This is a genomic window from Sutcliffiella rhizosphaerae, from assembly GCF_917563925.1.
GTDB lineage: Bacteria > Bacillota > Bacilli > Bacillales > Bacillaceae_I > Sutcliffiella_A > Sutcliffiella_A rhizosphaerae.
This window is the reverse complement of record NZ_CAKJTJ010000021.1, coordinates 1-57,671: the sequence shown is the minus strand read 5'-3', so window position 1 is coordinate 57,671 and position 57,671 is coordinate 1. Positions and strand designations below refer to the sequence as shown.

Annotated in this window: 50 protein-coding genes and 1 riboswitch (1 of these 51 running past the window's edge); of the genes, 22 read left to right on the top strand and 28 right to left on the bottom strand. The window is 38.1% G+C overall.

Annotated elements, in window-relative coordinates; translation table 11 throughout:
- Together LRP81_RS16115 and LRP81_RS16110 are read right to left on the bottom strand one after the other, a co-directional pair.
- Nucleotides 1-689, bottom strand: partial view of a tetraprenyl-beta-curcumene synthase family protein gene (locus LRP81_RS16115; RefSeq protein WP_230502914.1) — the 5' portion only. It extends 385 nt beyond the left edge of the window; 689 of the gene's 1,074 nt are visible here — the first part of the coding sequence; its start codon is at nucleotides 687-689; the stop codon falls past the left edge of the window.
- Between the two features lie 2 nt (nucleotides 690-691).
- Nucleotides 692-1,483: an alpha/beta hydrolase gene (locus LRP81_RS16110; protein ID WP_230502912.1), complete on the bottom strand. Its 792-nt coding sequence runs from the start codon at nucleotides 1,481-1,483 to the stop codon at nucleotides 692-694.
- Between the two features lie 76 nt (nucleotides 1,484-1,559).
- Here LRP81_RS16110 and LRP81_RS16105 point away from each other — a divergent pair, with 76 nt between their 5' ends.
- Nucleotides 1,560-2,078, top strand: a complete 519-nt coding sequence (locus tag LRP81_RS16105) for a gamma carbonic anhydrase (RefSeq protein WP_230502910.1) — start codon at nucleotides 1,560-1,562, stop codon at nucleotides 2,076-2,078.
- Between the two features lie 278 nt (nucleotides 2,079-2,356).
- Here the strand turns inward: LRP81_RS16105 and LRP81_RS16100 are convergent, their stop codons facing one another.
- Nucleotides 2,357-11,539 (bottom strand): carboxypeptidase regulatory-like domain-containing protein, encoded by a 9,183-nt coding sequence (locus tag LRP81_RS16100; protein WP_230502908.1) that lies wholly within the window; start codon nucleotides 11,537-11,539, stop codon nucleotides 2,357-2,359.
- A 369-nt stretch (nucleotides 11,540-11,908) separates the two neighbouring features.
- Here LRP81_RS16100 and LRP81_RS16095 point away from each other — a divergent pair, with 369 nt between their 5' ends.
- Together LRP81_RS16095 and LRP81_RS16090 are read left to right on the top strand one after the other, a co-directional pair.
- A complete protein-coding gene (locus tag LRP81_RS16095) occupies nucleotides 11,909-12,451 on the top strand; it encodes a phosphatase PAP2 family protein (protein WP_230502906.1) in 543 nt (180 codons plus the stop codon).
- Nucleotides 12,452-12,462: 11 nt separating this feature from the next.
- The gene (locus LRP81_RS16090; RefSeq protein WP_230502904.1) at nucleotides 12,463-13,605 is read left to right on the top strand and encodes a glycosyltransferase family 4 protein; all 1,143 of its coding nucleotides are present in this window, start codon (nucleotides 12,463-12,465) and stop codon (nucleotides 13,603-13,605) included.
- A 14-nt stretch (nucleotides 13,606-13,619) separates the two neighbouring features.
- On the opposite strand, the gene asnB is transcribed toward LRP81_RS16090, so the two are convergent.
- Complete coding sequence (asnB, locus tag LRP81_RS16085) at nucleotides 13,620-15,527, bottom strand: asparagine synthase (glutamine-hydrolyzing) (RefSeq protein WP_230502903.1); 1,908 nt, start codon at nucleotides 15,525-15,527, stop codon at nucleotides 13,620-13,622.
- A gap of 341 nt (nucleotides 15,528-15,868) precedes the next feature.
- Here asnB and LRP81_RS23245 point away from each other — a divergent pair, with 341 nt between their 5' ends.
- Nucleotides 15,869-16,000: an RAxF-45 family protein gene (locus tag LRP81_RS23245; RefSeq protein ID WP_263458260.1), complete on the top strand. Its 132-nt coding sequence runs from the start codon at nucleotides 15,869-15,871 to the stop codon at nucleotides 15,998-16,000.
- 229 nt (nucleotides 16,001-16,229) lie between these two features.
- Nucleotides 16,230-18,113 carry a ribosomal protection-like ABC-F family protein gene (gene abc-f / locus LRP81_RS16080; protein WP_230502902.1) on the top strand — a complete coding sequence of 628 codons (1,884 nt, stop codon included), beginning with the start codon at nucleotides 16,230-16,232 and terminating at the stop codon, nucleotides 18,111-18,113.
- Nucleotides 18,114-18,260: 147 nt separating this feature from the next.
- Here abc-f and metK read toward each other — a convergent pair whose 3' ends face one another.
- Nucleotides 18,261-19,460 carry a methionine adenosyltransferase gene (gene metK / locus LRP81_RS16075; protein WP_230502900.1) on the bottom strand — a complete coding sequence of 400 codons (1,200 nt, stop codon included), beginning with the start codon at nucleotides 19,458-19,460 and terminating at the stop codon, nucleotides 18,261-18,263.
- A 176-nt stretch (nucleotides 19,461-19,636) separates the two neighbouring features.
- Nucleotides 19,637-19,801: riboswitch (SAM riboswitch) on the bottom strand.
- 416 nt (nucleotides 19,802-20,217) lie between these two features.
- Here metK and pckA point away from each other — a divergent pair.
- Nucleotides 20,218-21,804, top strand: coding sequence for a phosphoenolpyruvate carboxykinase (ATP) (pckA, locus tag LRP81_RS16070; protein ID WP_230502928.1), 1,587 nt, complete (start codon nucleotides 20,218-20,220; stop codon nucleotides 21,802-21,804).
- Nucleotides 21,805-22,088: 284 nt separating this feature from the next.
- On the opposite strand, the gene LRP81_RS16065 is transcribed toward pckA, so the two are convergent.
- On the bottom strand, nucleotides 22,089-22,916 hold the full coding sequence (locus LRP81_RS16065) for an alpha/beta hydrolase family protein (RefSeq protein WP_230502898.1): 828 nt from the start codon (nucleotides 22,914-22,916) through the stop codon (nucleotides 22,089-22,091).
- 72 nt (nucleotides 22,917-22,988) lie between these two features.
- Here LRP81_RS16065 and LRP81_RS16060 point away from each other — a divergent pair, with 72 nt between their 5' ends.
- The 6 genes from LRP81_RS16060 to LRP81_RS16035 all read left to right on the top strand — a co-directional run bounded on the left by LRP81_RS16060 (nucleotide 22,989) and on the right by LRP81_RS16035 (nucleotide 28,067).
- On the top strand, nucleotides 22,989-23,981 hold the full coding sequence (locus tag LRP81_RS16060; protein WP_230502896.1) for an ABC transporter substrate-binding protein: 993 nt from the start codon (nucleotides 22,989-22,991) through the stop codon (nucleotides 23,979-23,981).
- Nucleotides 23,982-23,992: 11 nt separating this feature from the next.
- Nucleotides 23,993-24,760: an ABC transporter ATP-binding protein gene (locus tag LRP81_RS16055; protein ID WP_230502894.1), complete on the top strand. Its 768-nt coding sequence runs from the start codon at nucleotides 23,993-23,995 to the stop codon at nucleotides 24,758-24,760.
- Nucleotides 24,750-25,556 carry an ABC transporter permease gene (locus LRP81_RS16050; RefSeq protein WP_230502892.1) on the top strand — a complete coding sequence of 269 codons (807 nt, stop codon included), beginning with the start codon at nucleotides 24,750-24,752 and terminating at the stop codon, nucleotides 25,554-25,556. The genes LRP81_RS16055 and LRP81_RS16050 overlap by 11 nt, the downstream gene beginning before the upstream one ends.
- Before the next feature lie 105 nt (nucleotides 25,557-25,661).
- On the top strand, nucleotides 25,662-26,255 hold the full coding sequence (locus LRP81_RS16045) for a TetR/AcrR family transcriptional regulator (RefSeq protein ID WP_230502890.1): 594 nt from the start codon (nucleotides 25,662-25,664) through the stop codon (nucleotides 26,253-26,255).
- A 100-nt stretch (nucleotides 26,256-26,355) separates the two neighbouring features.
- Nucleotides 26,356-27,297 carry an ATP-binding cassette domain-containing protein gene (locus LRP81_RS16040; protein WP_230502888.1) on the top strand — a complete coding sequence of 314 codons (942 nt, stop codon included), beginning with the start codon at nucleotides 26,356-26,358 and terminating at the stop codon, nucleotides 27,295-27,297.
- Nucleotides 27,294-28,067 (top strand): ABC transporter permease, encoded by a 774-nt coding sequence (locus LRP81_RS16035; RefSeq protein ID WP_230502886.1) that lies wholly within the window; start codon nucleotides 27,294-27,296, stop codon nucleotides 28,065-28,067. Before LRP81_RS16040 ends, LRP81_RS16035 begins: the two co-directional genes overlap by 4 nt.
- Before the next feature lie 125 nt (nucleotides 28,068-28,192).
- Here LRP81_RS16035 and ytkD read toward each other — a convergent pair whose 3' ends face one another.
- From ytkD to LRP81_RS16020, 3 genes are all read right to left on the bottom strand, one after another.
- A complete protein-coding gene (gene ytkD / locus LRP81_RS16030) occupies nucleotides 28,193-28,669 on the bottom strand; it encodes an RNA deprotection pyrophosphohydrolase (RefSeq protein ID WP_230502883.1) in 477 nt (158 codons plus the stop codon).
- 104 nt (nucleotides 28,670-28,773) lie between these two features.
- The gene (locus LRP81_RS16025) at nucleotides 28,774-29,103 is read right to left on the bottom strand and encodes a hydrolase (RefSeq protein WP_399207902.1); all 330 of its coding nucleotides are present in this window, start codon (nucleotides 29,101-29,103) and stop codon (nucleotides 28,774-28,776) included.
- Nucleotides 29,104-29,171: 68 nt separating this feature from the next.
- Nucleotides 29,172-29,567, bottom strand: coding sequence for a phage holin family protein (locus tag LRP81_RS16020; protein ID WP_230502879.1), 396 nt, complete (start codon nucleotides 29,565-29,567; stop codon nucleotides 29,172-29,174).
- Between the two features lie 151 nt (nucleotides 29,568-29,718).
- Here LRP81_RS16020 and LRP81_RS16015 point away from each other — a divergent pair, with 151 nt between their 5' ends.
- Entirely contained in the window at nucleotides 29,719-29,952 is a 234-nt protein-coding gene (locus tag LRP81_RS16015; RefSeq protein ID WP_230502877.1) for a hypothetical protein, read from the top strand.
- A 175-nt stretch (nucleotides 29,953-30,127) separates the two neighbouring features.
- Here LRP81_RS16015 and LRP81_RS16010 read toward each other — a convergent pair whose 3' ends face one another.
- Complete coding sequence (locus LRP81_RS16010) at nucleotides 30,128-30,568, bottom strand: Dps family protein (protein ID WP_230502875.1); 441 nt, start codon at nucleotides 30,566-30,568, stop codon at nucleotides 30,128-30,130.
- A 151-nt stretch (nucleotides 30,569-30,719) separates the two neighbouring features.
- Between LRP81_RS16010 and ytzI the strand changes: the two genes are divergently transcribed.
- Nucleotides 30,720-30,881 (top strand): YtzI protein, encoded by a 162-nt coding sequence (gene ytzI, locus LRP81_RS16005; protein ID WP_230502873.1) that lies wholly within the window; start codon nucleotides 30,720-30,722, stop codon nucleotides 30,879-30,881.
- Between the two features lie 162 nt (nucleotides 30,882-31,043).
- Here the strand turns inward: ytzI and LRP81_RS16000 are convergent, their stop codons facing one another.
- The 3 genes from LRP81_RS16000 to LRP81_RS15990 form a co-directional block, all read right to left on the bottom strand.
- A complete protein-coding gene (locus LRP81_RS16000) occupies nucleotides 31,044-32,042 on the bottom strand; it encodes a TIGR03943 family putative permease subunit (RefSeq protein ID WP_230502871.1) in 999 nt (332 codons plus the stop codon).
- 17 nt (nucleotides 32,043-32,059) lie between these two features.
- The gene (locus LRP81_RS15995; protein WP_230502869.1) at nucleotides 32,060-33,067 is read right to left on the bottom strand and encodes a permease; all 1,008 of its coding nucleotides are present in this window, start codon (nucleotides 33,065-33,067) and stop codon (nucleotides 32,060-32,062) included.
- A gap of 223 nt (nucleotides 33,068-33,290) precedes the next feature.
- A complete protein-coding gene (locus LRP81_RS15990; protein ID WP_230502867.1) occupies nucleotides 33,291-33,764 on the bottom strand; it encodes an S-ribosylhomocysteine lyase in 474 nt (157 codons plus the stop codon).
- Between the two features lie 140 nt (nucleotides 33,765-33,904).
- On the opposite strand from LRP81_RS15990, the gene yidD reads away from it, so the two are divergent.
- Entirely contained in the window at nucleotides 33,905-34,126 is a 222-nt protein-coding gene (gene yidD, locus LRP81_RS15985) for a membrane protein insertion efficiency factor YidD (RefSeq protein ID WP_230502865.1), read from the top strand.
- A 5-nt stretch (nucleotides 34,127-34,131) separates the two neighbouring features.
- Here yidD and LRP81_RS15980 read toward each other — a convergent pair whose 3' ends face one another.
- Nucleotides 34,132-34,695 carry a beta-class carbonic anhydrase gene (locus LRP81_RS15980; RefSeq protein ID WP_230502863.1) on the bottom strand — a complete coding sequence of 188 codons (564 nt, stop codon included), beginning with the start codon at nucleotides 34,693-34,695 and terminating at the stop codon, nucleotides 34,132-34,134.
- Between the two features lie 166 nt (nucleotides 34,696-34,861).
- Here LRP81_RS15980 and LRP81_RS15975 point away from each other — a divergent pair, with 166 nt between their 5' ends.
- On the top strand, nucleotides 34,862-36,046 hold the full coding sequence (locus LRP81_RS15975) for a GTP-binding protein (protein ID WP_230502861.1): 1,185 nt from the start codon (nucleotides 34,862-34,864) through the stop codon (nucleotides 36,044-36,046).
- A gap of 102 nt (nucleotides 36,047-36,148) precedes the next feature.
- Entirely contained in the window at nucleotides 36,149-37,237 is a 1,089-nt protein-coding gene (locus LRP81_RS15970; RefSeq protein ID WP_230502859.1) for a metal ABC transporter solute-binding protein, Zn/Mn family, read from the top strand.
- Between the two features lie 518 nt (nucleotides 37,238-37,755).
- On the opposite strand, the gene LRP81_RS15965 is transcribed toward LRP81_RS15970, so the two are convergent.
- Nucleotides 37,756-38,715 carry a CobW family GTP-binding protein gene (locus LRP81_RS15965; protein WP_230502857.1) on the bottom strand — a complete coding sequence of 320 codons (960 nt, stop codon included), beginning with the start codon at nucleotides 38,713-38,715 and terminating at the stop codon, nucleotides 37,756-37,758.
- Between the two features lie 218 nt (nucleotides 38,716-38,933).
- Here LRP81_RS15965 and LRP81_RS15960 point away from each other — a divergent pair, with 218 nt between their 5' ends.
- A complete protein-coding gene (locus LRP81_RS15960) occupies nucleotides 38,934-40,286 on the top strand; it encodes a cytochrome ubiquinol oxidase subunit I (RefSeq protein ID WP_230502855.1) in 1,353 nt (450 codons plus the stop codon).
- Between the two features lie 14 nt (nucleotides 40,287-40,300).
- Complete coding sequence (locus LRP81_RS15955; protein ID WP_230502853.1) at nucleotides 40,301-41,329, top strand: cytochrome d ubiquinol oxidase subunit II; 1,029 nt, start codon at nucleotides 40,301-40,303, stop codon at nucleotides 41,327-41,329.
- Here LRP81_RS15955 and LRP81_RS15950 read toward each other — a convergent pair.
- Nucleotides 41,326-41,622, bottom strand: a complete 297-nt coding sequence (locus LRP81_RS15950) for a DUF2325 domain-containing protein (RefSeq protein ID WP_230502851.1) — start codon at nucleotides 41,620-41,622, stop codon at nucleotides 41,326-41,328. The two genes, LRP81_RS15955 and LRP81_RS15950, sit on opposite strands and share 4 nt — an antisense overlap.
- A 180-nt stretch (nucleotides 41,623-41,802) precedes the next feature.
- Here LRP81_RS15950 and LRP81_RS15945 point away from each other — a divergent pair, with 180 nt between their 5' ends.
- Complete coding sequence (locus LRP81_RS15945) at nucleotides 41,803-41,958, top strand: DUF1540 domain-containing protein (protein WP_230502849.1); 156 nt, start codon at nucleotides 41,803-41,805, stop codon at nucleotides 41,956-41,958.
- Between the two features lie 172 nt (nucleotides 41,959-42,130).
- Here the strand turns inward: LRP81_RS15945 and LRP81_RS15940 are convergent, their stop codons facing one another.
- From LRP81_RS15940 to LRP81_RS15885, 12 genes are all read right to left on the bottom strand, one after another.
- Nucleotides 42,131-42,739: an FMN-binding negative transcriptional regulator gene (locus LRP81_RS15940; protein WP_230502847.1), complete on the bottom strand. Its 609-nt coding sequence runs from the start codon at nucleotides 42,737-42,739 to the stop codon at nucleotides 42,131-42,133.
- Between the two features lie 379 nt (nucleotides 42,740-43,118).
- Entirely contained in the window at nucleotides 43,119-44,015 is an 897-nt protein-coding gene (locus LRP81_RS15935; protein WP_230502845.1) for a metal ABC transporter permease, read from the bottom strand.
- Nucleotides 44,012-45,364 (bottom strand): metal ABC transporter permease, encoded by a 1,353-nt coding sequence (locus LRP81_RS15930; protein ID WP_230502842.1) that lies wholly within the window; start codon nucleotides 45,362-45,364, stop codon nucleotides 44,012-44,014. The genes LRP81_RS15935 and LRP81_RS15930 overlap by 4 nt, the downstream gene beginning before the upstream one ends.
- A 10-nt stretch (nucleotides 45,365-45,374) precedes the next feature.
- Nucleotides 45,375-46,121, bottom strand: coding sequence for a metal ABC transporter ATP-binding protein (locus LRP81_RS15925; protein WP_230502841.1), 747 nt, complete (start codon nucleotides 46,119-46,121; stop codon nucleotides 45,375-45,377).
- Nucleotides 46,122-46,156: 35 nt separating this feature from the next.
- Entirely contained in the window at nucleotides 46,157-47,077 is a 921-nt protein-coding gene (locus LRP81_RS15920; protein WP_230502926.1) for a metal ABC transporter solute-binding protein, Zn/Mn family, read from the bottom strand.
- A gap of 342 nt (nucleotides 47,078-47,419) precedes the next feature.
- Nucleotides 47,420-47,818, bottom strand: a complete 399-nt coding sequence (locus LRP81_RS15915) for a hypothetical protein (protein WP_230502839.1) — start codon at nucleotides 47,816-47,818, stop codon at nucleotides 47,420-47,422.
- Nucleotides 47,819-47,855: 37 nt separating this feature from the next.
- Nucleotides 47,856-48,971, bottom strand: coding sequence for an o-succinylbenzoate synthase (menC, locus tag LRP81_RS15910; protein ID WP_230502837.1), 1,116 nt, complete (start codon nucleotides 48,969-48,971; stop codon nucleotides 47,856-47,858).
- Nucleotides 48,952-50,445, bottom strand: coding sequence for an o-succinylbenzoate--CoA ligase (locus LRP81_RS15905; protein ID WP_230502835.1), 1,494 nt, complete (start codon nucleotides 50,443-50,445; stop codon nucleotides 48,952-48,954). Before LRP81_RS15905 ends, menC begins: the two co-directional genes overlap by 20 nt.
- A gap of 157 nt (nucleotides 50,446-50,602) precedes the next feature.
- Entirely contained in the window at nucleotides 50,603-51,424 is an 822-nt protein-coding gene (menB, locus tag LRP81_RS15900) for a 1,4-dihydroxy-2-naphthoyl-CoA synthase (protein WP_230502833.1), read from the bottom strand.
- Nucleotides 51,425-51,446: 22 nt separating this feature from the next.
- Complete coding sequence (gene menH, locus LRP81_RS15895; RefSeq protein ID WP_230502831.1) at nucleotides 51,447-52,256, bottom strand: 2-succinyl-6-hydroxy-2,4-cyclohexadiene-1-carboxylate synthase; 810 nt, start codon at nucleotides 52,254-52,256, stop codon at nucleotides 51,447-51,449.
- On the bottom strand, nucleotides 52,256-54,013 hold the full coding sequence (menD, locus tag LRP81_RS15890; RefSeq protein WP_230502829.1) for a 2-succinyl-5-enolpyruvyl-6-hydroxy-3-cyclohexene-1-carboxylic-acid synthase: 1,758 nt from the start codon (nucleotides 54,011-54,013) through the stop codon (nucleotides 52,256-52,258). Before menD ends, menH begins: the two co-directional genes overlap by 1 nt.
- A complete protein-coding gene (locus LRP81_RS15885) occupies nucleotides 54,010-55,404 on the bottom strand; it encodes an isochorismate synthase (RefSeq protein ID WP_230502827.1) in 1,395 nt (464 codons plus the stop codon). Before LRP81_RS15885 ends, menD begins: the two co-directional genes overlap by 4 nt.
- Before the next feature lie 317 nt (nucleotides 55,405-55,721).
- On the opposite strand from LRP81_RS15885, the gene LRP81_RS15880 reads away from it, so the two are divergent.
- Nucleotides 55,722-56,663 carry a 1,4-dihydroxy-2-naphthoate polyprenyltransferase gene (locus LRP81_RS15880; RefSeq protein WP_230502825.1) on the top strand — a complete coding sequence of 314 codons (942 nt, stop codon included), beginning with the start codon at nucleotides 55,722-55,724 and terminating at the stop codon, nucleotides 56,661-56,663.
- 106 nt (nucleotides 56,664-56,769) lie between these two features.
- On the top strand, nucleotides 56,770-57,513 hold the full coding sequence (locus LRP81_RS15875) for a TraR/DksA C4-type zinc finger protein (RefSeq protein WP_230502822.1): 744 nt from the start codon (nucleotides 56,770-56,772) through the stop codon (nucleotides 57,511-57,513).
- Nucleotides 57,514-57,671 lie beyond the last annotated feature (158 nt).

The window sequence follows — 57,671 nt, the reverse complement described above, 5'->3', positions numbered from 1 at the left end:
GCATGTTCCCTTGTAAAAGAGTCTCTGTAGCTTTGGGACACGAGGCAAAAAATACCGAGGGTAGATCCAGAACATGCAGAAAACTCGTACCATTCCATTTCGGGAAGTTCTTCCTTATATAAAGAGAACCATTCCTTAAGGCGCGGCACACGCTCTTCCTCAACAACGTGTTTATGAACTTGTAAATCGCAATAATACCTTGCCAGTTTTTTCAGTTCCGGAGCAATTAATTCATAATGGTGAATTTCAGAAAGTACTTGCTGACATGTTTGGACAAGCTCTCCCAAGTATCCCCCATCATTTTGTTCTGTCCGTTCGCGATAATAATTCATTATCGGATTTCCAACAGTAAGTGCATCTGTCATGGACTCATGCAATGCTGAAAAATCGGCAGGATCTAAAGAAGTACTGCGGTCACACAAATTATCAAGATAGTCGCTAATAGTTTGATATGCAACAATGAATTTTAGTGCCTCTTTGTAGCTTGCACCCGCAAGCAGAGAAAGAATCCCACCACCTTCACAATGAAAGGATTTAGACTCAATGCTTGCAAGAGCTTGTTTGCGAAGTTCTTTATCTGGAATTTCGTTTGCTCGCTTCTTCCAATATTCCAATTCATCATAAACAACTGGAAATACATCTCGATATACTCTTTTCATTAACGAAAAAGGATGGGTGGGTACTTTCAAAATTAATCACTTCCTCCTATTTGTAAATCCACAAATGCTTTCGCAAAGCGGAAAACACGATCTCGCTCTGGCTCATTGAAAATTTCATGATACAAGCCTTCCCATTCTTTATAGCTTTTTTCTTTTACAGAGAGAGAATTGAACCAAGTCTCGGAAGCAAACTTATCCACAATCAGGTCATCTCCAGCTTGCATCATTAAAACTGGAACCTCTGGAAATTTTTCTATGCCCGTGAATGCGATGTTCATGGACTGGACCACTTCCCTATACCATCTTACAGATACCTTTGTAATGTATAGCTCATCACCTGAAGCTGATTTCCTTACTTCCTCATTCCTTGTTGCCATATCCACTGTTAATCCAGTGTTGAATTTTGCTTTTGGCAAAATAAAATTAAGACCTTTAGAAAGGACATCCATACCTTTTTTAGGCTGGTGAAGAAGTTTCATACATGGGGAAGATAGAATGACCCCATCTACCAATAATGGGCTTTTTTCTTGTAGAGTACGGATAACAGCCAATCCCCCCATGCTATGACCAATAACAAAAACAGGTGGTTTTAGCAAATATGCTTCTTTAATCCACTTTTCCACTTCTTCAATATATTCATCGAAATTATCGATATGGCCTCTTCTTCGTGTGGAAAGCCCTTGTCCAGGCAAATCTCCCATGATGACATTAAACCCATTGGACTTCCATTGGTCCATCAACCATGTGTACCTCCCGTGATGTTCCTGGGCGCCATGGACTATTACGATGGTTCCTTTCGGATTTTCCGCCTCCCATTTCCACATTCCAAACACTCCTTCAAAAAACTTCTTTCTGTTATAATAAAATAAATCAATCATCTCTTACAAGCTGGAGGAACTTATGTATAAATTATACCCTTATTTAGATGCATCACCTCAAATTGATGAGACTGCGTACATTGCAGACTTTGCAGTCATCACAGGAGATGTCACCATCGGAAAAGAAAGTAGTATATGGTTTCACACTGTCATCCGTGGCGATGTAGCACCTACTATCATTGGAAACAGGGTAAATATACAAGACCAATCCCTCATACATCAAAGTCCGAATAATCCAATGATTATAGAAGATGATGTCACAGTGGGCCACCAATGTACACTACATAGTGCAATTGTTCGAAAAAACGCCTTAATTGGTATGGGTTCCATTGTATTAGATGGAGCTGAAATTGGTGAAGGTGCATTTATTGGTGCAGGAAGTCTTGTACCACCGGGAAAGAAGATCCCCCCAAACTCTCTTGCATTTGGTCGTCCTGCAAAAGTTGTACGAGAATTAACTGAAGAAGATAAACTGGATATGGCTCGAATTCGCAGGGAATATGTAGAAAAAGGACAATTTTACAAATCCATTCAAAAATAATCGCCACACTCTACTATATTGATTATATATGTAAATCAAATAGTAGTGATGCGTGTCTCCATTAATGTATTACCGAAAAACAAGAACACAAGCATCGATGTTTCCTTATTGTAAAGAGGCTAGGGAAGTTTGATGGTCGCTGGCACATGAAGCTAGACACTTCCAAGTTTATACTTTCTAATACTTTTAAAAGAGCAGGATAGAAAAACGGATCGGTTTTTCCTGTCCTGCTTCCATTTAGGGCTTATTGGAAAGTCCTTTTTTGATGATGATAAATCCTATTCTACTTCTTCCTTTTCTTCTATCCTATTTCTCTGTTGCTCGGATTCACTATCGTTTTTTGATGGTTTTCCTGTAATGATGACTTGAAGTGTTTCACTCCAATCAGAAACCCCACCTTCATTCTCAGCTTGGGCTAGTAGAAAATTATTTCCGTTTTTAAGATCCAAGATTGCTTGGAAAGTACCATTTTCTCGTGCTTCTACTGAATCTATCCTTGTTTTTTCTCTGCCTTTCTCTAGGTAAATATGGACGATAGAAAACGGTTCTGCCTGGCCTTTGATAGTAACAGGCTTATCGTTTGTTTGTATTCTTTTTTCGCCCCATTCAGGTGAACTTGGAGGTTCAACTGGTTCTGGTTCTTCTTCCCTTTCCGCATCCATTGCAAATCGCAGTGCTTGAACATAGACTTGTTTTCCTTCTTCTGTCCATCCTCTTTTTGGACCAATCATATTATTTACAGCAAAGCTCGATAACAGTAAGTGCATGTGATGCTGCCCTTTAAATTCATAGGCTATACTTGCACCCTTGTCTTCCTCATTTACATACAGATTTCCAATAATGTCACCTGGATATCCCAGAAACGTGGAATATGGACTTTTCTCACCATGAATGACAATAAACCCTTCATCATCTGCTACAATACCTTCAAATATTGGATGGTCTTTCTCTACTTTCACCTTAATAGAACTTTCGTTATACCCTTGTTGATCTAATAATGGATAGCCTGTTTGTTTTGCATATAATGGAATCGAGCCATCTCCCCATGTACCGGTAAACACAAGGCTTACTTCCATTTCATCCGCCTTTATCAACAGATTCTCCATTTGTTCATCTGTCCCTGCCTTTGTATTCACAACTACTAATTGATAATTATTGATATCATCTATCACATTCCAATCTTTTGCCTCTGAATAAAGCCCTTCCTCGTTCAGGAAATCGGTTAGTGTTTCGTTCCAATCACCAATAACTGCTACCTCGATACGTTGCATGAGCATGACAAGTTCTACATCACTTCCTGCGATGATAACTGTTTCGGTCATCTCCAAATATCCATTCGTCGTAACAGTTATTTCATACTCCCCGTCTTGCAGGTCGTCAAAGGTAGCAATTCCATTTTCACTAGTCGTTATTTCTTCCATTATCCCCGAAGAGTCCAATGCTTTTAACTTTACATTAGCACCAGAAATGGCCTGATCACTTGTATTTGTAATGGTAGCACGAATAATGGCCCCTTCTATCTTTTCAAGGACAAAGTCTGCCACTACTTCTTCGCCAAGCTCATTGATTTCAATCGTCTGCACTTGGTCAAGATAACCTCTTGCACTCACCTTTATTTCATAGGTACCATTACCAACGCCCATTTTATATTGCCCAGATGTATTTGTAATGGTTTCTATTCCTAAACTATCAATTCTAACCTTTGCATTTTCGATTGCCTCCCCATCTTCTGAACGAACTGTGCCAGTTACTTCACCTTGACTTGAAGAAATTGCAAAATCAATTGCATTGAAATACAGCTCTTTTGCTTCCTCCGTCCACCTTGATGCTGGGTGCCCATAAGTACCTGCATGAAGTCCTGACAATAATACATGTACAGAATTTGCTGTCCGATAATCATATCCAATGCCATCACCTAAATTACCTTTTTCGGGATGTGTCAAAGATCCTATTGTCGTTCCGCTATACCCCTGATAGACAGAATACTGCTGATTACTTGTCCCATTTCGTAAAATAGTGATTGTGTCGGATGTGAAGCCATTAAATATCGGATGATCCTGTTCCACCTTCACCTGTATTTGTGCACTTTCATAACTTTGACTTACGGAGGTTGGATCGTTATATACACTTGATAGATCCCGAATTGTACCACCGCTGAATTGTGAGGCGAAAATAATACTGACTTGATTGTTATCTGCTAACTCAACAAAAGACTGGAATTGTTCGTTTGTCATACTGGAATGACGATCATTAAAGATAATTAGCGCATACTCAGCAATCGTTTCTCGTAAAGCGTCCAAATTATTATTCATATGAAATGCTGAATCATACCCTCTTTGCTCCAATAGATCCATAATTCGACCACCATTAACCGCTGTACCTATTACAGCAATTTTTTCTGATCCCGCTAAAAAAAATTCTATTTCTGTAACTTCTTTCTCCTGTATCACAACATTGTTCTGAATCATAGGTGCATACCCTGGCGCTGTCACTCTTACAGTGTAGGTACCGACTGGCAGCACCGCTTCGAATCTACCTTCTGAGTCCGTTCTTCCACTTAATGGTGTTTCCAAAATGGTAACTGTAGCATCTTCGATAGCCATCCCAGTTTGGCTATCTTTAACAGTAGAATTTACAACCCCTGAATAAGCCGTCTGAATCTCAAAGCTTAATTCCTTCGTATCACCATTTTCTATTTCTATCGAGAACTCCCGTGGATGATGACCAAATGCTTCTACTTTTATTGTGTAGTTCCCGGATGGCAAACCAAGGTAAAATTGACCCTGCTGATCAGTGGTTATCACTTTCCCTGTTTCCAATACCGTGACAGTCGCTTGGACTTTCATATCTTTATCGTTGACTACTGTCCCTTCCATTTCACCAACTAACGATTCTTCGTTATCTAGTATCCAAGTAATCGTATTTTGCAAAATACGTTCTCTGTTTGAGTCAAAAAATTGAGGTGCACCTGGATGAAAGGGATGCCCAAATGTAAAGTTTGCCAATAACACTTCCAAAGATTGATTAGTTCTTCCTTTGTAACCTATCATCTCACCGATTCTTTCCCCTGAGGATGTCGATATTTGTGCAATGGTTTGTCCGTCATATTCATCAAATGCATAGTAGTAATTGGAACCGCTTGTAACTGGGAAAGCCTCATTTATTGGCACTCCATCCACAATTGGATGGTCCTCATATACTAATCCTTGAACACCAGCCATTGAACCACCAATCACCACCCCAGGGTTTTTGTGATAGTCATTCATATATCTCAATGACCCCCTACCACCATGCTGTCCTGTCCAAATGATGGAAGTCTTTGTTCTATCAAGTGCCTCCACGAAATAATTAAATTCTGCCATTGTTGGTATTTTGCTATTGTCATAATCTGAATTTGCAATCACCAAATCCACATCTTCCAAAAGTTCGGTGTTTGTAAAATTCAACTCGGTTACATGATAGCCTTTTCCTTCGAGATATTGTTTTAAGGGAATGGTACCTGAGGCAGTTGAATCGACAATGACCCCTATGGTAGGGGATGGTTTTAATTTCACATTTTTTTCCAATCTTCCACTTTGTTCAACCACGACATTCTCTACTTTTTCCACATATCCTTCTTTTGTAAAAACAAGATCATAGTTACCTGGCATTAACCTACTTAATTGGAAGGAGCCTTGTGTGTTGGTATATGCTACTCTTGGGGCATTTAGCACTTCTACTTTAACTCCATCTATCGCATTCCCACTTTCTTCATCTTCCACTATCCCGACAATTTCACCAACAGACTCTTCAACTTGCATCACAAGTTCTATAGGCTCTGAGCTGGAATTTACTTGGACAGATCTTGTTACTGTTGTATAGCCGAAAGATTCGACTGTAATTTCATATTCTCCATCAAGCATCGCAATACTGAATGCTCCTGTTTCTGGATCGGATATAGTATCAAATGCTTCCCCTTCTACGGAAATGGTTGCTGAAAGAGGTACTCCTTCTCCATCCGTTATCGTTCCGCTAATTGATTGGTATTCTACATTAGCTGCCCAGACGATAGCATCTACTAAGAAATCTTTCCCTTGCTCCGTATAATGGTCTTTATTACGGAATGTACCAAAGCCATGTCCTCCTAATAACAATTCAACACTATTTGCAGTTCTTGGTTTATAGGCAACACCTGGACCATGTATCACATCATCCCCCTCGTGCCTTAAGGATGCGAGTGAATAGCCAGAGTACCCTTCAAAAGTAGCTACTCTCCCACCTGTTGGCAAGGTCATCTCTAAGAACTCTCCAACTTTCTCTCCTCTAAATAAGGGATGCTGCTCATCGACAACATATCCTGCGGCTCTGGTAGTATTAAGAATGGTTCTCCTTGCATCTGGATCTTGGCGTAATGCCACTAACCTTGCTAAGCCAGAATTACTTGAATAGTTTTCACCGAAAATCACACTCGTTCCTGCTAAATCCGCTTGTTCCATCAACTTATTAAATAAAGGTAAAGGCAACTCAGTACTAGTTGCTTCATTGATGAATAGCACATCATAGTCCTTTACTTGGTCCACTACATTTGCAAAAGTAAGGGATGTCACAGGAATTCCCGCATCTCCCATCAAAGATTGAAAATTTCGTCCACTGACAGAGTAATCTTTTAGCACTGCAACCTGAGGAGTAGAATACAGTTCGATCATGACTTCATCTTGCACTCTACCTACTTCAATTCTTTGTTTCACCAAAATGTATCCGGATTTTTCTATCTGCATGGTATAGCTTCCATACTCCATCTCAGTAAATTCAAATCGTCCATTTGCAGAAGTTACTTTTTCCATCACGATTTCATTATCTTTGATCATTTGTACAGTCGCTTCTGCAATTGGCTGTTTGCTGCTTCCATCCGTGACAATTCCCGATATTTTATCCCCGTTTGCAGATGCAAGAACAATTTCTAAATTTATAGGAGAACCATGCTCGATTACGACCCTCTCGGTTTGCGTGGCAAAACCATTTGCTCTAATTTCAATGGTGTACTCCCCTTCATCATGGAATAATTCAAACTCTGCCCGTTCACCCTTAGTTTTGCTAGTGACATTTGTTTCGACAATCCCGATTTCTGCTTGAACAGGATTACCATCAAGGTCTACTACAGTTCCTATCATTTTTCCAAAATCGGTTTCCATTAGGAAGTCTAAGCCATTAAAGAGGATGGTTTGCATTTCTGGAAGCCATCCTTGCAGCGGAGAAATCCACGGTGATCCCCCGTGATTTGCCAGCAGTAAGTGCGCACTATTTTCGGATACCGCCTTATAGGAAATTCCTGTCCCTCTCATCCCTTGGGTAGTGCTTCCAATACTGGCAAGATGGCGACCTGAGTATTGATTGAACCATGCAAAATCTCCTGTTCTAGTAAATAAGGTAACTCTATCCCCTTTTGTAAACCCATTAAGAATAGGATGTTCTTCATCTACCTGTAACCGAACCTGTCCTGATCCATTAAAATGAGCCATCTCTTTTGGGTCTTGTTGGAAATCATTCAGATGATGAATAGAACCATAGTTTGACCCCCATGAATCGGTAAATACTAGATGAACATTATGTTCTTTCGCATTTGCTACCAATTCAAGAAACAGTGCCTCATTTGGTTTCCAGCCACCTGAGCCATATGCGCCATTCAAATACACTATTTTATAGCGGGATATATCATTGACAATGCCCCAATCTCTTTCCTCTGCCAAAAATCCATTAGCATTCAACAGGGCTGTAATTTCTCCTTCCCAATCATTCAATACGGCGATATCGATTGGCATCAGATTCACTTCAAGTGCGAAAATTGCTTTAGGCTCGATTGTTATCATTTCAGACCACTCTTTATAGCCATTTAACGTAAACACAACTTCATAACTTCCTTCAAATACTTCATCAAACGCTACCCGGCCATCATTGTCTGTATTATCCTTTAAAGGGGTATCTTTAATTGTAACCTCTACATCTGATAGGCTTTGAGAAGTTCTTTTATCTTTAACGGAAATAGTTAATCCACCTATTTCTGCCTCCTCTAACGTAAAATTCCTCTCCTCTTTATAACCAGAAACAAACGTAACGTGCTCTAACACTTGTTTCTTACCATAGGAGGATACTTTTAAGGTGTAATCCCCTGGCTGATGTTGGAAGCGATAGCGACTATCAGAAATCATTTCCCCAACTCTGTCTGTTTCTAATGTGGATATAGTCGCTTCTACTGGCTCCCCGTTTTCATCTAAAATGTTCCCTTCTACTGTTCCAGGTGACTGGAAACTAACAAGACCATTGCGATGAGGGACAATGACATTACCAGGAAGTACGAGACTGCCCGATGTACTATAGTCTGGCATTGTAAAGTCTTGTAGCACTGTACCAGAAAATATGTCAATCGCTTGCATGATTCCACTCGCACCAGAGAAAAACAAGATACCGTTTGCACTTACTGCCCCATTGTGGAGCGCGGATCCGACTGTACGGTTGCTCCATACTTCTTCTCCGGTACGTTTATCAAACGCCTTTAGTAAGGGATGGGCATATGAACCAGTAATGACAATATTTTCATATACAATAGGAGATCCCCCTTGTGAATCGCCAACTCCTGCAATCTGCCACGATATTTCACCTGTCCCTCCGTCAATTGCGAGAAGAGAGCCGCTACCGCTGCTAAAATTCGTACTTTGAACATAAACAGTTCCTTCCTGATACACAGGTCTCGAAGCAAACCCTTCTTGTTCAAGCTGCCTGCTCCAAATTTCTTCTCCATCAGAGAGTTTCAATGCTCTGAAAGTACGGTTTTCATAGGAACCAACATATACGTTGTCTCCTCCTATTGCACCTCCGAAATAGGAAGAGCCTCCTAACTGTTTAGACCATAATACCTTTCCATCTGTCGCATTCAATGCATGGACACTAGCATTATTCGTTAGTCCTGAACTGACGATAAGTGTACCGTCTTTATATAATGGAGATTCATAAACAGCAGGCTGCCCGACAGATCTGCTCCATCTTATGTTTCCATTTTCCAGATTTAAGGCATAGATAGTACCGTCCTGCCCTCCTGATAGAAAGATAGTATTGTCGGAAATCGTTGGAGTAGAACGGTTCGTTGCACCAAGTCTAACACTCCACCTTTCTTCACCAGTAATGGCATCCAATGTCGTCACCCATCCCCTGTCTGTGGTGAAAACGACAAATTCCTCTGTTGCCGTAGGACTTGAGAAAAGGATTTGTCCTTTTGACCCATTCTCATATTCCCACTGAGGATTCAACTCATTAATATCAATAGCATTAGATGATACCGCATTTCTATGATAGCTACTATTAGCTGTCATCCAATGTGAAGAATAAGTACCTTCCTTCTTTTCCACTTCCAATGTCAATTCTTGATTTCCCGTTATTTCTATTTGTCTACCGGCACCTTTTATCCCTTCCCCGGAGACAAGTAATTCATAAGTTCCTTCTGGAATGTTGGTCATTTGGAAATTACCAAACTTGTCTGTTCTGACGTTAAGTGGTGTTCCTTTTAAGCTGATATATGCATACGGAATTGCATCCTGAGTCTCTTTGTCTATTACTCTCCCAATTACTTCATACCGGATGGCAGGAACGAGACTCCAATCTACCGTAGTAGCCTCTCCTTTTTTAATGACCACTTCTATTTGTAAAGGTTGGTATCCAAATGCGCTCACTAAGACTGTGTGATTTCCTTCCTTCACCGAGAATTCAAAAGGTCCATCAGTAACCTCCAAACTGATTTCCTGAGCTGGTATCTCAATTTTGATTGGTATATCACTTTGATCAGCTGTTTGTACATTCCCTCTTAATTTTCCTGCAAAGGCCACTTCTGTCACTGCCTTGTAGATGTTGACGATTCCTTCTCCATATAAATCATTTGGGAGAGAACCCATATGGGGCTCATGTCTTGCAGTTTTTATGAGTATGTCTTTAATATCCTGAATAGACAGGTCCTGATTTGCCTGCAACAGGAGGGCAATAGCTCCTGCGACATGCGGCGTTGCCATTGAAGTACCACTGATTGTATGATACTTTCCATATCCTCTGACACCCTCTGGCCATGCTGAAAAAATTTGATGCCCTGGGGCGGTGAGGTTCGGTTTCAATATGCGCTGCTGGTTTCCAGCTTCATCAATCCAAAAAACAGGTCCACGACTGGAAAAAGATGCGATTTGATCGTGAATATCCGTTGCACCGATAGTTAAAGATTGTGGAAAGCTTCCTGGTGATCCAACCGTTTGTGCGCCAGGACCTTCATTCCCTGCAGCAAAGAGAGGAACGATTCCGGCAGCCAGCCATGCTTGTACATCTTCATAAAATTCCATGTTGTAGGTATTCGCATTTCCCCAGGAGTTATTAACAATGTGAGGAGCTTTTGATGGATCTCCACCTGGTGCCATAAACCACTCAAATGCACGATGTATGCCTGATACAGTGGCAGATCCTCCATCTGTAAAAATTTTGGCTGCGATCCACTCAGCCTCAGGTGCTACACCTATGGGTTCTCCCCTTCCGCCACCAACTGCAGTACCCGCAACATGTGTACCATGACCATTTCCATCATGTGGAGTAGCATAGTTTTGTCCCGAAACATCTATCCAAGAATACTGGTGATTTCCATCCCTTCCACGATAGTTATGTGCTAATGCCTCATGTCCACCATCTACACCAGTATCCATGATTCCTATGACAATGCCTTCTCCTCTTATTCCATACTCTCCCCATACATTTGTTGCCCTGATTTTTTCAAGTCCCCATTCTGGAAGCCTTGGTTGCGAGCTGTCTGTTGTTATTTCTGGTAATTCAATTATGCTGTCTAACGTAATTTTCTCAATAAGTTCTTGATTCATAAGCTCTTCCAAGCCTGTTTCATCCACGGTTATTGTGAAACCATTTATTATCCACAAAGGTTCAATGTTTTCCACCATTCCCTTTTTCTCAAGAGCCTCCAAAAAGTCTTCTAACTCTTTTTGTGTATCATTTGCATGTTTCTGAAGACTATTTGTCACCATTTTCACACGTTCTTCATGGGACACTTTTTCTCTAGCACTCATGGATACTTTCGCTATATCTGGTTTCTCTTTCAATCGAATGATTACGTCTGCTTTTCCATCTTTTTTTACACTTTCGCTAACTGCCGATTCAACTTTCCATTCCTCCTCTTCATTGAATTCCTTATCATCTTCCATTAAATTCGGGACTTCCCAATCAAGACCAGAGAAAATATCGGTAGTTCGATCCCCTTCGTCATCTATATCGTTCCATTTAGTTAATTGCTCTTTATACTCTTGTTCTCGTTGTTTTTCCAACTCCAAGTCTTGACTAGTACTCTCACCAAAAGAATTTTCAATTGCTGAAACAAATTGAGGAATATAACTTCCCATCAATAAAATAAAAATAAATAGAACAGATTTCAACCGTCTTCTTTTGTACATCCAGACCCCCCCTTATATAATTACGTTGTAATAAATACACGAAAAATAAGAGAATACCTGTTAATTTTTTCACTATTTTGACAATTTTAACTAAATTGATTAATTAGGCCTATAAATCCTTGTCGAATCTTTCTATCTTTTTTCTTAGTAAAATCTGATAGTCCTTTAATCTATTTGTCATCACATATTACTCCATGTAAGAGGGTATTCGGCTAATCGCTGGGATGTATGTATTTAATGGCTCTATTATGTTTATGTTGTTTGTAAATTTTCTGTGATCTTCTAACATAATTTTTTTACATAGGATTATAACTTCCTAAATAATACAACTGTAAAATGGGATGTAGGAACATTAAGGAGGTCTTGAATATGGGGAAAATAATAAATGGATTTTACGAATTTGAATGTACTATTTTTCGAAAAATTAACAGACATTTTGATAAAAAGAGTGTAAATGTATTTTTCCAGTATCTTACCCATTTCGGGGGAGCAACCTTTACCATTTTCTCTGTTCTTATCTTACTAGTGCTTAGTAGTAATCCTCTTAAATTATCTGCTATTGCTAGTCTTATAGCACTTACTCTAAGCCATATTCCTGTTGCTTTAGCAAAAAAATTTTATCCTAGAAAGCGCCCTTACCTAGCTCTAGATAAAATAAGAGTGACTTCTAATCCGTTAAAAGATCACTCCTTCCCATCTGGGCATACAACAGCTATTTTCTCAGTCATTACTCCACTTATCCTTTCTTTTCCAGTCCTTGCATTCATTCTTATACCACTTGCTTTATTAGTTGGAATTTCAAGGATATATCTTGGACTTCACTATCCATCCGATGTTGCTGCAGGAATGATTCTTGGTAGCGGTACTGGTGTATTGACATTCATTTTCATACATTTCCAGATCATATTGTGAGGAGGGATTCTATGAAAATTGCTATTTTTACTGACACATTTGCCCCAGACGTCAACGGAGTTGCCCGAACATTACAACGGTTCACTAAACACCTGGAAAAAAATAATATGGAATATAAAGTTTTTGCTCCTGAAACACCTGGTAAGGACTTGTTCTCCAGTCAAATACATCGCTTTATGAGCTTGCCGTTTTTTTTATACCCGGACTGTCGGCTTGCATTTCCTAATATGATCTCTGTTAAGGCACAATTGCTTGCGTTCAAGCCAGATATCATCCATATTGCTACTCCTTTTAACATTGGCCTTTGTGGGCTCCACTTTGCAAAAAAGCTTGGCATACCAGTTGTAGGCTCCTACCACACAGACTTTGACAAATATCTTGAATACTATGATCTTCAATTTCTCTCCAAAATCCTGTGGCGTTACATGCATTGGTTTCATCGGTCCATGCGTAAAATTTTTGTTCCATCCACTGCCACTCAGGAACATTTACGAAAACACGGTTTTACAAATACCTCGATTTGGCCAAGAGGGGTTGACTGTGCGGTTTTTCAACCTGACTTTTCGCCTAAGAAGCTAAAGCAAAAATACCATATCAAAGAGAAGTACCTTCTTACTTATGTAGGAAGATTAGCACCTGAAAAAGATGTAGCATTGCTTCCAAGAATTCAAGCGTCACTTCCAGAGTTTATCAAGAACAATGTGCACTGGCTTTTGGTCGGAGATGGACCCTTTAAACAAGAACTTTCCAACTTGACAACGAAAAATATGACGTTTACTGGGTTTCTATCAGGAAATGGCTTAGCAGAAGTGTATGCAGCATCTGACCTCTTTGTATTTCCTTCTGCTACAGAAACCTTCGGAAATGTTGTACTGGAATCTCTTGCGTCTGGTACACCAGTTATTGCTGCGAACGCAGGAGGTGTAAAAACTATTGTTCAACAAGGGATTACTGGTTATCTGTGTCCAGAAAAGAATCCACATGCTTTCGCTTCTTCCGTTACTAGCCTATTACTAGATAAGGAAAAACGCGAGGAAATGGCAATCGCAGCTAGAGAGTACGCACTCAAGCAATCTTGGGATGCCATTTTCAACAGACTCTTGGAAGATTACCAACATGCCCTAATTCAAGAAGATTTGCAAGTACTTGCATAAAAAGGAGGCACGCGTTATGCCTCCTTTTCATTTTGCTTATTGCGAACTGTATCCACAAACTGCTTTTTATTAATGGCTTTCCGTTTTTGTTCATATATATCTTGCCAAATTAAAAAGATTAACACGGTCCAGATTTTTCTGCTGTTATCCTTGGTTCCTTTCCTATGTTCAGCGAGCATTTTTTTCACATATTCTTTATGGAAGTATTGATGACAAACGGCACTATTGTCTAGTATCCCTAATGCCCATTCATAAAGCTCTTCTTTGAACCAAACCCTTAATGGAACAGGAAAACCCAGTTTTTTTCTATCCACTACATGTGAAGGAACGATTTCACGAAATGCTTCCCTAAGCTTAGCCTTCGTCGTTTTTCCGTAGATTTTGTGAGAGTATAAAAGGCTTGATGCTATCTTAAACACTTGTTTATCCAGAAATGGAACCCTGACCTCTAATGAATTTGCCATAGACATGCGATCTGCCTTGACCAGAATATCCCCACGAAGCCATGTCATGATATCTACATATTGCATAGTAGTGACATCACCTAAACCCAATGCTTTTTCGTAGTACTCCTTTGTAATTTGTTGATGATTTATATGAGGCTGGTAATCTCTCCACAAGTGTGGCTTCTCTTCTTCAGGAAAAATTTTTGCATTTCCGATAAATCGATCTTCCAAGTTACTACAACCTCTCAAAAGGAAATTTTTCCCTTTCATTCCATCCGGCATCTCTTTTGCAAGAAAGAGAAGACATTTTTTTATAATGGGTGGCATACTAGTGATACCCTTTAGAGATTGTGGCTCACGATAAATATTGTAGCCTCCAAACAACTCATCTGCCCCTTCACCTGAAAGAGCTACTTTTACATGCCTTCTTGCCTCTCGTGCTAAGAAAAACAAAGGGACGACAGATGGATCTGCAACGATATCATCGAGAAGCCAAACAATTTTCGGTAACTCTCTTGTAAATTCTTCTGGTTGGATGATATATGGTATATTTTCAATCTTAAATTCTTCAGCCGTTTTCTCCGCAATATCGACTTCACTGTATCCTTGAACATCAAATCCCACCGAAAATGTTTGGATATTAGGATGGCATTCTTTCGCAAGTGCTGTAATGATAGTAGAGTCAATCCCACCAGATAAAAAGCATCCAACCGGCACATCACTTCTCATATGTTTATAGACGGATGCTCGCAATGATTCCTTAATTACTTCTGTTATGCCTTTTTCAGACTGAATAACTGGTTGAAAGGTAGGATGCCAATATTCTGTCCAGACCGCTTCTTCATATGGTTTTTTATAAAAGAAATGGCCAGGCTTCATTTTTTTAATAGAAGAATAAGGTGTATGCGGTTCTGGTATATATTGAAATGAAAGGTATTGCTGGAAAGTATCTGTTTGTAATGATTCATTTTCTAATAAACATGGCAGCAAGCTTTTCAATTCAGAACCAAACGCAAACTTGTTGTTATCTTCCAAATAATAAAATGGTTTAATCCCGAAATGATCACGAGCGCCAAACAATATTTTTTCTGTGCTGTCCCAAATGACAAAGCTAAACATCCCCTCTAACTTCTCCACACATCTATCTTTTTCTCTCATGAATAATTGCAGGATTACTTCTGTATCCGAGTTTGTCTGGAAGGAACATCCCTGATTTGTTAATTCATTTCTTATTTCCACATAATTATAAATTTCTCCGTTGAATACAATCCAATATCTTTGTGATTTATCACTTAATGGCTGATGTCCTTTCTCTAAATCGATAATACTTAATCGTTGAAAGCCAAGCTCGATGGTATCATCGCTGAATATACCAGAATCATCTGGTCCTCTATGACCAATGGTTTCCATCATTTCAGAAATAGAATAGTCTACATCTGCCTTTTTATTTTTTAGGAATCCAACAAATCCACACACACAAACACCCCTTCTTTTTGCGAAGTATCACATTTCCCTTTAATAATTACTCCTAGTGTAGACGTAAAGAAGAGCATTCTAAACATGGGCTAATAGTCATCATAGAGAAGCTCCAATTAATCAAAGAAAAAGATGCATTAGCCAGTTACGTGGAAATTTAACTTTTCCTTAAAAGTAAATACAGGAAGTGAGTGGTTTAATAACGCTAATTATGAGCTTTTGTAAAGTTGGATAAAGCAAAAAAGTTTGTGGTACTGTCTTAAATTATAAAATTATTTGCAATTTTTTTTATGCATCCTATATAATGGACGTATCTTACATGTTCGAAAGGAGGGATAAAGATGTTACTATCTGTTGATGCACGCACACCATATATGGCATATTTGCATATTTGTCGTGCAATTTTTCATGATTTAGTTGCTAACGGGATACGTCTGTCCTTTTTTAGCAAACTGAATACATGTTACAGATAGTAAGCTATCTTTACCCCCCACACTTTATTTAAATAGATTATATTTCTATTTTAACTGGAGTATGTTTACCAGTTATACCTTTTACAGTCATGGGAAAGAAGATACCTTCTTACTCATGGCTTTTTTTGTTGGTTCTTTCTTAATAGCTTGGTGCTTGGAACTAAGATAAAGCAACAACTATAACAAGAACTGTCTTACAATTATGGTTGAGATAAAGGAGAAAACGAATATGTTATGTACGTTGAATAATATTACAAAGAGCTTTGCAGGAACGCTTATATTTGAGAATATTTCACTTGATATACAGGAAAAGGATCGAATCGGCTTAGTTGGTCGCAACGGAAGCGGGAAGACCACCCTTTTTCAGCTAATCAGCGGAAATGAAACACACGATAGTGGTGCCATTCATCTAAAAAAAGAAACGAATATTGGGTATCTTGCACAAATACCTTCGTTTCCGAAAGGTACAACAGCAGAGGAAGTACTTCTCTCTGCATTTTCAGAGGTTATTAAATTACAACACAAATTACGGGAATTTGAATTGTTGATGTCTCTACATCAAGACGAAGTAACCATGGCAAAAATTATGAGTGAATATGGAAGTATCCAGGAAAGTTTTGCTTTTCTTGGCGGTTATGAAATAGAAAGCTCTATTCAAAAAATAGCGAACGGGTTAAAAATTAGTTCCTTGCTTTCACAGGATTTTTCTAGCTTAAGTGGTGGGGAACAAACCAAAATATGTTTAGGGTTTATTTTACTTCAACAACCAGATCTTTTATTACTCGATGAACCAACCAATCATTTGGATATCTTTTCTGTAGAATGGCTGGAACAATATTTAAATGAGTATGATGGCACAGTTGTTGTCATTTCCCATGACCGGTATTTTTTAGATGAAGTTGCTACCAAGATTTTTGACATGGAGGATGGAGAAGTCCACATTTATCACACAAATTATAGTGGCTTCATAAAAGAGAAGGAAGAACGCCTGCTCCTAGAATTCGCTGTTTACCAAGAACAGCAAAAGAAAATTAAAAAAATGCGCGAAACCATTAAACGGTTAAAGGAATGGGCCAATCAAAGTAACCCTCCAAATGCAGGTCTTCACCGGAGGGCAAAAAGCATGGAAAAAGCATTGGATCGGATGGAAAAAGTGAAGCGTCCCATCCTTGAAAGAAAGGCAATGGGATTACACTTCGACTCTAGAGATCGGAGTGGTAAAGATGTCATTTTACTCGAAGATGTGAATATGACATTTAGCGAAAAGAGGCTATTACAAGATGTGAACCTTGCCGTCTATTATAAGGAGAGAGCCGCAATCGTTGGCCAAAATGGTACAGGAAAATCCACCATATTAAAAATAATACTTGGACAATTAAGTCCAGACTGCGGAGTTGTAAAGCTTGGAAGTAATGTGAAAATTGGCTATTTATCACAGCATATTAAACCAACGAATCCCAATCAATCATTAATTGATGCTTTCCGGGAGGATATCTCTATAACCCTGGAACAGGCAAGACATGTCCTTGCTAAATTTCTCTTTTACGGTCCAGCGGTTTTTAAAAAAGTAAACAGCTTAAGTGGAGGAGAAAAAATGCGCCTCCGTTTAGCACAATTAATGCATCAGGATATCAACTTATTAATTTTGGATGAACCAACCAATCACCTTGACATCGATTCACGAGAGGTTTTAGAAGAAGCACTTGAAGATTTCAACGGTACTATTCTCGCAGTTTCCCATGATAGATACTTCCTAAATAAATATTTTGAAAAGACATGCTGGCTTGAAAACCATGCAATCGTCACATACGAGGGAAACTATCAATATGCACGGGGGAAACGAACGGAAAAACAGGCTCTATCCATAACTAAGTCCAAAATGGTAACAACAAAACCTACACTACCGCAACAAAAAAACGAAACACAAATGGAGCCTTTATCTTCAGAGAGATTGGAACATCAATTGGAAAATGTAGAAAACGAAATATTTATCTTAGAAGAAAAAATGAGCATGGAAAATGATTTAACCTCCCTTCAAAAAATGCAAGCAGAGTTAATTACAAAAGAAGTGGAACGGGAAAGGTTATATGAAAAACTAGAAGACGTACTATAGTAGCCCCTCTTTAGGCAGCGAGAAAGTGGGATTTCACCTAATTGACGGATCGAAGGCTTGTCACTGTCTTAACTTAAAAATCTTCTACTTTTCTTTTATATATGAAAAAAGCCGTTTCACACCCAAAGTGTGAACGGCTTTTATTCATTATGCGTTTGCTTGATCTTTCAAAAGATCCGCTTTATCTGTTTGCTCCCAAGGTAGATCAAGATCATTACGACCGAAATGTCCATATGCAGCAGTTTGCTTATAAATAGGTCGGCGAAGGTCTAACATCTTAATGATTCCTGCAGGACGAAGATCGAAATTGTTTCGTACAAGTTCTACCAATTTCTGTTCTGAAACTTTCCCAGTTCCAAATGTATCTACCGCAATCGATACTGGTTGTGCTACACCAATTGCGTATGCAAGTTGTACTTCACATTTGTCTGCAAGACCACTTGCCACGATGTTTTTTGCCACATAGCGAGCAGCGTATGCACCAGAACGGTCAACTTTTGTTGCATCTTTTCCTGAGAATGCTCCACCACCGTGACGTGCATATCCACCGTACGTGTCAACGATGATTTTACGGCCAGTCAGACCTGCGTCCCCTTGTGGTCCACCGATAACGAAACGGCCAGTCGGGTTTATAAAGTATTTTGTGTTTTCATCAATTAATTCAGCAGGTACCACAGGTTTAATGACATATTCCTTGATGTTTCTTTGAATACGGTCTAAAGAAACTTCTGGATGATGTTGTGTAGAAATAACGATTGTATCAATACGAACAGGTTTATCGTTCTCATCATATTCAACGGTTACTTGAGTTTTACCGTCAGGACGTAAGTACGGAAGGATTTCTTCTTTTCTTACCTCTGTTAAACGACGAGATAACTTGTGAGCTAATGATATAGGAAGTGGCATTAATTCCTTCGTTTCATTACATGCAAATCCGAACATTAAACCTTGGTCCCCTGCTCCGATTGCTTCGATTTCCGCATCAGTCATTTGACCCTCACGAGCTTCCAATGCCTGATCAACACCCATTGCGATGTCAGCAGACTGCTCATCAATAGAAGTTAATACCGCACAAGTTTCTGCATCAAATCCGTATTTTGCACGAGTATAACCGATACCCTGAATCGTTTCGCGAACAATTTTCGGAATGTCCACATAAGTAGAAGTGGTAATTTCACCGGCTACTAAAACTAATCCAGTGGTAACAGATGTTTCACATGCTACACGAGCATTTGGATCATTAGTTAGAATTGCATCAAGAATGGAATCGGAAATTTGGTCACAAATTTTATCCGGATGTCCTTCCGTTACTGACTCAGAAGTAAATAAACGACGTTGGATAGTCATTAAAAAAAGTTCCTCCTTTTTGTATATGAAAAGCAGATGACCCTTTCATGTACAATTTTTAATTATTGATACGGATCTCAGTTCCTGTTGTGTTGTTCTTCGTTATCTTGTGTAAAAATATAAAAAACCTTCCCACTAAATTGAGGAAAGGTTTGTTTTCAAGAATTAGCCTTTCACTCTTATCGGTCAAGGTCAATGCCTTGCTCAGGTTTAGCACCTTTTCTCAAACGACCTAATCAGGTCTTTTTATTAGCGGCGGCGTGCTTTATTACGCTCGCTCAACAATTGAGCAGGTTGCTGGGTTTCATAGGGCCTGCCCCTCCACCAGCTCGGAATAAGAGTATCCGTTCAAGGTTCTATATTAGCGTACAGAAACCTTTCATGTCAATAAAAAAGAAAAATAATTCGACAAGGATTTACAGAAGTAATAAGTTTACATACATTATGAGTACCGACTATTTGCAAATACTGCTTTTTCATGTTTTTCTATATAATAAGGACAATTCTTCCACAGAGGCTTTACTTTTATTTAAATTGCCGGGAAGCTTATCCTCCAAAAAAGTAAGCGTTTACTTTAAGTCGATAACAGAGCCTTTTAACACGGATAAGCCTTTTTTTCGAATAATGTTAACGATTTTGATTTCTTTTCATAAAATAAGTTAATTAGTATGGACTATTTAATTGAATGTGTTATACTTTTTAACAGATAACAAAAACTATTTTTTATATTTTTTAAATTGAAGGAGAGTTATCCATGATGAAAACGGTTGGTATCGATAATGGATTGACAAAATTAGTATACGGAAACAATGTCAAGGTTCAGCTATCTGTTCCTCAATTAGTGGAAAAAATATTGAACCGTAATGAAGGCAGCTTGACATCAACTGGTGCCGTAGTGGCAACTACAGGTAAATACACGGGGCGCTCCCCTAAAGATAAGTTTATTGTGGAAGAACCAACCAGTAAAGAAAAAATTGATTGGGGTACTGTTAACAGTCCCATTTCTGAAGAAGTTTTTGACGCTTTATATAATAAAGTACTTTCATACTTAGAACAAAAAGACGAGATTTTTGTATTTAAAGGCTTTGCTGGTGCTGATGAAAAATATCAATTACCCATTCAAGTAGTCAATGAATTCGCATGGCATAACCTATTTGCACAGCAACTTTTCATTCGTCCAGATGATGAGCAGTTAGCCAAGCATGAAACCGCATTCAGTATCGTTTCTGCACCAAACTTTAAGGCAGATCCAGCAGTTGACGGAACAAATTCAGAAGCATTCATCATCATTTCCTTCAGCAAGCGCATCGTATTAATCGGTGGAACAGAATATGCTGGAGAAATGAAAAAATCTATCTTCTCTGTGATGAATTACCTTTTACCTGAAAATGGCATTATGCCAATGCACTGCTCCGCTAACGTTGGACGCGAAGGTGATGTTGCCCTATTCTTTGGATTATCCGGAACTGGAAAAACAACACTTTCGGCAGATCCTAACCGTAAGCTAATCGGTGACGATGAACATGGCTGGTCTAACACTGGTGTGTTCAATATTGAAGGTGGCTGCTATGCAAAATGCATTGGTCTCACTCGTGAAAAAGAACCTCAAATTTTTGATGCTATCCGTTTCGGATCTGTTTTAGAAAATGTAGTCATTGATGGTCAATCTCGTGTAGCTGATTATGATGATTCCACTTTAACAGAAAACACTCGTGCTGCCTACACGTTAGATGCGATGACAAATATTGTGGAACCAAGTATTGCTGGCCACCCAACAACAATAGTCTTTTTAACAGCGGATGCAACAGGAGTCTTGCCTCCAATAAGTAAATTATCAAAAGAACAGGCAATGTTCCATTTCCTTAGCGGATATACAAGTAAGCTTGCTGGTACAGAGCGTGGAATTACTTCTCCACAAGCTACATTTTCTACATGCTTTGGATCACCTTTCTTGCCACTACCTGCAACCACCTACGCAGAAATGCTAGGTCAAAAAATCGACGAGCATAACGTGCAGGTTTACCTCGTAAACACTGGTTGGACTGGTGGAGGCTATGGCGTAGGTAACCGCATGAAACTTTCTTACACAAGAGCAATGGTGCAAGCTGCTCTTGAAGGAGAACTAACTAATGCTGAAGTATCTATAGATCCATATTTCGGAGTTAGTGTGCCAGTACATGTCACAGGAGTTCCAGATGAGGTTCTACAGCCTAAACGTACTTGGCAAGATGAAGAAATGTACGATCAAGCTGCACGTGAACTTGCAGGTAAGTTCAAAAATAACTTCAAAAAGTTTGATAATGTTCCTGCTGAAGTTCTCGGACTCGGTGGACCGACTATATAATAAGCAAAGCAAGCTGCTGAGATTTCTCAGCAGCTTTATTTGTTATTAGATTGCGTAAAAAGAAGTGTGTCGACCTATTAATTTTGCTGGCTCAAAGCTTAAATTTAGCGGCAACGCGACATAAAGAGTGATATGTGGCTTTCAATAGGTTATTTAGATGTTTAAAATGCTGATTTAGAGATTTCCAAAGCCGATTTAGATATTGAAGCGTTTATTTAGAGATTTAAACAGCTTATTTGAAGATTTGCCAAATTATCAGGAAGTTAACCTGGCAATACTTCCCCCTATTGCCTTTTCATCCAGTCACACAATCGCTCCACTATTCTCCTATTTTCTTTTGGAGGAAAATAATGCGTAAACTCAGAGTAGTACCATGTTTCAACGGGCAGAGTATGTTCTTTTGCACATTTTTCTAAGCGGTAAGAATGCTCAATGGAAACATTATGATCCTTTTCCCCATGAATTAATAATATTGGTGCTTTCAGCCTTTCAAGCTTAAATAACGGGGTCCGCCATTCGTACCGTTCTGGATACTTTGTCGGAGTTCCTCCAATCACACGTTTCATCATCCGTCTTAAATCAACACGTTCCTCGTAGGTTAAAAACATATCAGATACTCCTCCCCATGATACAACGGAACGTGTTTCTGGAAATTCTATACCTGTCATTAAAGCCATGACCCCACCTCTGGAAAAGCCAAAAACGTGAATGCGATCTTGCTTTACTTTTTGATGAGTTGTTAATAGTTGAAAAGCTGAGAAAGCATCGACTCTGTCATCACCGGCAAAATCCTCATTACCTTCTCCCCCTTGATTACCGCGGTAAAATGGTGCCATTACAACAAATCCTTCAGATGCAAACTGAACAATCCGTCCAACTCTTACCTGACCAACATTTTTAATCCCACCTCGTAAATATAAAAAGCCCTCGTATTGCCCGTCCTTTTTGGGTTCAGCCAAAAGTCCCTTCACCTTTAGTCCATTGCTATAATAGGTTACCTTAAAGACATTAATATAGGGACTTGGTGATGGAAACGCTTGTTTTTCGACTATCTTTCCGTTATGTACTTGCAACTTTCTGCCTCCTTCATTACCACATAGGCATTCACACATATTTAGCCCAAATCATACTCTAATCTATATAAACATACAAAGCATTTGCCTAATTTTTAGAGGAGGTAGAATATGAAAGGCTTAAGAATAACGGGTTCCATATTATTATCTTTCTTAGTCATCACTGCATTAGTTGCTTGTGGTGGAAAAAACGAAACAATTCGTATTGCAGAAGTAACACGTTCTATTTTTTATGCTCCCCAATATGTTGCGATTGAAAAAGGTTTTTTTGAAGAGGAAGGCTTGGAGGTTGAATTAACCACAGCTTGGGGTGGAGACAAAACGATGACCACCTTGCTAGCTGATGGTGCAGATATCGCTTTAGTTGGCTCGGAAACGTCTATTTATGTTTATGCTCAAGGCTCCAACGATCCTGTCATAAATTTTGCACAGCTCACTCAAACTGACGGTACTTTCCTAATAGCTAGAGAGAATCTCATTGATTTTGCTTGGGATAACCTAGAGGGCAGCACATTCCTTGGTCAACGTAAGGGTGGAATGCCTCAAATGGCAGGTGAGTTTGTTTTGAAAAAGCATGGAATAGACCCACAAAATGATTTGAACCTTATTCAAAACATTGATTATGCAAACATTCCGAGTGCCTTTGCATCAGGAACGGGAGATTTTGTTCAGCTTTTTGAACCGCAAGCAAGTATTTTTGAAGCAGAGGGAATTGGCTATATTGTCGCTTCATTTGGAGAAGAGTCTGGTCATCTTCCATATACAACCTTTATGGCAAAAGAAAGTTATTTAGAAGAAAATGCTGAAGCTGTTGAGAAATTTACAAGAGCTTTATACAAAGCACAGAAATGGGTAGAAAATAACCCAGCCTCTGAAACTGCAAAATTGATTCTACCTTACTTTGATGATACATCAGTGGAGCTAATTGAATCGGTAGTGGATCGATATAAAAGTCAGGGATCCTTTGCTACAGATCCGATTCTAGATCAAGAAGAGTGGGATAACTTACAAAACATTATGGAGGAAGCTGGAGAACTCCCACAATATGTGGAGTACAGTCAGCTCGTAAACACATCCATTGCAGAAGAGGTAATGGGAGAATAGGATGATGAACGATGAGTTTATTATCAATTAACCAAATTGATCATATCTACTTTACCCCAAAACAAGCTACCAAAGTGCTTGAGGACATCACCATTAATGTGGAGGAAGGAGAATTTATTTCCTTTCTCGGTCCAAGTGGATGTGGAAAAACAACGTTGCTTTCCATCATCGCAGGTTTGCTACAGCCTTCAAAAGGTACCGTACAACTCAAGGGTAAAACCTCGAAGGACTCAATAGCTGAAATTGGCTATATGCTCCAACAGGACTATCTTTTTCCGTGGAAAACGATTGAAGAAAATGTCCTGATAGGTTTGAAAATCTCTAATAAATTTACAAAAGAAAATAAGTCCAAAACGTTAAATCTACTTAAGGATATGGGACTTCCCGAAGTAGAAAAACTTTATCCCCCTCAGCTTTCAGGAGGCATGAGGCAGCGTGTGGCACTTGTGAGGACACTTGCAACCGATCCAAAACTACTTTTACTGGATGAACCCTTTTCTGCACTAGATTATCAAACTAAATTGAAATTAGAAGACTTGGTATTTACCACCCTGAAATCATTTAAGAAAACTGCGTTGCTTGTAACTCATGATATTGGAGAAGCGATTGCGATGAGCGATAAAATTATTCTACTAAAAGCCAATCCTGGAAGAGTCGCAAAAACCTTTAGCGTGCCAAAAGAAATCCGGGAATTAGTTCCGTTCAAAGCAAGGCAACACCAAGAATATACTTCGTTGTTCCCACACATCTGGAAGGAGCTGGAACAACTTGAACAATAATACAAATACAGAGCTTTTACACAGCCAATTTCTTAGGCAACGGAAGAAAACAACCTATAAGGTACGCCTCTACCAGATTATTATCTTTGTTATGTTTTTCACATCATGGGAACTTGCTGGCAAAAATAGCTGGATAAATCCGTTGCTCTTCAGTTATCCAAGCCGAATATGGAACCTATTTATCGAGAAAATACAGGATGGAACGTTACTTTCAAATATAGGTATTACGCTGACAGAGACCATTTTTGGTTTTATTTTAGGAACATTGGCTGGAACGATTCTTGCTGCTATCCTTTGGTGGTCACCCATGACTTCAAGAGTACTAGAACCATACCTGGTCATCATGAATGCCATGCCTAAAGTTGCGCTTGGCCCAATTTTAATTGTGGCAATCGGTCCGAATATGGGATCTATCATTATGATGGGTGCGATAATATCAGTTATTATAACCACGATTGTAGTCTATACAGCTTTTAAGGAAGTAGATGACAATTATTTAAAAGTGTTGCGTACTTTTGGGGCCAGCCGTAAACAACTTTTTCAGCAAGTTGTCCTCCCTGCATCCTATCCCACCATTATTTCCACATTAAAAGTAAACGTGGGGCTTGCGTGGGTAGGTGTGATAGTAGGGGAATTTTTAGTTAGCTCGAAAGGACTCGGCTATATGATTATCTATGGATTCCAAGTCTTCAACTTCACGCTCGTCCTACTCAGCCTATTGATTATTGCAGTGTTTGCTACTATAATGTACCAACTTGTTGAATTCTTAGAAAAGAAGCTTGTAAAGCACACGTAAAATAGAATGTGTAAAATATCCTTCTCGCTATGTTACTTTTCTTTCTTTTATTAGTAAGATATGATGAAAAGACAACATCTTTTCTTGGGAAGGATTTAAAAAAATATGGCACCATTAAATGATAAACAGCTAGAACAAATAAAAATTGAACGAAAAATTCAAATTATGACTGCAGCATTACGTGTATTTTCCGATAATGGGATCAAGCTTACGAAGATTAGCATGATAGCAAAAGAAGCTGGAATTAGTCACGGTCTTCTTTATCACTACTTCCGTTCAAAGGATGAAGTTTTGCACACAAGTTTAGAATGGGCAATGTCAGGAACAGACGAATTATTTCAGAGTCTTGATAATCAATTTTCGCCTTTGGAAAAAATAAAGCAATTCACATTGATCGCTTTTTCAGTAAGAAATAGTGATGTATTTAGGATTGTTCAACATATCACGCGTACCGATTATCCTGTACCGGAATCAACCAAAACGTTAATTCACAAAACTGGTCAACGTTATATTGAATTTCTTTATCCACTCATCATTGCAGGGCAACAAGCAGGAGAAATTATTGAGGAAGAGCCCCATGAATTATTAGACCTTTTCCTAACAGTCATTTCAGGATTAATGACAGAAGATTTAACCTCATGGGAGAACCAATTGGAGAAAAAAGTAGATCTTCTTTTAAGAATGATTACGAAACGATAATACAAACCCATCCTTAAAAATATATTGACTAAGGATGGGTTTCCATTTATTCTTATATTGACTGAACGAGTCAATCAAAAATTTTGCGAGGTGTTTTAGTATGGTAAAGCCGATAATAATGGTCGACGGTTTACAAAAAAGATATGGAAACAAACAAATCCTCAAAGACATCGATTTACAAGTAGAAGAAGGTTCCATCTTTGCTTTACTTGGAGAAAATGGTGCAGGCAAAACAACAACTGTACGAATTCTCTCTACTTTGATTAATGCTGACGGGGGCACTGCTTACATTGATGGTTTTGATTGTCAGCATCAGCCCCAATCAATAAAAAAAAGAATCAGCCTTACTGGCCAATACGCAACGGTGGATGAGCAATTGACTGGAGAAGAAAACTTGATTTTGATAGGACGGTTATTGCACTTAGACAAAAAGACGGCAAATAAAAGAATAACGGAACTTCTAGAACTATTTGATTTATCCTCACATGCAAAAAAACTAGTCAAAACCTATTCGGGAGGAATGCTAAGGAAGCTTGATATCGCTATCAGTCTGCTCGCATCACCAAAGGTAATATTTCTTGATGAACCAACAACAGGGCTAGACCCAAGAAGTAGGCAAAATATGTGGGAAATGGTAAAAGGGTTAGCCGCGGATGGTGTCACTATTTTTCTTACCACACAATATTTAGAAGAGGCAGAAGTACTTGCAGATAAAATTGCTGTACTACACGGTGGAAGAATTATTGCAGAAGGAAGCTCAGAACAATTAAAAAGCCTTGTAGGAGAGGAAAAATTGGTGTGGGTATTTTCAGAAGAAACATCCTTAGCACGAGCTCAATCCCTATTAGGTGGAGAGTTAAATGAAGCGGAAAATATTTTAGTTACAAATTCCGACGGTTCCATTGAAGACCTACGACAAACTCTAAACATTTTTCATGAACAGGGTATTATTCCTACCTCCTTTCATTATCGAAATCCTACTATTCAAGATGTATTTATGGTTCTTACAGATAAAAATGAAAAAGAGGGTGTAGCGGTATGAAAGACATAACATACGGACATTTTGTCAGTGACAGTTGGAATTTATTCAGACGGAATGTGAAACATTTACTTCGAAATCCTGAATCTTTATTTGTAAGTATCTTTTTACCAGTCATTCTCATGTTGCTTTTTGTTTATGTCTTTGGTGGAGCTATCCACACAGGTACCGAATATGTGAACTACATTGTGCCAGGAATTATTATAACCTGTGTTGGTTATGCAAGTTCAATGACAGCTATTAGCGTTACTCAAGATATGGTTGGTGGGATGTTTGACAGATTGCGCAGTATGCCTGTTCATTCATCATCCCTTTTAATAGGGCATGTAGCAGGAAGTTTTATTAGAAACAGTATTAGTACTATTTTAGTAATTGCAGTTGCTTTTCTAACAGGCTTTGAAGCAAATGCTGGATTGTTAGAGTGGCTGGCTGCAATAGGTATATTAGGGTTATTCCTACTTGCAATCAGCTGGCTTTCTGTTGTATTTGGTTTACTAGCAAATACTGTAGAGACAGCCAGTTCTTTCACATTTATCGTCATGTTCCTTCCATACATCAGTAGTGCTTTTGTTCCTACTGACACGATGCCAACATGGTTGCAAGCATTTGCTGCTAATCAGCCAATGACTCCACTGATTGAAGCAGTTCGTGGCTATCTAATTGGTACCCCAAATACAAATGAAGTTTGGCTAACCCTTATTTGGTTTGGAAGCTTACTCATTATCTCGTTCTTTTTGGCAACAGCGATCTATAAAAGAAAAAGCAGGACTTAAACGGAAACCCCTTGGGTATCTCCCACAAGCAAAAGATGATGCGACAAAAAGGTTGTGCTTTTCCTTCTTGGCGTAAAGGCTTATGACTAATGACTTTGAGCTAGACCTAAAAAAGAAGGAGACTCCTACTTACTTTCAGAGCTCCTTCTTATTTTCTCTACGCAATAAGTTAAAACATCATCCTTCATGATGAAACTAAATCGATTGTCTTTCTGAATATTATTTGGCAGTTTCTTTAACAGAACAGGTCCATTCGTTTCAAAGTATGTACTCTGTTTTTCCAGTCTGTCAATGACGGCAAAATAAACATTTTTAATAATGACTTTATCTCTTCCTTCTACTTTATATTGACCTATGTACTCTAAATTAGAAACATGTCCACCAGTTTCTTCTCTCACTTCTCTGACAGCACCTTGTTGAGCAGTTTCTCCTGGTTCAACTTTTCCACCTGGAAATTCCAGTCCTCGATTTTTGTGACTTGTAAGCAGCCATTGATCTTGATAATAACAAATAACCCACACATGTTTGGGTTCTTTGGAAAAAGGATGGTCTTCAAAAGATAAAATTACGCGATTATGATAAATATCTTCAAACTCATGCATACTATCGAAACTCCAATATCTCTTTTTTCTTATTTATCTTATCATAGTAGCGTCGAAAATGTGAGAGCCAAGTACCCTAAAGAGACCATCCTGTCAAAATTTGTTTATTCTACTATGTCATCCATCAGTCCTTGTTCTCTAATATGGGCTTTTGTTTCTTCGTCACCTAATTCATATATCATCTTAAAGACCTGTTGAAGTCCATTGTCATATGCATCATTTTCCCTGTCAAAATGATACTGAAGGAAAGGAATATGTGCTCTCCAAAAACCTTGCCAATCAGAAGAATAATTTTGATCGAATATCTCTCTTAGTTGAGTGATCTCCTCATCTGTTGCTTGAATTTGATAGTCCCAAGAAGATGCTGTTCGGTTTTGTGAGATGGATCCTTCTGTAAGTGAAATATAATACGTTTTTCGTTCCATTTTTCCCACCCTTTCAAAGTATCTTCTCTTATTTTCACTCAAATCCTCTGCATTATTCTTCCGTTATGGCAGTGTAATTAGTTTGATTTCTTTTTTAATGCTTCTATGACCTTTTTTAAAACGGCTGGTATCGGAACACCTAATCTTGTGGCATTTTCAGTAATAGATATGAATTCATTTACTAAATAAAATAAAATGGTTATATCTTTAATCATATTCGTTCCCATTATTGTATCCAGAACATGGGCAATACTGACAAGAGCAAAAATAAACACTTTTTGCGCAATTCCACGAAAACCTACTCGGCTAGACAGTTTCCCTTCTACTAACGCAGCCATTATACCAGTAAAATAATCAACTACAACGAACACTACTAAAAACATAAAGAGTGTAGTATAACCACCAAACAATAAAGATGTTAAAGTGCCTAAAAATGATAAAGAGCCATAATAAAAGAACTGGTACTTGTCCATATATGCTATACCCCCAAAAATATTACCATGTATCTCTTTACTAGCATAATATGCAAAATACTAGTATTTGGTTACGAGTTTATAGCAATCCTTTGCATGAACAGAAAAATATAGCAAAAGCTAACTATAATTATGGGAGGAGAATATAAAAATGAACTCAATTGAAGGCTTTGTAAAGCAGTATTATAAAAGATTTATTAGAGAAGATGAGGATATCGATGCTGTTGCCTTCTCTATCGTAAACGATTTTACAAGAGAGCAATGCTTGGAATTATTACAGGAGTTATCAAATGAAGAATTGAGAGGACTTGTTGCAGTATTAGTCATGGAGCAAGTAAAAGATTTGTTAACTAATGGAGATGACTCCGGAAAATTACTCCACTAATTAAATTATGCGCAGCCCGAAAAATATTGCCATATACTTTTATAGTAGAGATGACGATTTTTCTAAATAACTGTTTTAGCTGATTATTGGAGCAAATGGCAAGAGGGAAACACAATGTACATAATAGGGACTGCCAGAAGAAAGCATCCTCTTTCTGGACAGCCCTACTTTATTTTTATTTTCCTAAAAATGCACGTAACATCCAGTTGTGTTTTTCCACACTTTGATGAATTGCAAGCAACATGTCGCCTGTCGTCTCATCACCTGCTTCCTCTGCTACCTGCATTCCATCTTTTAATTCTTCTATTAGGATGGAAAAATCCTCTGCAATGGAATGTACCATTTGTTCTGCAGTTTCTTTTCCTTCCGCTTCTTTTATAGTGGCAATCTCAAGAATTTCCTTCATCGTGCCAACAGGTGTTCCATCAATTGCAAGTAATCGTTCCGCAAGTTCATCAATATGGGTGGCTGCTTCACCGTATAGTTCTTCGAATTTCTCATGTAATGTGAAGAATTCTGGACCTTTTACGAACCAGTGATAATTATGTAATTTAATGAAAAGTACACTCCAATTTGCTACTTGTTTATTAACTGCTTCTGTTAAATGTTTTGACATATTGCAACATCCTCCTTATAGTTATCCATTCCTTTATACCACTGTTAGTTTTCCCTCAAACATAACACTTATCCTAAAAGGTTAGTTCTTCTAGGCCCATTAATGGTAAAATAAGAGTAGCTATTTTAAATAAAGGAGTTTAACACCCATTATGTTCAAGATTATGATTATTTGTATTATCATCGTTTTTGTCGTACTAATTTTAACTCTTTTAACTACGAATAAAGCGTATAAATACGAACACACAATAGACCCCCTCGAACCAAATGAAAATGAGGATCAAACAAATAAAAAGGATGATACTCATGCATAATGAAACGATTTATTAAGGGATTTAGGGCTTCATCCACCTAAATAAAACCCTACTTTCATCACTTACATGACATTTCAAATAAGAACTTAATAAAAATGCAAAAAACCCCAAGAATGATAAACATTCTTGGGGTTAATATTAGTTTTAAAAATTTCAATAGCTCTAATAATATTCATATATATAAGGAGAATCTGGCTGTTCTACCTTCTCTAACGTGTCTACATGAATATATGGGAGGAAAAAGTTATTGTATTGGGTGGTCGATACCGTCCCACTTATTTTTACCCACTCATCATTCTTTAGTTCATCTGCACCAATCATATTGGACAAGGTCCCATATACACTTGCATCAGCGACACAGCAAGACAATCCAAAACGTGCTACCACAAACTGATCCTTTGTAAAATCTTCTTCCCGATAGACAAAACCAATCATTTCAATTCGTTTTCCTTCAAATTCATCCATGTGGACATCAAGAATGTTCATCATCGGAATATATCTCTCATCGTCTACTATTATTGTATCCATTTTCAACATTTCAGCCTTTATTTCTTCATAATATCCTTCAGGTGGATCCATTAGTTCAAAGCCTTCAGGATGTTCCAAAGGGGCATCTGCTAATTTTTCATCAATGGTTGGCCCATCTTCTGAATCCTGTTCGTCCATATATTTTTCTGGATCCTCTAGATAAGCTTCTGCTCTAGACGTACTAGATTCTCCTGGATTTGTACTATTCTCGGTAGATCCATCAAATGCACCTGCCTGTTGACGTTCTTCCACAATTTGTTTCGAGCTAGTAAATCCACGCTTATCAATGATAGAGCTATCTAGTACATTATCTGGGAACATAAACCCGGTCATAATAGGAATGACAAATATAGAATAAATTAATATAGATTTAATAGGGGTGGAAGAATCACCATGATCAAATCCACAATTACAAACTAATTCCTCTTGATTTTTAGAACCACTTCGCCAAATTTGAATGATTCCCAGAATAAACAAAGTTGCAGCTGCAAAATACATAAAAGGCATCATTCGCGGGGCGATAAAGTTTGTAATGTTCCCAGTTACTAACAATTTGAAAAACAGTAGGGTAAATCCAAGAAGGATAATTCCACGCAAATAGATATGGAATCCAAAGTCTCTTGTTTTTTCCATCTATCATCATCCTCTCGTTACAGCACAAGCTGTTGGAAAATAAGTATACTCGCAAAGACGACAATTGTGACAACTGCCATAAATACAAGGACAAATTTAGTTCTAAAAAAAGCAAACATCATAACGGTATTTTTCAAATCTAACATTGGACCATAAATTAAGAAAGCTAACAGTGAACCTGTAGTAAAAGTAGATCCAAAGGAAGCGGCAACAAAAGCATCAGCTTCCGAACAAAGTGAAAGTACATAGGCAAAAGCCATCATGACCGCAGGGGATAACACTTCATTTTGTCCAAGTGCTATTAGAATGCTTCGATCTAAGAAGGTTTGAAACAAACTCGCAATAAAGGCACCCGCAATCAAGTATTTACCCATTACAAAAAACTCATCACTAGCATGATAAAAGGTTGCTTTCCATTTGTTCTGTATGACTGGTTGCTCAAGCATTGGATCTTGTTTCCCTTGAAGTTCACTTTTGGTCCAGCGCAGTTGATTTTTGTTATCAAACAAAAGGAGCATTAAGAATCCAATAACAATACTTAAAACAAATGCCAATCCAAATCTACCATATAAAATAGTAGGATCCCCGTTAAAAGCATAATATGTAGATGCGACGACTACTGGGTTCAATATCGGTGCTCCTACTAATAGAACTACTCCAACATGAACTGGAAGCCCCTTTTTTATTAGTCTGCGAACGACTGGAATGATTGCACATTCACAAACAGGAAAAATGACTCCAAGAACGGCAGCAGGGATAATTGCCGCAATAGCATTTTTGGGCAGAAACTTCTTAATTGTCTCCTCCGAAACAAATGTCTGAATTAGTGCAGAAGCAAACACTCCAAGTAGTATAAAAGGAACAGCTTCTATTACGATGCTGAGAAAAATAGTATTTACATTTAACCAAGAGCCTGGAATATTTAAAGAAAGATCTTTAAAGTCAATAAAAAAGAACAGATACAAAAAGACTCCAATCAATGCAAGTCCTATTAAATCCTTAAAAAGACTATTTCTGGTCCTCATTCTAGTTCTCCTATCTTCATTTCTTTTAGTATTATAACATACGAATCTAGCAAAGATTTTTTTCTATTGCTAGGATTATATGTCTATCTTTTAAATATATGATAGGGTAATTAAAAAAGAGTAAGAAGATTGGAGCTGACGCTTTTCTAACTTCAAAAGTATCATTAAAAAGTAAAAAAGACTGACCCTAGTTCACATAAACTAAAGGCCAGCCCTTTTACTATCAACCAAATACTTTTTTCAAGTCTTCTTTATCTTGTTCTAGCCAAAAACGCATTAAACGCTTCGCTCCTTCAAGATCATGAAGTTTCGCTTGACCACACTGTTTTTCATTTGCAGCGGGAATTTCTTCAATCTGTACAGCATCCTTTAACGTATCTTCCATCAAATCCACAATCTCATCAACTGTAGGTTCACCACTTACAACTAAATAGTACCCAGTCTGACAACCCATAGGTGAAATATCGATAATATCAAAATGATTGTACTTTTCAGCATGTGTTCGGATATTGAATGCAAGTAAATGTTCTAGTGTATGAATGGCATCCGGCTTCATTGCCTGTTTATTTGGCTGACAAAAACGGATATCATATTTATTAACAACACCATCTGTTCCGACTTTGTGAACTCCACAATGACGAACATAAGGAGCTTTTACTGCATTATGGTCTAATTCAAAACTTTCAACTGAAGGCATAATTGCACTCTCCCTTATTTATAAGTTATAAATATTATAGCACATTTTTAATTCCAATTAAATTTATCTGATTTATGCGTTTTCTTTATTTTTTGTTCCTTCCTACCTATATCTATTATAATTTACATGAGGTGACCAAAGTGAAGTATGTTTTTTTAGGAATCATTCGTTTCTACCGAAGATTCATATCCCCTTTGACTCCTCCAACCTGCCGCTTCTACCCAACGTGCTCACAATACGGACTTGAAGCAATAAGCAGATTCGGAGCAATTAAAGGTGGGTGGCTTACGATAAAAAGAATAGGAAAATGCCACCCGTTTCATCCAGGTGGCATCGATCATGTTCCAGAAAAGAAAAAATAGATAGATTAATTTTCGTAACCATTTGTTACTAAATCCAATTTTCCTGTGTGCGGATCAATAACAAGGCCATGCACAGGAATCCCTTTTGGCATTAGGGGATGTTTCACAATCATATCCACACTTTCGCGGACACTTTCCTCCACACTATCGAATCCTTTTAAAAATCCTCTAACATCAATTCCCGCATACTTTAGATCATCGATTGTCTCTTTCTTAATCCCTCTTGCTTCCATTTTTTCACGAATGCTATCGAAATTAACTTTTCCCATACCACAATCGTGATGACCCACCACAGCAACCTCATCTGCATTTAATTCATACACTGCAACAAGAATACTTCTCATAATACTGCCAAAAGGATGAGAGACAATTGCACCAGCATTTTTTACAATTTTCATATCCCCATGCTTCATATTCATAGCCTTGTGCAACAATTCCATTAATCTGGTATCCATACAAGATAAAACTACCAGTTTTTTATCTGGGAATTTTGTGGTTTGGTATTGTTTGTATTCCTCTTTTTCAACAAAATCCAAATTATGTTCCAAAATTTGTTCTAGTAGCCTCATCAAATTACCTCTCTCTTTATATAGATTATTATCCACCTTTCCAATATGACAAAGTTAATCCAAATTGACAATATTTTAGTATTGTTTTCTTTTTGAGATTTTAGTATTATTATTTTTATAAATCGTAAACATTACGTTTTATGAAATGAAAAGGAGATGAAAACTGTTGGAAAAAAGAATTCCTGTGACTGTATTAAGTGGTTACTTAGGAGCTGGAAAAACCACATTGCTAAATCATATTTTAGCGAACAGAGATGGATTAAAGGTTGCAGTGATTGTTAATGATATGAGTGAAATCAATATCGATGCTGCTCTTATTGAGCAAGGAGGATTTTCAAGAACAGAAGAGAAACTGGTAGAATTGCAAAATGGTTGTATCTGCTGCACACTTCGGGAAGACTTAATAAAGGAAGTTGAGCGCCTCGTAGACGGAGGAAATATCGATTATATCATAATTGAATCTTCTGGAATAAGTGAGCCCATTCCTGTTGCACAAACATTTACATATCTAGATGAAGAATTTAATATCGATCTTAGTAAAAAATGCAGATTAGATGCCATGATTACAGTTGTAGATGGCTACCGTTTTTATGATGATTACGAATCGGGAGAAAGCCTTCTAGACCGTAAACAAGGAACAGATGAACTGGACACTCGTGAAATAGCCGATCTATTAATCGATCAAATAGAATTTGCTAATATCATCCTGCTAAACAAAATTGATTTACTTGAATCTCTATATGTTTCAGAATTGAAGGCATTGTTACGAAAACTAAATCCAGATGCAACCATTATCCCCACTAAAAATGGTGAGGTAAAACTTAATCACATTCTAAATACTAAGCTATTTGACTTTGAAAAAGCTAGTCAAGCTGCTGGCTGGATAAAAGAGCTTAATGAAGAACATATACCGGAAACAGAGGAATATGGCATCACTTCATTTGTATACCGAAGCCGTAAGCCATTTCATCCAGAGCGTTTCATGAATTGGTTAGAAAATTTTCCGGAAGATGTCATTCGCTCAAAAGGCTTTTTCTGGTTAGCATCCAGAAATCATATGGCAGGCTTACTATCTCAAGCAGGAGCTTCTATCATCGTTCAGGGGGCAGGGGAATGGGTTGCAAGCTATATAGAGCAGGACAAAATACAAGCGTTAAAAGACGAACCAGAGCTCCTTCAAAAATGGGATGAAACATTTGGGGACAGGATGACCGAACTTGTTTTCATAGGTATTGAACTTGATCAGAACCTATTAATACATTCATTGAATACTTGTCTTCTATCGGATCAAGAAATGAAAAAGGACTGGTCAAAGTTCCATGACCCCATGCCTGCTTTTGTAGCCGAATAAAACATATAAGTTTTTTATGATTTTATAAATAATATTTTTTAGTTCTCAAATCGTAATAATTACGATATAATATGTTGGGATCAAAATTGAGAGGAGTTCACCATGAAAGTAAAATCTATTTTAGTCATACTATTACTTACTACTTTTACATTTCTTGTTGGATGTAATTCTAATAATAAAGCCTCTGATGGCAACGAAAAATTAATTATCTACACTACCATTTTCCCTTTGGAGGATTTCGCTCATAAAATAGGAGCTGACCATATTGACATTAAATCGGTTCTTCCTCCTGGAGCAGATGCTCATACGTATGAACCTTCTACTAGAACGATGAGTGAAATGGCCTCAGCTAATGCCTTTATTTATACAGGAGTTGGCGTGGAAGGATTTGCAGATAAAGCAAAAGATGTACTGAAAAATGAAGATGTAACCATTGTAGCTGCAGGACACGGCATTGAGTTACGTGGTGAAGATGAACACGACCATGCGGACGAGGCTCATGATGACCATGAACACGATCATGCGGACGAGGCTCATGACGACCATGAACACGATCATGCGGACAATGCTCATGATGACCATGAACACGATCATGCGGACGAGGCTCATGACGACCATGAACACGATCATGCGGACAATTCACATGATGATCACGACCACGACCACTCTGACGGTGACCCTCACGTATGGCTAGATCCAACACTATCCATAAAGCTAGCGGAGAATATTAAAGATGCTCTTATTGAGCTAAAGCCTGATGCAAAAGAGGATTTTGAAGCAAACTTTGAATCGTTAAAAAATGAGCTTGAAAAGTTAGATGGAGAATATAAAGAGATTTTTGAAACAGCTCAAACAAATAAGCTACTAGTCTCACATGCGGCTTACGGATATTGGGAAAGTCGCTATGGGTTGGATCAAATCAGTGTGACCGGTCTTTCACCAACACAAGAACCTTCCCAAAAACAGTTAACAGAAATTATTGCTACTGCTAAGGAAAACAATATAAAATATGTTATTTTTGATCAGAACATTACTGGAAAAATAGCAGAAGTTGTACAAAATGAAATAGGTGCAGAAGCACTTGTACTTCATAATTTAGAGGCTCTTACAGATGAAGATGTCCAAAACGATGAAGATTACTTTAGTTTAATGCGTCAAAACCTTGAAATCTTGAAAAAGGCTCTGAATTAGTTCAAAGAGGCAGTCCCATGGATTGCCTCTTTTATTTGTTCAAATATTTCAACCTTTGGTGGTATGCTCCTCGTAAAACTAATAATGGGAGCACCCAATCCTTGCGAGGTAAATCCAAAACCTTTAGTGGTGACTCCAAAACCTTTCGAGATTCATGCAAATTCTTATGCATGTGAATCCTTCAATTGTTCAAAAAAACACTCCAAACTGGAGTGTTTCAGACTGTTGACAAACCCAAATTATTTGTAGATGTTTAATTGTTGATCTTCGTTGCAGACGCTTCGCTTTCCGCGGGCGGTCCGGGAACCTCCTAGGGCTTTGCCTGCGGGGGTTTCCCATGTCCCTTCCTCCCGCAGGACAAGGAAGGCTTCGATAGCGATTCATCGCACGATGAAAATGTGGTAGCATTTTCGAGGAGTCTTCGCGTCTTTCACTACGATCAACATAGAAATCGCTTAACTTAAGAAAAGTACCTTTGTCTGCACACTGAAACACCCCAAACTGGAGTGTTTTTATCATTACTTTAATGCCTCTCGAAACTTTGCTACCTTTTTTTCATCGATTTCTTTACCTATCAATATGATGGAAGGCTTATACTCTTTGTTCTCACTATCTTCTATTTTATTTAACACCAATGTGGAAGCTGCATATTGAAACTCATATAAACCAGGCGTTTCTTCTAACAAAACAATCCCTTTTGATCTAATTACTTGTTTGGAAAGTTTTTTCAGCTCAGACTCCAATACCACTGTGTTTATAGGCTCTATCATATTTATTTTTACTGCTTCAATATGATGGTGATGATGGTGATGCTCCCCATCATGATGTATCTCACCAGCGCCCTCTTCTTCTACTTCCACCACATGCATTCGCTTTTCCAAAAGAATCTCCAGTGGGACTGCTCCAAAGCTAGTTCGGTAAACAGGCACATGGTCTTCAAGTTGATCGGCTAGCTTCGATTCTACTTTTATCAACTCTTTTTCTGAAATAAGATCCATTTTGTTTAAAACAAGTAAGTGCGCAGATGTTACCTGTTCCTTTAAAAGACCTCTAATTTCTTTTGAGCTACTAAAGAAACTTTGATATTCCAAGTAGTGACTAGCGTCTACCAAACTTATCATGGATTGCAACTCAAAATGTTGCATATATGCTGGTGTCAGCAAGACTTCCTTAATCTCCAGTGGGTTTGCTACACCTGTTCCTTCAATGATCAACACATCAATTTCTTGCCCTATATATTGATCTAAAGTAGTTTTTAAGTCTTCCTGAATGGTACAGCAAATACAACCATTTAACAGTTCAACTATTTTTTCTCCTTTAAAAAGATGATCCTCGACATTTTCATCTCCTAATTCGTTCAAGATAATTCCAGGAATCTTCTTTTGTTGCTTAAAATGCTCAAGCATATTTAGCAGCACTGTTGTTTTTCCGCTTCCTAAAAATCCGCTAATAACATATACTGGTACCTTTTTAGTCATATGTACACTCCTATCAAAAAAATTCACCTGTTGTATTTTCATATACCCATTATACAGTTGCTTCAAGAAAGAAAAAAACATAACTATAAATCGTAATTGTTACGTTTTAATTTTAAATGGTAGTTTGTATGATTTCAAGAAATTCGATCACGATGCATATTTGATGGAAAAAAGTGGACTATATACATATATATTCTTGCTTGAAGGGACGTTTTTGGATGGGTGATGTAGTCATTGCGCGGTCTTTATTTGGAACGACGATGGGATTTCATATTATTTTTGCCACGTTAGGTGTCGGAATTCCTTTAATGATTTTGATTGCGGAATTAATGTACCAAAAGACTAATAACAGAGATTATGCCATTATGGCTAAAAGATGGACGAAAGCAAAAGCTGTGCTATTAGGTGTGGCCATTCCTACAGGTACGATTGCAGGAGTTCAGCTGTCGCTTTTATGGCCTGGCTTTATGGAAGTCATCGGAAAAGTAATGGCACTTCCTTTCCAAATCGAAATTTATGCTTTTTTTGTTGAAGCACTTTTCATTTCGATTTATGTTTATGCCGCTGATCGCATTTCACCTTGGATGAGGATTTTGAGTGTCACATTAGTCACCATTGGGGCTGCTGCCTCAGCAGTATTAATTACAAATGTTCATGCATTTGAGGGAACGCCGGCAGGATTCAGAATCGAAAACGGGGAGATTGTGGATGTCGATCCATGGGCAGCCTTTTTTAATCCAAGCTTTGTCGTTACTGCAGGGCATGTTGCCGTTTCTGCATTTATGACAGGTGCGTTTGTCATTGCTTCTGTTGCGGCTTATAAAATGCTCCGTAATAGGGGAAACAAACGGATTTTTCAATTCCATCGCAAAGCATTAATGATGGGGCTGATAGTTGGGGGTATATTCTCTTTTATGACTGCACTTAATGGACATGAATCTGCCCAGCAGTTACATCAGTTCCAGCCTGAAAAACTTGCTGCGGCCGAAGGACTTTTTAAAACTCAATCGCATGCACCACTAGCTATCGGTGGGTTTACTGATCGTGAAACACAAGAAGTGAAATGGGGCCTTGAGATTCCATGGGCGTTAAGCTTTCTCGCTGATGATCGTTTCGATACCGTCGTAGTAGGCTTAAATGATTTTCCAGAAGAATACTGGCCACCATTATTTGTACATACCCTATTTAACGGGATGGTTGGAATCGGTTCATTTCTCATTCTCTTATCCTTCCTCGGATTTCTTTGGAGTAAAATTCTAAAAAGACCTACCTTTCCTACCTGGTTGATGTGGCTATTTGTAGCAGGAGGACCACTGGCAATGCTAGCGATAGAATTTGGATGGATATTTGCTTGTACTGGAAGGCAGCCTTGGGTTATTTACCGAGTCATGCTAACTGCAGATGCGGTGACAGGTAATCAAAATTTAGCGCTATTATTTTTTGCCTTTGCTGCTATTTATGTTCTTCTTGGTATAGCTGTAGTGCTTGTGTTGCGCTATTACTTTAAGCGACATCCACTTGAAGATGAATGGAAAGAATCCGACTCTACGACTAATGGGATTCACGCTTAGGGAGGCTTTGTAAAATGACAGATGTAATTCTTGCCATTACCGTCCTATGGGGTTTTATCTTTATTTATGCGGTTATGGCTACAATGGATTTTGGTGCTGGTTTTTGGTCCATGCTGTACATTAAAAGTGACAAAACGAATGCCACCAATATAGCCAATAAGTATCTTTCCCCAACATGGGAAGTAACGAATGTATTTATCGTAGCGGTGGTCGTCGCCATTTATAGCTTTTTTCCTAGTGCTGCCTATACATTGGGTACTGTTTTGTTGATACCAGGAAGTATTATTTTATTACTACTTGCTATTAGAAGTGGGTTTCTTGTTTTTTCTCATATTGTGTCTGATTATGAAAAGCCATTGACCTATATATCCGGAATTACTGGTTTTCTTATTCCCGCGATATTGATACTTGTGTTGCCTATTACCCATGGAGGCTTCGTGGATAACGTTAATGGGGTAGAACAACTTATGCTTGGAAGTGTTCTCACAAGCCCTCATGCCTTATCGTTCGTTCTTTTTGCAGTAAGTAGCACACTTTTTCTCTCTTCATTGTTGCTCGCAGATTTTTCAAAAGTAGCGAAAGACAAGCATGCATATGAAATTTATCGACGGGATGCTCTCATACTTGGTCCTGTTTCTTTACTTAGTGCTCTTCTAATTATGATCACTATGCGTTATGAGGCATTCTGGCTGTTTAATGGCATGATGGATTATCTTTTTTGGTTAGTTGTCTCAGCTGCTATGTTCGTTGTAACAGGGATAGCCTTAATCATTCCAGGAAAAAATGGCTGGACAGGGCTGCCACGTTTAGGAGTTGTATCTGCATTTATCCAATATGCACTTGCAAGCTATGCTTATGGACGTGCACATTTACCATATATCATTTATCCAAATGTCACTATTCAAAATGGATTTACTGACCCTGCATCATTCCGAGCACTTTTCATCTCCTATATTGTAGGTTTTATTATACTATTCCCTGGATTTGTCTACTTTTGGCGGCTTTTTATGAAAGATGAGAGGTATATAAAAAACGAGCACTAAATCTTTTTAGAAAGTTTGAATTCCCCAATGATTTGCTGAATGGAGCTCCAAGATCTCTTGCAAAAATATACCGGTTTATTCGATTCCTTTGCTCTCTGTTTTATTACCTTTGCTAAATTATGGTTGATATAATCTGTTAATACTAAAATGATGTCAACGTGATCGGGAATCGCTCTTTTTACAACTTGAACTTTACGTCCATCAATATGTAACACATTCTCAAATCCTTTGGTTTTTAATTTGTCCTGAATATTACCTAAATGATCTGCACCTACTACCATTAAAGAAGTCATAGTTGAATCCTCCTTATCTAATTGAGAAACATTCTCTTTTATACCCACTATAATAATTGAGAATGATTCTCTTTGTCAACAAATTTTAAAAATATACACACATTTTCAAAACAAGCATGAAAAAAGGACTTTAAGTAAAAATTATTAATGTATTTGCTGTTCAAAAAAGGAGGACATCATATGCCAAGAGAAGTATTGTGCGAAGTGGAAAACTGCAATTTCTGGAGTGATGGCAACCGTTGCCATGCTGATGAAATCTATGTAGTAAGTCATAAAGGAAACACTGCACACGATTCAAAAGATACAGATTGCAAAACATTTGAGCCTACACACTAATAGGTGTAAGAGACATTGAGGAGATTCTACTAAAAAATGCAGGACGGAAAATGACTGTTCCGTTCCTGCATCTTTTATGATATTCAAACTTCTGATTCGCGCTCTAATTCATATTTACTATTTGAGAAATAGTGTCTTTTTAGAAACGATAGTTTATAGATTTTCATTTGGTTTATAGTAATTCACCCTTCATAAGAAGAGCAATTTTTTGCTCATCGTTTTCAACTTTTATTTTTTCTAACTCACGAATAACACCATTTCTACGCTCCTGCGAGTGGTTTTGACTAAGCTTAGCTTTTCCTTCCATTTTCTCGATTCTAATTCTAAAACCAACGACTCCCTTTGATAAACCTTCTAGGTACTTCTTATCAACTTTATTTAAATCATAAGGACTATCTGAAGCTTCATATTTATTCACAAGGTCAAATAGGGAGTTTTGAAGTTCACTTTCATTTACTAGTTCAACCTTTCCATACACATGTACAGCTATGTAATTCCATGTGGGCACGTTATTAAATGACTCATACCACGAAGGAGAAATATAACAATGAGGACCTTGAAAGGTTGCCAGAACATTTTGATTGAGAATGCTCTGCCATTGAGGATTTGCTTTGGCAAAGTGACCGTATAAATATTCCTTATTCTCATCCATCATCAATGGAAGATGTGTTGCGAAAGGTGCACCTTCATGTTGCGAGATTAATGTTGCAAATCCATATTCTTGAATAACGTTATACAATTTATCTTCATCTTCCATAATAAAATGAGAAGGGATATACATTTAAAACACACTCCTTTGATATTATTATAAACTGTTTTCGCAAACTTTGTGTGTTGTCTAAAATTTTCAAGAATACCGTATTTATTTAGTAAAAGAGTGAGTATTGAATTTATGTTTTTATTCATGCAAAACACCTCCGTATAAGTACATTTTTTAAGATGTATCCTTACGAAGGTGTTTAATTTAGGCTCTTTTCTAAAAGATTGTTGCTTGTAACCGGTAAAAAGTCCGGTTTTGACTTTTTACGTGTATGTTCATTGAAAACTTGTCCTTTTGACTGAAACTAATTGCAGGAAAAGAGCACGACAGTAACGATTATTACGAGTATTTAATAAAGTTCGTAAAAGCAACAATGTTTGCGAAAACAGTCTTAATTTATTTATTGTTGATATTCCCTTTTCTCTCTTGATAAACTTCTTCTATAAATCCATTTCATAATCAGTCCATGTTTGGGTGATAAGAAGAAGGTTAGGAAGAAGAGAATTCCAGACATGGTTGCCATAGAACCAGAAATGGAAACATTCGCAAGTAGGGCTCCATAGTAACCGAGCACAGCAGAAGCGATCCCAATGAGTGCACTCAGTAAAAGCATGGCACTTAATTTGTCTGTTAACAAATAGGCGCTGGCTCCTGGGGCTATCAGCATGGCAACTACTAGGATTGCACCAACACTATCAAAGGATGCAACAGTGGTGATGGACAGCATACCCATTAATAGATAGTGCATGAACATGACTGGTATCCCAATTGCCATGGCCATTTCTGGATCAAATGCGCAGATTTTCAATTCCTTATAAAAGAAAATAATGATGAGTAAATTGATGACTAATACACTGCCAAGCATCCAAACTGCTTTTGGTCCAAGGTCCATTCCAAATAAAACAAGTGTATCCCATGGTACAAAAGCAATTTCGCCCATTAAAGCATGGTCTACATCTAAATGAATTCGACTGGCGTACAAAGATACTAAAATGACCCCTAAAGCAAACAGTGAGGTAAAAACAACCCCGATTGCTGCATCAGACTGTACTCCGGAAGAATCGAGGAGCTGGATGAAAAAGGCGGTTAATAGGCCTACAATCAAGGCTCCGATAAACATGTATATCCCCTCTAAACTGCTTGAGACCAAATAGGCTCCAACAATACCAAGCAATACGGTATGGCTGATGGCATCTGCCAACATCGCCATTCTTCTTAGGATAAGAAAGCAGCCTGTTATGCCACAAGTGATTCCTACTAAAGATCCTGTTAAAATGATCCAACCTTCATAGCTCATAAATGTCCTTCACTCCCTTTCACAGTGGAATGAAAGCTTGGTTTATGGGATTTCTTTTGATATAGAAAAAGACCTTTTGGTTCCTTCCCAAAATCCTTTAACAATTTTAATAGTTCTTCTAGAATATCTGTTGGTCCTTCTAAAAGATCCATGCTTCCTTCACGCCATTCCGATACAGGAAATTTACTCTCAAACATAAGGTACATATCTAGCAACCTGTTTTTTAAAACGATATCGTGGGCAGCTTCCAGCCCTTTTTCCGATAGGCTTACCTTATAATTGTCATGTATGTGAATGAATCCGCACCTTTTTAACTCTTTTGTCACCGTGATAAAAGCAAGGGTGGTAACAGGACGAATATTCATTATTTCCTGGTAAGAGTAGCTACCAGTTTCTTTTTCATCCGTCTCTTTTAAATGATTTTCAGTCAGTTCATACAAGCTTGTTAAGATGTTTTCCTTTGAAACTGCTCGTTTTACCTTCCACTGCTTCCAGAACTTTGGAATCAGTCCTTTTTTGGTACCAAATAGTAAGGATAAGAGAAACAGAAAAGTTGCTGCCATGATAATAAGAGGTCCTGTTGGCATTCCTCTAGAAAATGTACTTAATAGAGTCCCTATCACACCAGAGATCCCACCAACGAAACCTGCGAGTATTACCATATAATCCAATCGCTCAGTCCAATATCTCGCTGCAATGGCTGGAGTAATTAGCATTGCTGCCATCAATATGACCCCAACAGCCTGTAATCCTATGACGACCGCCCCAACAATCAGTGTCATTAAGAGTGCATTCAGTGCTTTTACTGGCAATCCCAGCCCTTGTGCAAACTGTGGATCAAAAGTAATCAGCTTCAATTCCTTGAAAAGAAAAAAGGTGATGGTAATTAATACAAAAGCTATGATACTTATGATCTGCACATCTACACCTACAATAGCTGCAGCCTGACCAAAGATGAAGGAATCCAGCCCTGCCTGGTTTCCTTGGCCATGATGCTGAACATAGGTTAGTAATACAATTCCTACGCCGAAAAATACAGACAATACAAGCCCTATTGCTGTATCTTCTTTTATGCGTGAGTGCTTGATGATTGCTTGAATGCAATAAGTACCTATTAGACCAGATATTGCCGCTCCAATTAGAAACCAAGACATCGATTTTGCTCCATAAATCAAAAAGGCTATACATATCCCAGGAAGTGCAGCATGTGCCATCGCATCCCCTAACAGACTTTGTTTTCTAAGCAAAGCAAAGCTGCCAAGTACTCCACTTGCAATTCCTAAAAGAATAGTCCCGATAAGCACCCATTGGACATTTGGATCCCAAAGCATAGATAGAATTGTTTCCATACTGTCACTCCTATTGTTCAACAATGGCTTTATTTTGATCTAGAAAAGCTAATCTGCCACCATATGTTTTTTGTAAATTGTCGATGGTAAATACCTCTTCTGTCGGACCAATAGCAACTTTTCTGAGGTTAATTAATAACGTCCAATCAAAATATTCTTTCACGGTTTGAAGGTCATGGTGAACGACAAGAACCGTCTTACCTTGAGCCTTCAGTTCGTTCAATATCGTAATAATTGCTTTTTCCGTTGCTGCATCCACTCCAACAAAAGGTTCATCCATAAAGTAAATACTTGCATCCTGAGCAAGTGCCCTTGCTAAAAAAACACGTTGTTGCTGCCCGCCCGAAAGTTGGCTGATTTGTCTGGCAGCATATTCTTTCATGCCCACTTTATCCAAACATTCATAAGCCAACTCGATGTCTTTTTTATTCGGGCGCTTCAACCAGCCAATATGCCCATATCTTCCCATCAAAACTACATCAAGTGCATTGGTTGGAAAATCCCAATCCACAGATCCACGTTGAGGAACATAACCGATCAGCTTTCTTTGCGACTTATAAGGTTGCCCGTAGATGGTCACATTTCCTGATGCTTTTGGAATAAGCTCAAGAATTGCCTTAATGAGAGTCGATTTTCCAGCTCCATTTGGACCTATAATACCAATGAGTTTCCCTTCTGGTACACTGAAGCTTACTTCTTTTAATACAGGCTTACGATGATAGGCAACTGTCAGATTTTCGATTGTTACAGGTTCCATATATTTTCACCTTTCTTTAGGAGATTTTTAGTTATTTACTTCAAGGCATTCACAATCGTATCAATATTATGTCGAAACATCCCTAAGTATGTGCCAGTCTCCGTTCCTTTTGTACCCATGGCATCTGAATACAGTTCTCCTCCTATTTCAACCGAATGTCCCCTGCTTTCTGCACCCTTTACCACTGCATTGATGGAATCCTCCGAAATACTACTTTCCACAAATACAGCTTTTATATCTCTTTCTACTAGCAAATCAATAATGGACCTAACATCATTTAGCCCGAATTCCGCATCCGTGCTTAATCCTTGCAACCCAGTAACTTCCATTCCATAAGCTTCCCCAAAATACTTGAAGGCATCGTGTGCGGTTACTAACACTCTACTTTCCTCTGGAATCGCTGAAATTTGCTCTTTGGCGTATTTATCTAATTCCTTCAATTCTTTTATATAAGCTGATGCATTTTCTTCATAAAAATCTGCATTTTCACCGTCTAACTCTATTAAGGAATTTTTCACTTCCTCCACAGCAAATAACCATAGAGAAATATCAAACCAAATATGCGGATCCATTTTGTCAGTTTCATCATCATCCTCTAGCAAAAGCTTAGTAGGAACAGCTTCACCAACCGCAATAGTTGGTTTACTTTCAGACATCTTATTCAAAATGTCTCCCATTCTTCCCTCTAATCTCAACCCATTGTAAAAAATAATCTCCGCATCATTCAGCTTTCTTATGTCACCTTGGGATGCTTGATATAAATGGGGATCAATCCCTGGCCCCATAAGGCTTTCCACTGTTACTTTTTCTCCACCCACATTTTCTGCAATATCACCAATCTGAGCTATGGTTGTCGTTACCTTAATCGTGTTCTCTTTATCTCCACTTGCAGCAGAGTTGCATCCAACTAGTGCAAATAACGTTACAAAGAAAATAAAAAACTTCCCTCTAAACATTTTCATTTCTAAACCTCTCCTTCACCCTTATTGTACAAGGCAACAAAAGTTTCTCTAGTGCAAATTTAATGGTAAAAAAATATACAATCCGTTCATTTCTAAAACAATTTATGCAATACGTTTTGTATAGGTGCAGATAATATTGACCTTCTGCATTAATGTGAGCCTTGAACTAAAAAGTTTCCCTTATACAAAACTTAAACCCTCAGCTAACTTTTGTCAATCATGAAATATTATTTTTTTATTGAACTTCGTGCATATAGTGTTTGCTTAAAGAATAGAAAAAACGACCTGTAAAATACAGATCGCATACACACTAATGTTAGATTTATTATGAATGGTTTAACCTTCCATTTTTGTTCCATTTGGAAATGCCAAATCAAAGAATGTCAGTCCAAAAGACATTCCTAAAGCAATGGAAAATGTCTTATAATAATCTAATTCTGATGAAGTAAAGAATGAAAATATTAATCCTCCCCCACTTATTAGCGCAAAGAAAGTGATAAATCTCCAAATACGTTTTGTTCTCTCATCTCGTTTAATCCTTATCATTTTCATTACTGTTGCAAGGATTGCGTAAAGTAGAATGATAACTAGAAATAGGACATATCCGATTAAAAACATAAAAGAAACAGTATGATCAATTTCTTTATATACAACAAAAACAGTGATGATTGTCATTACTAAAAAAAATAAATAAAAGCAAATAGTAAAAGTAAGACTTGATCGTAATTTTTTCATTTCATCACCAATCTATCTCCAAAATAAAACCATTTAATTAGGTTGTTTTTGAAAAGAAGCTCCTAGTTCTCAAGCTGATTTTCTTTACATATTCCTCATCGACTTCCACACCTATACCAGGGTTAGAAGAGACTTTTACTTCTCCATTTTTCACCACTACCTTCGGAAAAGTAATATCTTTTTTCCAGTAACGGTCTGAGGAGGATATGTCTCCAGGTAAAGTGAAATTAGGTAAAGTTGCAAGTGCGATGTTGAACGCTCTGGAAATACCCATTTCTAGCATCCCACCGCACCATACAGGGATATCATTCTCCATACATAAATCATGAATTGCAATGGCATTTCTTAGTCCGCCTACCCGACCAATTTTTATGCTCATCGTCTTACAACTTCCGATTCTAATTGCATTTTTTGCATCCTGATAAGAGACGATGCTTTCATCTAGGCACACTGGAGTTGTGAGTTCTTTTTGTAATAAGGCATGTTCAACAAGATCATCTGCTGCTAAAGGCTGTTCAATCATTAATAGGCCCAGCGAGTCCAGATTTTTTATTCTTTCTATATCTTCCAACGTGTAAGCAGAGTTTGCATCTGCAAGGATATCTACATTTGGGAAAGCATTTTTGATTTTCATAAGCATTTTATAATCTTTTGCTGGTTCTATTTTAACTTTTATCCGTTGATAGCCTTCTTCTACTCTGGTTTGTATCGTGTGAATCATTCTCTCTGGAGTATCCACTCCAACCACTACTCCTGCCTTAACGACTTCACGTACTCCACCTATGTATTTGGCTAGAGGCTGTTTGGCACGTTTTGCAAACAAGTCCCAAATCGCTATCTCCAGTCCAGCCTTTGCCATCGGATTACGCTTCCAGGAGTCTAAAGTATCTAGCACGGCCCTTGGATCCAACCATTCTTTTTTAAAAATAGCAGGGATAAAATAATCCTCTAGCATATGCCAAGCTGTATCAACTGTCTCCTCTGTATACCATGGAGAAGAAAAAGCAACTACTTCTCCCCAACCACTTATTCCTGTTTCATCCGTCACTTTCAGTATAATACATGGCCGTTCCTTTACTGTTTCGAGGTGGGTATGAAAAGGTTGAACTAGTTCCATCGATACATGGAACATTTCAACTTTCTGTATGTTCATCGTCTCCCTCCTTTGGCAGGAAATCTAACAACTTTCGACGAAGCAGCTTGTTAGATGCATTTTTAGGCAAACTAGAAACCGAGTAGAATTGCTTTGGGACTTTATATTTTGCTAATTGTTCATGTAAATGCTCGATTAGCTGTTCCTTTTCTACCGTTTTTCCTTGTTTTATCACAAAAAATCCGATTGGAACCTGTCCCCACTTTTCATCCATCATTCCGGTAACTCCTGCTTCTTCTATAAATGGATGAGATAGAATAGCTGCTTCAATTTCTGCAGGATAAATATTTTCTCCCCCTGAAATGATTAAATCACTTCGTCTATCTACCACATAGAGAAAGCCCTCTTCATCAAGATAGCCGAGATCTCCTGTATATAGCCAACCATCCTGGATAGCGGCAAGTGTTGCATCAGTTCGATTAAAATATCCTGGAGTCACATTTGGGCCTTTGACTACAATTTCTCCTATTTCATAGGATGAAGCCTCTTGTTTTTCTTTCATTATTTTTAATTGATTTGGATATAATGGTTTTCCAGCCGATCCAAGCTTCAACAACGCCGAATCTGGAGAGAGAGTAACGATTTGTGAGCAAGTTTCTGTCATTCCATACGTTTGATAGACAGGGATGTTTTTAGATTTGCACTCACTAAGGATTGACTTTGGAACAGTTCCACCTCCCACTAGCATACATCTAAACGAAGGGGGGTAAGTCCCAGAACCCAATTCTGCTAGGAGTCCATTAAGCATGGCTGTCACAACTGATATAATCGTAACTTCCTTTGTCATTAAATCTTGATGGACAGTAGCTGCATCAAACCGCTTATGAATGAGTATTTTCATACCATATATGACACTTCTCATTAAAATAGACAGACCACTAATATGGAAAATTGGAACCGCTAGTAACCAGCAATCTTCTTGATGCAATCCCATATTTAATGCCGAACCAGTAGCACTCCAAAAATGGTTACCGTACGTTTGTTTGACTCCTTTTGGAAATCCGGTAGTTCCACTTGTATACATGATCGTATCCGTATCATTCAGATTGACCTCTTCAAGAAGTTCGCATAATTCCATTTCCTTTAAATTTGCTAGTTCTAAATTAGAAAGAATAGGAATGTTTACTTGTTGGCGCAAGCTATTTTCACTACAATGATCAATTAGTAGTAATTGAGAACCAGCATCTTCTAGCTGGAAGGAAAGCTCCTTTGTCGTTAATCTTAAATTATGTAAAACTGTTATCGCACCAAGGTTCTTTAAAGCAAAAATGATTGTTACAAGTTCTATACTATTACTCATAAATATGGAGACAGTATCCCCTTTTTTTATTCCTGTTGAAGCAAGCTTTCTTGCAAAAATGACAGACTGTTTATACAGTTGTGCAAATGTAAGGCACTTATTATTCATCTCTAATGCCATTCTGTCAGGGGTTAGGAAAGCTCTCTTTTTCAAGAAATTTGGCAAGATCGTCACAATTACACATCCTTTAAGAAAAGCGTACGCGCCTCATTCAGACCCGATGAGCATCAGATGAGTCATCGAGATGTTATAATAATTTTCATATCGTACAAAGAAGAGCAATCTAAAAGCAGTTGCTCTTAGATTGCCCTCTATTCATCAAATGTAAGTATTAAGGGAAACGAGGGAATTGACCGAAATCTGGCTTTCTTTTCTCTTTAAAAGAATCTCGACCTTCTTTTGCTTCATCTGTTGTGTAATACAATAATGTTGCATCTCCTGCAAATTGTTGAAGTCCTGCCAATCCATCTGTATCAGCATTCATTGCTGCTTTTAAGAAGCGCAAGGCAGTTGGACTGTTTTCCAGCATTTCTTCACACCATTGGACTGTTTCATCCTCTAATTGCTCTAATGGTACAACTGTATTTACTAAGCCCATGTCCAATGCTTCTTGTGCATCATATTGACGGCAAAGATACCAAATCTCACGAGCCTTTTTATGACCTACGATTCGTGCAAGGTAGCCTGAACCGTAACCAGCATCAAAGCTTCCTACTTTTGGACCAGTTTGACCGAATCTTGCATTATCTGCCGCAATCGTCAAGTCACACACTACGTGCAGTACATGGCCACCACCAATTGCCCAGCCAGCTACCATTGCTACAACCGGCTTCGGTGTCACACGGATTAGACGTTGTAGATCTAGAACGTTTAAACGTGGAATTTCATCGTCACCAACGTATCCACCATGTCCGCGTACCTTCTGATCTCCACCAGAACAGAACGCTTTGTCTCCAGCACCTGTTAAGATAATTACTCCTACGCTAGAGTCATCACGAGCATATGCAAACGCATCAATTAATTCCATTACTGTTTTTGGACGGAATGCATTATGTACTTCTGGGCGATTAATCGTAATTTTTGCAATCCCATTATATGTTTCATATAAAATATCTTCAAATTGTTTTGGACCTGCTATCCATTCTCTTGCCATGTTCAATTCCTCCCTAATTAAATTAGTTCGCTAAAAACTCACTTACTATTTTACCAAACTTTCGAGGTTGTTCCACATGAATTGCATGCCCTGCATCTTTTATTTTTACAAAATACGACTCACGGATTAAGTTTTTCATTTCCTCCGCAATGTGGACAAACTTTTCATCCCATTCTCCTGCTGCTAACAAAACTGGGATTGGGAGTTGAGACAATGCCTCCCAATAATTTGGTTGTGCGCCAGTCCCTATACCCCTTAGACTGTTTGCCAGGCCAAGCGGTGAATTGTTCAGCCTTTGATGATATATCTTTTTTTGGATGTTATCAGGCAATTTTTTTTGACTTTGGAATAGAGGAATATCTGTCCAATAATCAACAAATTTAGGAACGCCTTTCTCCAAAATTCTTTTGGCTAACTTTTCATCCGCTTGTTTCCTAGTCATCTGTTCAGCTTCTTCTTTGAGACCAGGTGATGCACTTTCAAGGACTAACTTGTTTACAAGATCAGGATAGGTTGTCGCAAAGGCAAGCGCGACTCTCCCTCCCATTGAATAACCGTATAGTGAAAGCTTTGTAATTTCCAACTTCTTCACAATCGTATATAAATCATTTATAGTCTGATTCATACTGTATCGATCTGGATCCATAGGTACATTTGTCTTCCCATGTCCAAGCTGATCTAGAAGGATGAAGGTGTACATATCCTTTTGTGGAAAATCTTCTAGTAAATCCTTATAGTTTTCACCACAACCCGTGAAACCATGTAAAAGCAGTACAGATATGGGGCCACTACCGAGAACCTCTACATGATAGTGCATCCCGTTTACTTCCATTATGATTCACCATTTAGCGACAAAATCATTTCCTGGGAAACTTTATTCCACAATCTCCGATGAATTTCTTCATTTTCAACCCTATTTGTTGGAACTTCAATAATATTCAGCCCAGGTTGTTGAATTGCTTTTGTCGTGTTTTTCTGAAATTCACTCCAATTACTAACCACGCAGTAATCTGCATCATATAGTGCTGCAGTGTGCTTGAAATCCAATCCAGTAGGCGTTCCGAACAACTGTTCAAAATGCTGTTCCACCTTAGACTGAGGTAGGAAGGAGAATATTCCACCACCGTTATTATTAACAAGAACGATGGTAGCATTCAGTTTTAACAATTTTGCTGCCAAGAGACCATTCATATCATGATAAAAAGAAAGATCACCTATGACTAATACTAATGGTTCATACGTATTACTTGCAGCTAATGCAGTCGAAACAACGCCATCAATTCCATTTGCTCCCCTGTTTGCAAGCACCGTTACTTTTTTTTCATTTTTAAATAAGAACGTGTCCACATCTCGAATAGGCATACTATTACCAACAAATAAAGCGGAACTATCCGGTAATAGTTCTTGCAATTCTCTTATTATTTTTCCCTCAAACAATGTTTCCTCTTGCTCTTGAAGGATAGATTTTGTTCTTTCGTTTATTTTGTTGATGCCATCCAACCATGTACTAGTAGAACGTGGCTGCAATTTACTTAGTAATTTATTACAAAAATACGTTTCATCTGCATGGATCATATAGTTAGCCTGTAGTGTAGGGTCTCGCCATCCTCCATCCCCATCTACTACAATATGTATTGCAGACGAGGATTTACTTATGTATTGCGTTAAAAACTTGGAGACTGGCATTGCCCCAAAACGGATAATCACTTCTGGCATAAGTTTTTCTTTTACCAAATCTGGACGTAGAAAAGCATCATATCCATCCATAATTGTCGTTTTAGAATGCCTTCCAGTTCTTAAACCAGATAGTGGATCTGCAAATATGGGGTACCCCAAAACATCAGAAAGCTCAGTGATAGATGTAATAAATGCTTCCCTTTGCGATGAAGAGACTTCTCCACAAACAATGATTCCCCTTTGGCGGACATTTAATAGACGAGCAAAGTAGTCTGCTCGTTCTTCTGAAATCGTATATTCCCCACTATTTACTTCTAGTCTGTTGTCGACCAATTCCTTATATTTTGTCCAAAGGTCATTAGCTTCTAAATTAGGAATTAAAGGTTCTCTAATTGGAAAATTCATGTGGACTGGTCCACGCGGTGCACTAAGAGCTGTACCTAGTGCTCGAGCAGACATCGTCCTAGCATAGCGTATCATGCTGCCAGTATCTTCTGGCAGAGACATCTCTACAAACCATTTTACATAGTCTCCATACATTTTCAGCTGATCAATCGCTTGTGGAGCACCTACATCTCGCAGTTCATGAGGTCGATCTGCTGTTAGGACAATTAAAGGAATTCGTGATTGATAAGCCTCTACAATAGCTGGATAATAATTAGTAGCTGCCGTCCCTGATGTACACAATATAGCAACAGGCTTATTGGTCGTTTTTGCTAGGCCTAGTGCATAAAAAGCCGCCGAACGCTCGTCCACCAAAATGGACACATGAAGCTCCGGGTGCTCTGCCATTAATAGCGCAATCGGTGTAGAACGAGAGCCTGGACTTATGACTGCCTCTCTCATTCCACTCTTCACTAACTCATCTACAAACGCTGCCAAGTAGTATGTTAAATCATTTGTTGCATTCATTTTGATGGATTGCCCCCTAGTGCAGATAACATTGGTTTAAACTTTATTTGAGTTTCTTTATATTCGCTTTCCGGATCTGAATCTTCTACAACACCACAGCCTGCAAACAAGGAAGCTTCTCTCGCTTGTAATAATCCTGAACGAATCGAAACAATAAATTCTCCGTCCTGTTTATAATCCATCCAGCCCAACGGACCTGCGTACCACCCTCTATCAAGCTTCTCCACTTCTCTAATTGTTTCCATTGCCACATCCTGAGGAAACCCTCCGAGTGCAGGAGTGGGATGAAGGAGCTTTACAAAGTCCGTTATAGATTTGTTTTCAGTAGTAATTGCTTTTACCGGCGTGTGTAAGTGCTGAATATGTTTCATTTTATATAAACTAGGTCTATCGGGAGTATGAACCTGGGAACACACTTCTTCTAAAGATGCTCGAATCATTTTCACTACTAATTCATGTTCATGAATGTTCTTTTCATCTTGAAGGAGGGTTTGACCATACTCTTCATCTTCGAGTACATCCTCTCCTCTAGCAATAGAACCAGCTAAACACATAGACTGTACATTTTTCCCGTCTTTTTTTACTAATTGCTCTGGAGTTGCACCTAAAAAGCAATCATTTCCCCGTTCAAACGTATAGATATAACTATTTGACTGTTCCTCCATTAAATGTTCTAGAACAGGCAGTACATTTATGTCATTATCAAATAAAACGCGCATCTCTCTTGCCAAAACTACCTTATCCATTACACCTTCTGAAATTCGTTTAGTCACATTGGATATGGACTGTTTCCACTCAGACGGATCCATCTCCACACATTTTACAATAGACGTTGTCGAAAGTTGCTTGACTGATATCGGTTTTAAAAGATCTTCTTCTGTAGCCACTAAATTTTGAAGGTGCAATTTGTTAAAGTCGCTTAAATAATTTATCGTAATAAAGGTTTTCCCTTTTAAAATCGTAAGCATGAATGTTGGTAAAATAAATAACGCATCTGAAAATTGACTCCAAAGGCTCGTTTTTTCTTTTTTAGGATCAAATGAAAATCCTCCAAAAATAACAGGTCCAACTTCTTCAACTTCGTATTTACAAACTGCTTCCTCAATAAAGCGCTTCCATTGCTTTTCAATACTTTGATATCTATTTTCGTCGTCTTTAACAGTAAACTCTTGCGTGATACCTGCTCCAACGATGATATGACTATGATCAGGATTGGACCAAAAAAAGCGTTGTCCTGGAAAATACTTTTCACTATTTTGGAAAAATGTAAATGGATCTTGATCCTCTATTTGTTTTGTATAACTTATTAATACCGACTGATTTATGAAAGAAGATTTTGATCTTGCTTCCTCCCACAAACCCATAATATGATCAAATGGTATAGTAATCATGTAAGACTCCCCCCGAGGCCTTGTTACCGCAAGACTATGTCTCTCGATTAAGCTTCCTTAAAGATACACCTCAAAACCTTTTTATGTCAACAAAATGAGCAGTTTTTATACGTTTTCTTCCTTATAATATGTAGCATGAAAATTCTTCCTTTGTTTCTTTCTAAAAAACGTTGACACCCCATGTCCCTTTACATAAACTTATAATGTAATTATAATATAATGTTTTCTTTTTTGACTGAGATAAACACTGAATGATGATGATTACAAGATATGAACTTTTTGATAAAACAGCATTTTTTACATGGAGGGTTTCTTATATGCAACCTCAGACAATTCATAATGAGACAAGTTTACATGCACCACCATCAGAAAAAAGATGGAAGGTTTGGTGGAACCTTTTACGGCCCCATACATTAACTGCAGCTTTTGTTCCGGTATTTATTGGGACAGCATTGGCTTTATATGAAACAGCAATAGATTGGCCCCTATTTCTTGCCATGCTAATTGCCAGCCTTTTAATACAAGCGGCAACAAACATGATTAACGAATATTATGATTACAAAAAAGGCTTGGACAACGAACATTCTGTTGGAATCGGTGGAGCAATTGTGCGACATGGTGTCAAACCTGAAACTGTTATTCGTTTAGCATTTATATTCTTCGGTATAGCAACTTTACTAGGTATTTATATTTGTATTAACAGCACCTGGTGGTTGGCAGTTATTGGTACTGCCTGTATGGCAGCTGGTTATTTTTATACTGGTGGTCCATATCCTATTGCATATACCCCATTTGGTGAAATAGTAGCAGGATTTTTCATGGGATTTGTCATCATTTTAATCGCATTCTATATCCAAACAGGTATCATCACCTCCCAAAGCATGTTGATTTCTATTCCAATCTCTATCCTAGTGGGAGCTATTTTACTGGCAAACAATATACGTGACATTGACGGAGACAGAGAAAATGGCCGAAAAACTGTCGCAATTTTAGTCGGAAGAAAAAACGCCATTCTGCTACTGGCTGCCATGTTTTTTGTATCGTATATCCTTATTGTACTCTTTATTGCATTAGATTACGCACCTTTCTGGGCATTGCTAGTATTCCTTTCCATCATTAAACCATTGGCTGCTGTGAAGGGGTTTTCTTCTAATAAAAGCAACGTCACCATGATGCCAGCAATGGTGGCAACCGCACAAACCAATACAATTTTTGGATTTTTGTTAGGAATTGGTTTGATTATTGGTTATTTTATTTAATGCTAAGTAGCGCGAAATATCGCGTTACTTTTTTTGTTTCCAATCATTTTTTTTGCAGTAAGGTTCATACTACAAATAGTCAGGAATTTGAAAGGAGTCTATTTGTATGATTTCCAACGAGACATTACAACAATTGAAACATCAATTAGAAGAAACAAAAAAGGAAGTTCAGGCGCATTTGGACCAAAATGATCATTATCAAATGGAGCAAGAACATCCATATGAAAATGTCGGCGAACTCTCTGCCTATGATAATCACCCAGGAGACCTAGGGACAGAATTATATGAACGTGAAAAAGATCTTGCGCTAAACGAACATGCGGAAAAAGAAATGAAGGATATCGAACACGCCTTAATGGCAATGAAGCATGGAACATATGGATCATGTGAAATTTGCGGGGAAGATATTAGCGAAGAAAGGCTTATCGCTCTTCCAACAACGACTTTTTGTAAAGAACACAGTCAAGACAAAATAGTATCCCATAATCGACCTGTAGAAGAAAAAGTACTTATGCCCCCTTATGGTCGCTTCGAATACGATGAAACAGAAGGAGTTACTTTTGATGCTGAAGATACGTGGCAAATCGTTCAGCGCTATGGAACATCTGAAACCCCATCGGATTTTTCTGGTGACGTGGAGCATTATGACCGAAACTATGTGGAAAGCGAAGAAAATGAGGGCTATGTGGAGGATTATGAAAATTTCATCGGAACAGACATGTATGGCCAAAACATAACCGTTTATCCTTCCATAAAACACGAAGCTTATGAAGATGCCCTAGATGAGGAAGGAATCATGACTTCTTTTGGTGACTTACATGGCTATGAGAAAGACCCTTATACAGAGTAGAATTTCTAGATAGTAAATTGAATTATTTCAACACTAAAAAGAGGCTGGGACAAAACTAAAGAACACAAACAAAAAGACGAACAATTTAATGGCCGACAATAAATACCGCTATTGATTTCCGTGCAAGACTTCGCTTTCCGCGGGTGACCCGCGAGCCT

Coding starts and splice junctions, on each gene's coding strand:
- LRP81_RS16010 (WP_230502875.1), bottom strand. CDS start 30,568: ATGTCAAAACATTTAACAGAAGCAGTTAATAAACAAGTAGCAAATTGG.
- LRP81_RS15995 (WP_230502869.1), bottom strand. CDS start 33,067: ATGAGGACCAGAAATAGTCTTTTTAAGGATTTAATAGGACTTGCATTG.
- LRP81_RS15915 (WP_230502839.1), bottom strand. CDS start 47,818: ATGAAAAAATTACGATCAAGTCTTACTTTTACTATTTGCTTTTATTTA.
- LRP81_RS16020 (WP_230502879.1), bottom strand. CDS start 29,567: ATGGACAAGTACCAGTTCTTTTATTATGGCTCTTTATCATTTTTAGGC.
- ytkD (WP_230502883.1), bottom strand. CDS start 28,669: ATGCATGAGTTTGAAGATATTTATCATAATCGCGTAATTTTATCTTTT.
- metK (WP_230502900.1), bottom strand. CDS start 19,460: ATGACTATCCAACGTCGTTTATTTACTTCTGAGTCAGTAACGGAAGGA.
- pckA (WP_230502928.1), top strand. CDS start 20,218: ATGAAAACGGTTGGTATCGATAATGGATTGACAAAATTAGTATACGGA.
- LRP81_RS16035 (WP_230502886.1), top strand. CDS start 27,294: ATGAAAGACATAACATACGGACATTTTGTCAGTGACAGTTGGAATTTA.
- LRP81_RS15875 (WP_230502822.1), top strand. CDS start 56,770: ATGATTTCCAACGAGACATTACAACAATTGAAACATCAATTAGAAGAA.
- LRP81_RS15885 (WP_230502827.1), bottom strand. CDS start 55,404: ATGATTACTATACCATTTGATCATATTATGGGTTTGTGGGAGGAAGCA.
- abc-f (WP_230502902.1), top strand. CDS start 16,230: ATGTTATGTACGTTGAATAATATTACAAAGAGCTTTGCAGGAACGCTT.
- LRP81_RS15920 (WP_230502926.1), bottom strand. CDS start 47,077: ATGTTTAGAGGGAAGTTTTTTATTTTCTTTGTAACGTTATTTGCACTA.
- LRP81_RS15990 (WP_230502867.1), bottom strand. CDS start 33,764: ATGCCTTCAGTTGAAAGTTTTGAATTAGACCATAATGCAGTAAAAGCT.
- menC (WP_230502837.1), bottom strand. CDS start 48,971: ATGAACATACAGAAAGTTGAAATGTTCCATGTATCGATGGAACTAGTT.
- LRP81_RS15955 (WP_230502853.1), top strand. CDS start 40,301: ATGACAGATGTAATTCTTGCCATTACCGTCCTATGGGGTTTTATCTTT.
- LRP81_RS15980 (WP_230502863.1), bottom strand. CDS start 34,695: ATGAGGCTACTAGAACAAATTTTGGAACATAATTTGGATTTTGTTGAA.
- LRP81_RS15940 (WP_230502847.1), bottom strand. CDS start 42,739: ATGTATATCCCTTCTCATTTTATTATGGAAGATGAAGATAAATTGTAT.
- LRP81_RS16090 (WP_230502904.1), top strand. CDS start 12,463: ATGAAAATTGCTATTTTTACTGACACATTTGCCCCAGACGTCAACGGA.
- LRP81_RS16015 (WP_230502877.1), top strand. CDS start 29,719: ATGAACTCAATTGAAGGCTTTGTAAAGCAGTATTATAAAAGATTTATT.
- menD (WP_230502829.1), bottom strand. CDS start 54,013: ATGAATGCAACAAATGATTTAACATACTACTTGGCAGCGTTTGTAGAT.
- LRP81_RS15950 (WP_230502851.1), bottom strand. CDS start 41,622: ATGACTTCTTTAATGGTAGTAGGTGCAGATCATTTAGGTAATATTCAG.
- LRP81_RS15945 (WP_230502849.1), top strand. CDS start 41,803: ATGCCAAGAGAAGTATTGTGCGAAGTGGAAAACTGCAATTTCTGGAGT.
- LRP81_RS16045 (WP_230502890.1), top strand. CDS start 25,662: ATGGCACCATTAAATGATAAACAGCTAGAACAAATAAAAATTGAACGA.
- LRP81_RS16110 (WP_230502912.1), bottom strand. CDS start 1,483: ATGTGGAAATGGGAGGCGGAAAATCCGAAAGGAACCATCGTAATAGTC.
- LRP81_RS15925 (WP_230502841.1), bottom strand. CDS start 46,121: ATGGAACCTGTAACAATCGAAAATCTGACAGTTGCCTATCATCGTAAG.
- LRP81_RS15880 (WP_230502825.1), top strand. CDS start 55,722: ATGCAACCTCAGACAATTCATAATGAGACAAGTTTACATGCACCACCA.
- LRP81_RS16065 (WP_230502898.1), bottom strand. CDS start 22,916: ATGTGTGAATGCCTATGTGGTAATGAAGGAGGCAGAAAGTTGCAAGTA.
- LRP81_RS16095 (WP_230502906.1), top strand. CDS start 11,909: ATGGGGAAAATAATAAATGGATTTTACGAATTTGAATGTACTATTTTT.
- LRP81_RS16105 (WP_230502910.1), top strand. CDS start 1,560: ATGTATAAATTATACCCTTATTTAGATGCATCACCTCAAATTGATGAG.
- ytzI (WP_230502873.1), top strand. CDS start 30,720: ATGTTCAAGATTATGATTATTTGTATTATCATCGTTTTTGTCGTACTA.
- LRP81_RS16040 (WP_230502888.1), top strand. CDS start 26,356: ATGGTAAAGCCGATAATAATGGTCGACGGTTTACAAAAAAGATATGGA.
- LRP81_RS15965 (WP_230502857.1), bottom strand. CDS start 38,715: ATGACTAAAAAGGTACCAGTATATGTTATTAGCGGATTTTTAGGAAGC.
- LRP81_RS15960 (WP_230502855.1), top strand. CDS start 38,934: ATGGGTGATGTAGTCATTGCGCGGTCTTTATTTGGAACGACGATGGGA.
- menH (WP_230502831.1), bottom strand. CDS start 52,256: ATGGAAGTAAACGGGATGCACTATCATGTAGAGGTTCTCGGTAGTGGC.
- LRP81_RS15930 (WP_230502842.1), bottom strand. CDS start 45,364: ATGGAAACAATTCTATCTATGCTTTGGGATCCAAATGTCCAATGGGTG.
- LRP81_RS15935 (WP_230502845.1), bottom strand. CDS start 44,015: ATGAGCTATGAAGGTTGGATCATTTTAACAGGATCTTTAGTAGGAATC.
- LRP81_RS15970 (WP_230502859.1), top strand. CDS start 36,149: ATGAAAGTAAAATCTATTTTAGTCATACTATTACTTACTACTTTTACA.
- LRP81_RS16055 (WP_230502894.1), top strand. CDS start 23,993: ATGAGTTTATTATCAATTAACCAAATTGATCATATCTACTTTACCCCA.
- LRP81_RS16060 (WP_230502896.1), top strand. CDS start 22,989: ATGAAAGGCTTAAGAATAACGGGTTCCATATTATTATCTTTCTTAGTC.
- LRP81_RS16100 (WP_230502908.1), bottom strand. CDS start 11,539: ATGTACAAAAGAAGACGGTTGAAATCTGTTCTATTTATTTTTATTTTA.
- LRP81_RS16000 (WP_230502871.1), bottom strand. CDS start 32,042: ATGGAAAAAACAAGAGACTTTGGATTCCATATCTATTTGCGTGGAATT.
- menB (WP_230502833.1), bottom strand. CDS start 51,424: ATGGCAAGAGAATGGATAGCAGGTCCAAAACAATTTGAAGATATTTTA.
- LRP81_RS23245 (WP_263458260.1), top strand. CDS start 15,869: ATGTTACTATCTGTTGATGCACGCACACCATATATGGCATATTTGCAT.